At 63.6% G+C, this 55,401-nt stretch carries 51 protein-coding genes (1 of these 51 running past the window's edge); 14 read left to right on the forward strand and 37 right to left on the reverse strand.

The window, feature by feature from the left end; all coding sequences use genetic code 11:
• The 14 genes from J6497_RS10265 to murJ all read right to left on the reverse strand — a co-directional run.
• Positions 1–204: the start of a helix-turn-helix domain-containing protein gene (locus tag J6497_RS10265; protein WP_225704137.1), read on the reverse strand. Its footprint begins 213 nt before the window's first position; 204 of the gene's 417 nt are visible here — the first part of the coding sequence; it begins with the start codon at positions 202–204; its stop codon lies beyond the left edge, outside the window.
• A 256-nt stretch (positions 205–460) separates the two neighbouring features.
• Positions 461–2,074 carry an apolipoprotein N-acyltransferase gene (gene lnt / locus J6497_RS10270; protein ID WP_225704138.1) on the reverse strand — a complete coding sequence of 538 codons (1,614 nt, stop codon included), beginning with the start codon at positions 2,072–2,074 and terminating at the stop codon, positions 461–463.
• The gene (locus tag J6497_RS10275) at positions 2,071–3,186 is read right to left on the reverse strand and encodes a hemolysin family protein (RefSeq protein ID WP_225704139.1); all 1,116 of its coding nucleotides are present in this window, start codon (positions 3,184–3,186) and stop codon (positions 2,071–2,073) included. Before J6497_RS10275 ends, lnt begins: the two co-directional genes overlap by 4 nt.
• 1 nt (position 3,187) lies before the next feature.
• On the reverse strand, positions 3,188–3,694 hold the full coding sequence (ybeY, locus tag J6497_RS10280; protein ID WP_225704140.1) for an rRNA maturation RNase YbeY: 507 nt from the start codon (positions 3,692–3,694) through the stop codon (positions 3,188–3,190).
• An 83-nt stretch (positions 3,695–3,777) separates the two neighbouring features.
• Positions 3,778–4,833, reverse strand: a complete 1,056-nt coding sequence (locus J6497_RS10285; RefSeq protein WP_225704141.1) for a PhoH family protein — start codon at positions 4,831–4,833, stop codon at positions 3,778–3,780.
• Positions 4,834–4,837: 4 nt separating this feature from the next.
• Complete coding sequence (gene miaB / locus J6497_RS10290; protein ID WP_225704142.1) at positions 4,838–6,238, reverse strand: tRNA (N6-isopentenyl adenosine(37)-C2)-methylthiotransferase MiaB; 1,401 nt, start codon at positions 6,236–6,238, stop codon at positions 4,838–4,840.
• 116 nt (positions 6,239–6,354) lie between these two features.
• Positions 6,355–7,032, reverse strand: a complete 678-nt coding sequence (locus J6497_RS10295; RefSeq protein WP_225704143.1) for an HAD family hydrolase — start codon at positions 7,030–7,032, stop codon at positions 6,355–6,357.
• A gap of 6 nt (positions 7,033–7,038) precedes the next feature.
• A complete protein-coding gene (locus J6497_RS10300) occupies positions 7,039–7,488 on the reverse strand; it encodes a Fur family transcriptional regulator (protein WP_225704144.1) in 450 nt (149 codons plus the stop codon).
• A gap of 52 nt (positions 7,489–7,540) precedes the next feature.
• Complete coding sequence (gene rimI / locus J6497_RS10305; RefSeq protein ID WP_225704145.1) at positions 7,541–8,026, reverse strand: ribosomal protein S18-alanine N-acetyltransferase; 486 nt, start codon at positions 8,024–8,026, stop codon at positions 7,541–7,543.
• Complete coding sequence (tsaB, locus tag J6497_RS10310) at positions 8,023–8,721, reverse strand: tRNA (adenosine(37)-N6)-threonylcarbamoyltransferase complex dimerization subunit type 1 TsaB (RefSeq protein ID WP_225704146.1); 699 nt, start codon at positions 8,719–8,721, stop codon at positions 8,023–8,025. The genes rimI and tsaB overlap by 4 nt, the downstream gene beginning before the upstream one ends.
• A gap of 82 nt (positions 8,722–8,803) precedes the next feature.
• Positions 8,804–9,373 carry a NifU family protein gene (locus J6497_RS10315; protein ID WP_225704147.1) on the reverse strand — a complete coding sequence of 190 codons (570 nt, stop codon included), beginning with the start codon at positions 9,371–9,373 and terminating at the stop codon, positions 8,804–8,806.
• 117 nt (positions 9,374–9,490) lie between these two features.
• Positions 9,491–9,985 carry a universal stress protein gene (locus J6497_RS10320; RefSeq protein ID WP_225704148.1) on the reverse strand — a complete coding sequence of 165 codons (495 nt, stop codon included), beginning with the start codon at positions 9,983–9,985 and terminating at the stop codon, positions 9,491–9,493.
• A gap of 66 nt (positions 9,986–10,051) precedes the next feature.
• Positions 10,052–11,104 carry a tryptophan--tRNA ligase gene (gene trpS / locus J6497_RS10325; protein ID WP_225704149.1) on the reverse strand — a complete coding sequence of 351 codons (1,053 nt, stop codon included), beginning with the start codon at positions 11,102–11,104 and terminating at the stop codon, positions 10,052–10,054.
• Between the two features lie 66 nt (positions 11,105–11,170).
• A complete protein-coding gene (gene murJ, locus J6497_RS10330; RefSeq protein ID WP_225704150.1) occupies positions 11,171–12,712 on the reverse strand; it encodes a murein biosynthesis integral membrane protein MurJ in 1,542 nt (513 codons plus the stop codon).
• Between the two features lie 88 nt (positions 12,713–12,800).
• Here murJ and J6497_RS10335 point away from each other — a divergent pair, with 88 nt between their 5' ends.
• Entirely contained in the window at positions 12,801–13,802 is a 1,002-nt protein-coding gene (locus tag J6497_RS10335) for an adenosine kinase (RefSeq protein WP_225704151.1), read from the forward strand.
• Positions 13,803–14,792: 990 nt separating this feature from the next.
• Here J6497_RS10335 and J6497_RS10340 read toward each other — a convergent pair.
• Positions 14,793–15,986 (reverse strand): serine hydrolase domain-containing protein, encoded by a 1,194-nt coding sequence (locus J6497_RS10340; protein ID WP_225704152.1) that lies wholly within the window; start codon positions 15,984–15,986, stop codon positions 14,793–14,795.
• Between the two features lie 303 nt (positions 15,987–16,289).
• Between J6497_RS10340 and J6497_RS10345 the strand changes: the two genes are divergently transcribed.
• Positions 16,290–16,610 (forward strand): hypothetical protein, encoded by a 321-nt coding sequence (locus J6497_RS10345; RefSeq protein WP_225704153.1) that lies wholly within the window; start codon positions 16,290–16,292, stop codon positions 16,608–16,610.
• A gap of 119 nt (positions 16,611–16,729) precedes the next feature.
• The gene (locus J6497_RS10350) at positions 16,730–18,226 is read left to right on the forward strand and encodes an NAD-dependent succinate-semialdehyde dehydrogenase (RefSeq protein WP_225704154.1); all 1,497 of its coding nucleotides are present in this window, start codon (positions 16,730–16,732) and stop codon (positions 18,224–18,226) included.
• Positions 18,227–18,365: 139 nt separating this feature from the next.
• On the opposite strand, the gene J6497_RS10355 is transcribed toward J6497_RS10350, so the two are convergent.
• From J6497_RS10355 to J6497_RS10365, 3 genes are all read right to left on the reverse strand, one after another.
• On the reverse strand, positions 18,366–19,166 hold the full coding sequence (locus tag J6497_RS10355) for a crotonase/enoyl-CoA hydratase family protein (protein ID WP_225704155.1): 801 nt from the start codon (positions 19,164–19,166) through the stop codon (positions 18,366–18,368).
• Positions 19,167–19,333: 167 nt separating this feature from the next.
• Positions 19,334–20,248, reverse strand: coding sequence for a phosphoribosylaminoimidazolesuccinocarboxamide synthase (locus tag J6497_RS10360; protein ID WP_225704156.1), 915 nt, complete (start codon positions 20,246–20,248; stop codon positions 19,334–19,336).
• 65 nt (positions 20,249–20,313) lie between these two features.
• Complete coding sequence (locus J6497_RS10365) at positions 20,314–21,231, reverse strand: pirin family protein (RefSeq protein ID WP_225704157.1); 918 nt, start codon at positions 21,229–21,231, stop codon at positions 20,314–20,316.
• A gap of 182 nt (positions 21,232–21,413) precedes the next feature.
• Between J6497_RS10365 and J6497_RS10370 the strand changes: the two genes are divergently transcribed.
• Genes J6497_RS10370 through J6497_RS10380 form a run of 3 tightly spaced genes read left to right on the forward strand, consistent with a single transcriptional unit; the run spans position 21,414 to position 24,270 of the window.
• Positions 21,414–22,775, forward strand: coding sequence for an MBOAT family O-acyltransferase (locus J6497_RS10370; RefSeq protein ID WP_225704158.1), 1,362 nt, complete (start codon positions 21,414–21,416; stop codon positions 22,773–22,775).
• Between the two features lie 4 nt (positions 22,776–22,779).
• On the forward strand, positions 22,780–23,691 hold the full coding sequence (locus J6497_RS10375; protein ID WP_225704159.1) for a hypothetical protein: 912 nt from the start codon (positions 22,780–22,782) through the stop codon (positions 23,689–23,691).
• Between the two features lie 12 nt (positions 23,692–23,703).
• On the forward strand, positions 23,704–24,270 hold the full coding sequence (locus J6497_RS10380; RefSeq protein WP_225704160.1) for a GNAT family N-acetyltransferase: 567 nt from the start codon (positions 23,704–23,706) through the stop codon (positions 24,268–24,270).
• A 4-nt stretch (positions 24,271–24,274) separates the two neighbouring features.
• On the opposite strand, the gene J6497_RS10385 is transcribed toward J6497_RS10380, so the two are convergent.
• Positions 24,275–25,645, reverse strand: coding sequence for an MmgE/PrpD family protein (locus J6497_RS10385; RefSeq protein WP_225704161.1), 1,371 nt, complete (start codon positions 25,643–25,645; stop codon positions 24,275–24,277).
• A gap of 129 nt (positions 25,646–25,774) precedes the next feature.
• On the opposite strand from J6497_RS10385, the gene J6497_RS10390 reads away from it, so the two are divergent.
• A complete protein-coding gene (locus tag J6497_RS10390) occupies positions 25,775–26,896 on the forward strand; it encodes an FUSC family protein (RefSeq protein WP_225704162.1) in 1,122 nt (373 codons plus the stop codon).
• A gap of 87 nt (positions 26,897–26,983) precedes the next feature.
• On the opposite strand, the gene J6497_RS10395 is transcribed toward J6497_RS10390, so the two are convergent.
• From J6497_RS10395 to J6497_RS10435, 9 genes are all read right to left on the reverse strand, one after another.
• A complete protein-coding gene (locus J6497_RS10395) occupies positions 26,984–27,265 on the reverse strand; it encodes a hypothetical protein (protein ID WP_225704163.1) in 282 nt (93 codons plus the stop codon).
• Between the two features lie 271 nt (positions 27,266–27,536).
• Positions 27,537–27,686, reverse strand: coding sequence for a hypothetical protein (locus J6497_RS10400; protein ID WP_225704164.1), 150 nt, complete (start codon positions 27,684–27,686; stop codon positions 27,537–27,539).
• 1,360 nt (positions 27,687–29,046) lie between these two features.
• The gene (locus J6497_RS10405; RefSeq protein ID WP_225704165.1) at positions 29,047–29,235 is read right to left on the reverse strand and encodes a hypothetical protein; all 189 of its coding nucleotides are present in this window, start codon (positions 29,233–29,235) and stop codon (positions 29,047–29,049) included.
• A gap of 155 nt (positions 29,236–29,390) precedes the next feature.
• On the reverse strand, positions 29,391–29,573 hold the full coding sequence (locus tag J6497_RS10410; RefSeq protein WP_225704166.1) for a hypothetical protein: 183 nt from the start codon (positions 29,571–29,573) through the stop codon (positions 29,391–29,393).
• 141 nt (positions 29,574–29,714) lie between these two features.
• Entirely contained in the window at positions 29,715–30,188 is a 474-nt protein-coding gene (locus J6497_RS10415) for a DUF2867 domain-containing protein (protein WP_225704167.1), read from the reverse strand.
• The gene (locus J6497_RS10420) at positions 30,185–31,591 is read right to left on the reverse strand and encodes an MATE family efflux transporter (RefSeq protein WP_376708191.1); all 1,407 of its coding nucleotides are present in this window, start codon (positions 31,589–31,591) and stop codon (positions 30,185–30,187) included. Before J6497_RS10420 ends, J6497_RS10415 begins: the two co-directional genes overlap by 4 nt.
• A gap of 375 nt (positions 31,592–31,966) precedes the next feature.
• Positions 31,967–32,314, reverse strand: coding sequence for a DUF305 domain-containing protein (locus tag J6497_RS10425; RefSeq protein WP_225704168.1), 348 nt, complete (start codon positions 32,312–32,314; stop codon positions 31,967–31,969).
• Between the two features lie 59 nt (positions 32,315–32,373).
• Positions 32,374–33,669, reverse strand: a complete 1,296-nt coding sequence (gene murA, locus J6497_RS10430) for a UDP-N-acetylglucosamine 1-carboxyvinyltransferase (RefSeq protein WP_225704169.1) — start codon at positions 33,667–33,669, stop codon at positions 32,374–32,376.
• A 153-nt stretch (positions 33,670–33,822) separates the two neighbouring features.
• A complete protein-coding gene (locus tag J6497_RS10435) occupies positions 33,823–34,959 on the reverse strand; it encodes an aldo/keto reductase (protein ID WP_225704170.1) in 1,137 nt (378 codons plus the stop codon).
• Positions 34,960–35,105: 146 nt separating this feature from the next.
• On the opposite strand from J6497_RS10435, the gene J6497_RS10440 reads away from it, so the two are divergent.
• Both J6497_RS10440 and J6497_RS10445 read left to right on the forward strand, forming a co-directional pair.
• Complete coding sequence (locus J6497_RS10440) at positions 35,106–36,038, forward strand: LysR family transcriptional regulator (RefSeq protein ID WP_225704171.1); 933 nt, start codon at positions 35,106–35,108, stop codon at positions 36,036–36,038.
• Between the two features lie 444 nt (positions 36,039–36,482).
• Positions 36,483–38,879: a glycosyltransferase family protein gene (locus J6497_RS10445; RefSeq protein ID WP_225704172.1), complete on the forward strand. Its 2,397-nt coding sequence runs from the start codon at positions 36,483–36,485 to the stop codon at positions 38,877–38,879.
• Between the two features lie 28 nt (positions 38,880–38,907).
• On the opposite strand, the gene gyrB is transcribed toward J6497_RS10445, so the two are convergent.
• On the reverse strand, positions 38,908–41,343 hold the full coding sequence (gene gyrB, locus J6497_RS10450) for a DNA topoisomerase (ATP-hydrolyzing) subunit B (RefSeq protein WP_225704173.1): 2,436 nt from the start codon (positions 41,341–41,343) through the stop codon (positions 38,908–38,910).
• A gap of 335 nt (positions 41,344–41,678) precedes the next feature.
• Here gyrB and J6497_RS10455 point away from each other — a divergent pair, with 335 nt between their 5' ends.
• Complete coding sequence (locus J6497_RS10455; protein WP_225704174.1) at positions 41,679–43,562, forward strand: acyltransferase family protein; 1,884 nt, start codon at positions 41,679–41,681, stop codon at positions 43,560–43,562.
• 5 nt (positions 43,563–43,567) lie between these two features.
• On the opposite strand, the gene recF is transcribed toward J6497_RS10455, so the two are convergent.
• The 5 genes from recF to rpsT form a co-directional block, all read right to left on the reverse strand.
• Positions 43,568–44,707, reverse strand: coding sequence for a DNA replication/repair protein RecF (recF, locus tag J6497_RS10460; protein WP_225704175.1), 1,140 nt, complete (start codon positions 44,705–44,707; stop codon positions 43,568–43,570).
• 46 nt (positions 44,708–44,753) lie between these two features.
• Complete coding sequence (locus J6497_RS10465) at positions 44,754–45,041, reverse strand: GIY-YIG nuclease family protein (protein ID WP_225704176.1); 288 nt, start codon at positions 45,039–45,041, stop codon at positions 44,754–44,756.
• 48 nt (positions 45,042–45,089) lie between these two features.
• Complete coding sequence (gene dnaN / locus J6497_RS10470) at positions 45,090–46,208, reverse strand: DNA polymerase III subunit beta (protein ID WP_225704177.1); 1,119 nt, start codon at positions 46,206–46,208, stop codon at positions 45,090–45,092.
• A gap of 271 nt (positions 46,209–46,479) precedes the next feature.
• Positions 46,480–47,910 carry a chromosomal replication initiator protein DnaA gene (dnaA, locus tag J6497_RS10475; RefSeq protein ID WP_225704178.1) on the reverse strand — a complete coding sequence of 477 codons (1,431 nt, stop codon included), beginning with the start codon at positions 47,908–47,910 and terminating at the stop codon, positions 46,480–46,482.
• A gap of 1,212 nt (positions 47,911–49,122) precedes the next feature.
• On the reverse strand, positions 49,123–49,389 hold the full coding sequence (gene rpsT, locus J6497_RS10480; protein WP_225704179.1) for a 30S ribosomal protein S20: 267 nt from the start codon (positions 49,387–49,389) through the stop codon (positions 49,123–49,125).
• A 357-nt stretch (positions 49,390–49,746) separates the two neighbouring features.
• On the opposite strand from rpsT, the gene J6497_RS10485 reads away from it, so the two are divergent.
• From J6497_RS10485 to J6497_RS10495, 3 genes are all read left to right on the forward strand, one after another.
• The gene (locus tag J6497_RS10485; protein WP_225704180.1) at positions 49,747–50,064 is read left to right on the forward strand and encodes a hypothetical protein; all 318 of its coding nucleotides are present in this window, start codon (positions 49,747–49,749) and stop codon (positions 50,062–50,064) included.
• Positions 50,065–50,211: 147 nt separating this feature from the next.
• The gene (gene msrA, locus J6497_RS10490) at positions 50,212–50,868 is read left to right on the forward strand and encodes a peptide-methionine (S)-S-oxide reductase MsrA (RefSeq protein WP_225704181.1); all 657 of its coding nucleotides are present in this window, start codon (positions 50,212–50,214) and stop codon (positions 50,866–50,868) included.
• 162 nt (positions 50,869–51,030) lie between these two features.
• Complete coding sequence (locus J6497_RS10495) at positions 51,031–51,714, forward strand: polysaccharide biosynthesis/export family protein (RefSeq protein WP_376708192.1); 684 nt, start codon at positions 51,031–51,033, stop codon at positions 51,712–51,714.
• A gap of 132 nt (positions 51,715–51,846) precedes the next feature.
• Here J6497_RS10495 and J6497_RS10500 read toward each other — a convergent pair whose 3' ends face one another.
• From J6497_RS10500 to J6497_RS10510, 3 genes are read right to left on the reverse strand one after another with little or no spacing between them, the layout of a single operon-like run.
• Positions 51,847–52,518: a dienelactone hydrolase family protein gene (locus tag J6497_RS10500; protein ID WP_225704182.1), complete on the reverse strand. Its 672-nt coding sequence runs from the start codon at positions 52,516–52,518 to the stop codon at positions 51,847–51,849.
• Between the two features lie 60 nt (positions 52,519–52,578).
• The gene (locus J6497_RS10505; RefSeq protein ID WP_225704183.1) at positions 52,579–52,929 is read right to left on the reverse strand and encodes a hypothetical protein; all 351 of its coding nucleotides are present in this window, start codon (positions 52,927–52,929) and stop codon (positions 52,579–52,581) included.
• Positions 52,926–53,714 (reverse strand): alpha/beta fold hydrolase, encoded by a 789-nt coding sequence (locus tag J6497_RS10510; RefSeq protein WP_225704184.1) that lies wholly within the window; start codon positions 53,712–53,714, stop codon positions 52,926–52,928. Before J6497_RS10510 ends, J6497_RS10505 begins: the two co-directional genes overlap by 4 nt.
• A gap of 210 nt (positions 53,715–53,924) precedes the next feature.
• Here J6497_RS10510 and J6497_RS10515 point away from each other — a divergent pair, with 210 nt between their 5' ends.
• Complete coding sequence (locus tag J6497_RS10515; RefSeq protein ID WP_225704185.1) at positions 53,925–55,022, forward strand: HD-GYP domain-containing protein; 1,098 nt, start codon at positions 53,925–53,927, stop codon at positions 55,020–55,022.
• The last annotated feature ends 379 nt before the right edge of the window (positions 55,023–55,401 follow it).

The following is a 55,401-nucleotide window of genomic DNA, read 5'->3' on the forward strand; positions in this document are numbered from 1 at the left end:
GACCGGCACCTGCAGGATTTCGGAAATTTGTTGCAGTCGGCTGGCGCCGACGCGGTTGGTGCCCTTCTCGTATTTCTGAACCTGCTGGAAGGTGAGGCCGAGCTTTTCTCCCAGCTTTTCCTGGCTCATGCCCAACATGATCCGCCGCATGCGGACACGGCTGCCGACATATTTGTCAACAGGATTGGGCGCTTTGGTGGACATCTCTTGACTCTCCTGGAAGGATTACGCGCCCGGCGGGATGAGGCAAAACGGGCATGGAGTATGCCTCAGGCGCCGGTATCGTCAAAATCCTGCGAGGAGGATCGAGGACGAATGCGGACAATTTGAGCAACTGCGCTGGCTGGATTTCACGTCGGCTTGGAACTGTAGAATGCGAATGACGCGGTCGTTCTGTCAACTGGGGAAGCGTGCCGGCGAGATTTTTCCTTGCACAGGCAACCATCGAGCGACGCAGGCGTCAAAAATTGCGCCGGGCAACACGCCGTCCGATCACGAGCAACAATGCGGCAAACAGAATGGTCGCCGCGGGAATGTCATTGAAACGTGCATATACCGTCGGCGGAATGGCAGCAGGCAAGCTGGCGTCGAGCACGCCCTCCATGCCAAGGCCGAGTTCTGCGACAATCCGTCCCGCCGGATCGATGACCGCGGAGATTCCGGTGTTCGCTGCGCGAACGACAGGCAGGCCCTCCTCGATGGCGCGCAGCCGCGCCTGCTGTAGATGCTGGTAGGGGCCGGTCGAGATGCCAAACCACCCATCATTGGTGACGTTGATGATCCAGCCCGGCCGGTCGTCGTGGATGTCAATGTAGGCGGGAAAAATCGCCTCATAGCAGATCAGTGGTAGCGCGCGCGGTGCATTCGGGATGTCCAGCGCATGACGGCGCTGGCCGGCGATGAATCCGCCATGGACTTTGGTGAGCTGCACGAAGCCGAGCTTTTCCATCAGATCCTGAAACGGCAGATATTCGCCGAATGGGACCAGGTGCAGCTTGTCGTAAACCGATAGCACGCTGCCGTCGTGGTCGATGACGTAGATCGAATTATAGGCCCGCGTGATGCGGGCGCCTGGCGGCAGATCGGGGGCGCGCACCGAGCCGGTGATCAGCACGGTGCCTGGGGGCAGGAGGTCGGCGATCTCCGCCATCGCGTCGGCCTCGCGCGTCAGGAAGAACGGAAACGCCGATTCCGGCCAGATCAGGATGCTGGCGTCGCGCACACCCGTGGATTGCGGGCCCGAGGCGCGATCGGAGAGCGTCAGATATTTCTTCATCACCTCCGCTTTGGCGGCGTAGTTGAATTTGACGTCCTGCTGCAGGTTGGGCTGCATGATGCGCAGCTTGACGTTGGAGACCATGGCGGTCGGCAACCGCGATAGCCGCACCGCGCCGAAAATCAGCATGGCCGCCAGCACGAGCAGCGCGGTGGCCGGCACCCGCCACAGCTTTCGGTTGGACGATTTGCCATCGATCAGGACCGCCGGACTGGCGAAGATTGCGACGGCAAGGAAGGTCATGCCCCACAGCCCGATCACTGACGCGGTCTGCGCCAGCGCCAACGGTTCTGACAGCGCATAGCCGAAGGCGTTCCAAGGAAACCCTGATAGCACATGGCCACGCAGCCATTCGGCGATGGTCAGGCTCGCCGCCAGCGCCAGCACGCGGAAACCGTCGGGGGTCCAGAGCAGGCGCGCCAGCGCAAAGCCGAGCGCGGGAAACAGCGCGAGATAGGCGGGCAGGCCCAACACCGCAAACGGCATCAGCCAGGCGAAGGTCTGCGCATCGACCAGGAAGGCATAGCCGATCCAGTAAAGCCCAGGCACGAAGTAGCCGAGCCCGAACCAATAGCCGGAGATCGCCGCCGCTGGGATGCCACGCCACTTTCCGGCGCCGGCGCCGTCGATCAGCCAGACCGCGACCGGGAAGGTCAGGAACAGGATCGGCCAGGCGTTGAACGGCGCCATCGCAAGCGACGACAGGGCGCCGGCGACAAGTGCAATGACGGCGCGCTTCCATCCCCAGGTCAGGATGATCGAAAGCCCGGCCGCGCGGAGTTGATCGGAAAATCTCACTGCGGACCGGCTCCATCGCCGGATGGCGGAGGCGCAGTGTCGTTGGCCTGCGGGCTGGCATCGGGCGCCGCCTCGCTGCGGCGACGGCCCTCGCGCTCCTTGCGTGGAACGTTGCGTTCCTTGCGTGTCGCGATCCGCACGCGCTTGACTCGTCGCGGATCGGCGTCGAGCACCTCGACCTCGAAATTGCCGGGCCCGGAAATCAACTCGCCGCGCACCGGCACGCGGCCGACAAACGACACCAGATAGCCGCCGAGCGTCTCGACCTCCTCACCGGCCTCGCCCGTCACGAACTCTTCGCCGATGACGGAGCGGACATCTTCGAGGCTCGCCCGGGCGTCGGCGATGAATGAGTTGTCCGGCTGGCGCACGATCGACGGCGGCTCGTCGCTGTCGTGCTCGTCGTCGATCTCGCCGACGATCTCCTCGACGAGGTCCTCGATCGTCACCAGCCCGTCGGTGCCGCCGTATTCGTCGACCACCAGGGCGAGGTGAATACGCGTGGCCTGCATCTGCACCAACAGGTCGATCGCGCGCATCGACGGCGGCACATAAAGCAGCTTTCGGATGATATTGGCTTCGTGGAGCGGCAGCGCGAGATCAACCGCGCGCAGGTCGAGGCCGGCGGGAAACGGCTTCTTGCGCCGCGTCTTGCCGGCGTCGCTGACGCGCGCTCGTGCGGTCATGAAGGCGAGCAGGTCGCGGATGTGCACCATTCCCTCGGGATCATCGAGGGTTTCGTTGTAGACCACGAGGCGCGAATGCGCGGCGCTTTCGAACAGGCTCATCAATTCGCCGAGCGGGATATCGCGCTTCACCGCGACGATGTCGGCGCGATGCACCATCACATCGGCGATACGCCGCTCATGCAGGTTGAGGATGTTGCGCAGCATGGTGCGCTCGACGGCGGAAAAGTTCACGTCATCGGGCGTTGACGCATCGAGTACCACCTGCAGATCGTCGCGGACCGATCCCGCCTTCCAGCCGAACAGGGTGCGGATCGCGCGCAAGAGCCAGCTTTCCGCAGCGGGACGCTGTGTCTCCTCCGGCACAACGGCCGGCAGGTTGCGCACGTCGCGCGGATTGTCGTGGGTTGGTTCGGAGTCCGCCATTTCAGTCCATCCGCTCCCGGTCCGAATACGGATCGGGAATGCCGAGCTGCGCGAGGATTTCGCGCTCGAGATTTTCCATTTGCTCGGCGTCGTCGTCGTTTTCGTGGTCATAGCCGATCAGGTGCAGGAAGCCGTGAACCGCAAGGTGGCTCAGATGATGATCAAACGGCTTGTCTTCCTCGTCGGCCTCCTTGCGCGTCGTCTCATAAGCGATCGCGATATCGCCGAGCATGCGCGGGGCGTCGTCCAGGCCGTCTGCGCCCGTCGTCTGCAGCGCCGGAAACGACAGCACGTTGGTCGGCTTGTCGATGCCGCGCCAGTTGCAGTTCAGCGTCCGGATTCCCGAATCATCCGTCAGCATCACTGCCAGTTCGGCCTCGGCGACATCGGCCTCGGCGATCTCGGCGGCGGCCTCGATGGCGCGATGGATCACCGCTTCAGCATTCGGCACCGTCTGCCAGCAATCGGCTGTGACCAGAACCTCGGTAGCGGGGAGGGCGGAAGACACTGTCGTTCCAAAAAGTTGTTTCTAGGCGTTTGGGTTGCGGCTGGAACCTGCCAGCGGCAGGTCCGTGCGGCCGGCTGATGACATCATGATTTGGCGGCGACCTGCCGCTGTGGCAATCCCTCATAGGCGGCAACGATCCGTGCCACCAATTCGTGACGGATCACGTCCTCCGCCGTGAAGTGCACCTGTGCGATGCCCTCGACGCCATCCAGCAGGCTTACCGCTTCCGCCAGTCCCGAGGCCTGGCCGTGTGGCAAGTCGACCTGCGAAGGGTCGCCGGTGACGATCATGCGGCTGTTCTCGCCGAGCCGCGTCAGGAACATCTTCATCTGCATCGAGGTGGTGTTTTGCGCTTCATCCAGGATGATGACGGCATTGGTCAGCGTGCGGCCGCGCATGAAGGCAAGCGGCGCGATCTCGATCTCGCCGCCTTGCAGCGCACGCTCCACCACGCGCGCGTCCATCAGGTCATAGAGCGCATCATAGATCGGCCGCAGATAGGGGTCGACTTTCTCGCGGAGATCGCCGGGCAAGAACCCGAGCCGTTCACCGGCCTCGACCGCAGGCCGTGTCAGGATGATGCGATCGACCTCCTTGCGCTCGAACAGTTGCGCGGCATAGGCGACCGCAAGCCAGGTCTTGCCGGTGCCGGCGGGGCCGACGCCGAACACCAGCTCGTGCCGCTTCAGCGCACGGATATAGGAATCCTGCGCGGCGGTGCGCGCCCGCACCGGGCGCTTGCGCAGATTGATGGTCTCGAACGAAGGCTTTGCGGTCTTGGCGTCGAATTCGAACAGCGAGCCCTGCGCGATCACGGCGCGGATCGCACCTTCGACGTCACCCTGCGACAGGTCATGTCCCTGCGTTGCCTGGCCATAGAGTGTCTCCAGCACGCGCCGCGCGGCGTCGCAGCCGTCGCGGGAGCCGGCGATGGTGATCTGGTTGCCGCGGGAATCGACGACGACGCCGAGCCGGCGTTCGATCTGTGCCAGATTCTGGCCATAAGGGCCGACCAGCGCCGAAGCGGCGCGGTTGTCGTCGAAGTCGATGACGACCTGGGTCTCTGGCGGGATCTGCATGTCGCGGTCGGGTTTGCGGCTGGGAGCAAGCGAAGATGAATCCGATGCGCTTTTTGGCAAGGGTTCAGGCTCCAATGGGCGTCTGCGAAAAAGCGGATACTAGCGGCCGCGCATCACGTGCGGCGAGCTCGCCGAGCAGGCTGTAGCGCTCGAGGCTATCGACCCGGACCGGCAGGATTTTTCCGACGATATCCGACGAAGCCATCACATGCGCGGGCTGCAGATAGGCCGTGCGGCCGACGATTTGGCCCGGGTTGCGGCCGGCACGTTCAAACAGCACATCGACCGTGGTGCCGATCGCAGCCTTGTTGAAGGCTGATTGCTGGCTGTCGATCAAGTTCTGGAGCCGCTCCAAACGCTCGTCCATCTCTGCCGCTGGCACCATCTCCTGCATGTCCGCCGCCGGCGTGCCGGGCCGGGGCGAATACTTGAACGAATAAGCTGCAGCGTACCCTATTTGCATGACAAGCGCGAGGGTTGCGGAAAAATCTTCCCTACTTTCGCTGGGGAAGCCGACGATGAAATCCGATGAAAAAGCAATGTCTTGGCGTACCGCACGAAGCCGGTCGATGACGCGGCGGTAATCATCGGCGGTATGTTTGCGGTTCATGGCTGCTAAAATCCGGTCCGAACCGGACTGCACCGGCAGGTGCACGAATGGCATCAGCGCCGGCAAGTCGCGATGCGCCTCGATCAGGCTGTCCTCGACGTCGCGGGGGTGGCTGGTCGAATAGCGCAGGCGCAGCACCCCGGGGATTGCGGCGAGCCGCTCGAGCAATTTGCCGAGCGGCCAGCTTCGTCCATCCGGCCCTTCGCCGTGATAGGCGTTGACGTTCTGCCCGATCAGGGTGATCTCGCGCACGCCGTTGTCGGCAAGCCGTGTGACATCCTCGATGATCCTTGTCACGGGACGAGAGACTTCCGCGCCGCGCGTGTAAGGCACGACGCAGAAGGTGCAGAACTTGTCACAGCCCTCCTGCACGGTGACAAAGGCGGAAATGCCGCGCGAGCGGATAGCCTCGGGTTTCGGCGGCGGCAGAAATCCGAACTTGTCGTCGACGGGGAATTCGGTTTCCAGCGCACGGCCTTCTGCCTTCGCCTGCTTCAGCAGGTGCGGCAGATGGTGGTAGCTCTGCGGACCGACCACGACGTCGACGGTCGGTGCGCGCCGAACGATCTCCTCGCCTTCGGCTTGCGCAACGCAGCCGGCGACCGCAATTTTCACGTCGCGCCCCTGCCGCGCGGCGTCGTCCTTCATCACGCGCAGCCGCCCGAGCTCGGAATAGACCTTTTCCGAGGCTTTCTCGCGGATATGGCAGGTGTTGAGGATCACCAGGTCCGCTTCGTCGGCGTTTGCGGTCTCGACAAAGCCCTCGCCGGCCAGCGTATCCACCATGCGCTGCGCATCGTAGACATTCATCTGGCAGCCATAGGATTTGATGTGCAGCTGGCGCGGCGGCGTCATGGAACCTGCTTGGGGTGGAAAGGAGCGCATTCAGGGCGCAGGGCTCAAATATAGTCTAAAGCGGTCAAAATCCAGTTTTTGGGCCCGTCATTCCGGGCGGCTCCCGGAATACCGGTTCAGATTGTGGCCGCGATGGCGCCGCCCTCGATCAGCCCGGGCAGTTCCCGCATGTCCGCGAACGTCACCATGGCGCCAGCGGCGCGCAGCGCCTCGGCGTGGCCCGGCCCGCAATGGCTGCCGCCGCAAAAGCCGAGCACCGCCATCCCGGCGGCCCGGGCGGCCGTGATGCCGGCGATGCTGTCCTCGACCACGACGCAGCGTTCGGGCGCCACCTTCATCTGCTCGGCCGCGAACAGGAACAGATCGGGCGCCGGCTTGCCGTTCTTGACCTGCAGGGCCGAAAAGATGTTCGGCGCGAATCGTCCGTACAGCGCGGCGCGGCCAAGGCTGACGTGCATGCGTTGCGGTGAGCCGCTGGACGCCACGCAAAAGGGCTGCGCGATCCGATCGAGCGCAGCGTGAATGTGTGGCACCGCTTGCAGATCGGCCTCGAAGGAACGGAACAGTTCGTCCTGCAATTGCATGTGAAAATCATCTGGCAGGCTGTGGCCGAGCTCGGCTTCGATTTCGAGATTCGCCTGGCGCGTCGAGCGACCGAGGAAACGATCGAACACTTGTTCGGACGTGATCGGATAGCCGTGACGCGTCAGCACCTCGGCATGCGCGCGGCAGGAGATGACTTCGCTGTCGACCAGCACGCCATCGCAATCGAAGATGATAAGATCAGGGGTCAAATCAGATTACGACTTATCGTCGTCCAGCGGGACGCAATAGAGTTCGAGCCGGTGGTCGACCAGCTTGTAGCCGAGCTTGCGGGCGATCTCCGCCTGCAATTTCTCGATCTCTTCGGACGTGAATTCGATCACCTTGCCGTCCCGCAGATTGATCAGGTGGTCGTGGTGGCTGTCGGGCATCTGCTCATAGCGCGCGCGACCCTCACGGAAGTCGTGGCGCTCGATGATGCCCGCATCCTCGAACAATTTGACCGTGCGATAGACGGTCGAGATCGAGATCTTGTCATCGATCGCGACGCAGCGCCGGTAAAGCTCCTCGACGTCCGGATGATCCACCGATTCGGCCAGCACGCGCGCGATGACGCGGCGCTGCTCGGTCATGCGCATGCCGGTCGCGGCGCAGCGCGCCTCGATGCCGGTGTTTTTCATCGCAGACAAGGATTTCAGCGGAGCCATGTTTATTGAGCCTTGAAGCGCAGGGCAGGACTGTTCTGCCACCGCCCGCATGTTACGACAAGTCACGCCGCATCAGAAGTGCATTCAAATGTTCCCCGCCCGGCTGCTTGTAATAGCGTTCGCGGCGACCGACGACGGCAAATCCGGCCCGTTCGTAGAGCCGTCGTGCCGGCTGGTTGTTTTCCTCCACTTCGAGGAAAACAGTGCGCACGCCGCGGCCGGCAAGATGGCCGAGATGGGTCAACAACAAATTGCGCGACAGCCCGCGGCCGCGCTGGCTGGAATCGATCGTGATCGACAGGATTTCAGCTTCATCTGCTCCCATCCGCGACACCGCAAAGCCGATGGTCTTGCGCCCGAGCCGCAGGCGATGCACCAGCGTGTTGCGCTCGGCAAGCATCGCCTCGAACTCGCCTTCGCCCCAGCCGCGATGAAACGAAGCGCCATGCAACTGCGCCAGACGCGGTGCGTCGCGCGCAGTCGCGGGTTCGACCGCCGGCGTGCCGCGGTTGAGCCAATCGGAGAGCCAGGCCATCATGACGCTGTCGGTTGGGCGACGTCGAGCAGCGGATTGGCCGATGGCTTTGCGTCCGGCGCGCGCAGATAGAACGGCCGCGCGGGCGCCGATTCCGGACTGACGGCAGCGCCGACCCAGGCAACCCAGGTGATATCGGGCGCGGCCTGAGGATCGACCTTGAGCGGTGGCGCCGTCTCTGCCGGCCAGCGGTCCGCGAGGATTCTTGCGGCGTTGCCGACCAGATGTGGCGCGCCAAGCTGCGCGGCCTCGATTGCCGCTTCGATCGGCGCCACCTTCGGCTTGACCCGTGGGCTGCCGTCGCCGCTCACCACCTGGAAATAGACATGGTCGTGCCGCGCATCGATCGCGGAGATGATCGGATGCTCGCCGTTCTCGGCGACAACGGGCGCGGCATAGGCGGTCAGCGTGGTGATGCCGACGACCGGCTTGTTGGCCGCCAGAGCGATGCCGCGCGCCGCTGACAGGCCGACGCGCAGCCCGGTGAAACTGCCGGGACCGGTCGTGACAGCAATGCGATCGAGGGAGGTGAAGGCGATGCCGCTTTCCTTCATCACCCGCGCGATCAGCGGCATCAGCGCCTCAGCATGCCCGCGCTTCATCGGTTGCGATTCCAGCGCGAGCGACTTGCTCGCGGTGGTGTCGAGCACCGCGGCGGAGCAGGCGTCGAGCGCGGTATCGATGGCGAGGATAATCATGGAGCGAATGGCGAATGGCGAGTGGCGAATGGATGGTCAGACGCGATCCCTCGCCATTCGCTACTCACTATTCGCTCTCCTTTTACATCGGGCGGACTTCGACCACATCGGGGACGAAGTGTCGCAGCAGGTTCTGGATGCCGTGCTGCAGTGTTGCGGTCGAGGACGGGCAGCCGGAGCAGGCGCCCTTCATGTTGAGATAGACGACGCCGTCCTTGAAGCCGCGGAAGGTGATGTCGCCGCCGTCATTGGCGACCGCCGGCCGCACCCGCGTCTCGATCAGGTCCTTGATCTGAGCGACGGTGTCGGCGTCCTCTTCGTTGAAGAACTCGTCGTCCTCGTCGAGCGAATCGTCGCCATCAACGCTGCCGTCGGCGAGCAGCGGCGCGCCGGACATGTAGTGCTCCATGATCGCGCCGAGGATCGCGGGCTTCAGATGCTGCCAGTCGCCGTCGGCCTTGGTCACGGTGACGAAGTCGGAGCCATAGAACACGCCGGTGACGCCGGGCACGGCGAACAGCCGTTCGGCGAGCGGGGAGCGGACGGCGGCCTCGACGTTCGCAAATTCCATGGTGCCGCTGGCGAGCACGGTGCGGCCCGGAATGAACTTCAGGGTGGCGGGATTGGGGGTAGCTTCGGTCTGGATGAACATTTTGTTTTCTCCGGCGTCGCCGGTTCAAGGCCGGCGCGTGGGGTTCCCTTAGCAGATGGCGACGGCGAACGCACGGATCAAGGCGGGAACCACCGGTTCCGACGACTTATCAAGCAGTTACGACAGCGAATCGATCTCCTGGTCGGTCAGGCCGCCAGGCACGATGGTGACGGGAATCGGGAACGCGCCCATGATCTTGGCCATGGTGGTAATGATCGGGCCGGGACCCTCCGGCCCCGGATTGGCCGCCAGCACCAGCATCGAGATGTCCTCGTCCTTGTCAATGACGTCGAGGACCTGCTCAGTCGGGTCGCCCTCGCGAATCACCCGCTCCGGCGTGATCGCGGCAATGCCGTTGGCGCGGCCGGCGGCGCGGTCCAGCGCCTCGTTCGCGGCTTCCTCGGCCTCGGCGCGCATGATGTCGGCGACCCCGAGCCATTGCTGGTTCTGGTCCTCGGTCTCGATGACGCGCAGCATCACGACGCCGCCGCCGACCCGGATCGCCCAGCGGCTGGCGTAGTAGACGGCGCGGTCCCACTCCGCGCTGTCGTCAACGATGACAAGACATTTTGGCTTGTGACCCGATTCGTAGCTTCGTCGCTGGGTGGTCATGCATGTCCCGGTGCATTATTGCCAAGCAACATATGGTGACACACTCGCTGTCGTTTTGGGAGTCGCTCAGGGTTGGCGGATGAAGCCGACGATGTTTTTCGCACTGCGCATGGTTTCATCGGCGATCGCGCGGGCGCGGTTGGCGCCGTCGATCAGGATCTGATCGACGTGACCGGCATCGGCAACCAGCCGCTTCATTTCGTCTGCGATTGGCGACAGTTTCGCAACGCAAACGTCGACCAGCGCGTTTTTGAAGCTGGAGAACTGGCCGCCGCCGAAATCCTTCAGTACGTCGTGCTTGCTGACGCCGGCGAGCGCCGCGTAGATGCCGACGAGATTGTCGGCTTCGGGCCGCGTCTGCAGTCCCTTTTCCTCCGATGGCAGCGGCTCCGGATCGGTCTTCGCCTTGCGGATCTTCTGGGCGATGGTGTTGGCATCGTCGGTGAGGTTGATGCGCGAATTGTCTGATGCCTCCGACTTCGACATCTTCTTGGTGCCGTCGCGCAGGCTCATCACCCGCGTCGCCGGCCCCGTGATGAACGGCTCGGGTTGCGGAAAGAACAGGCCATCATTGAAGCCATGGCCGCGGATGGAATCGCCGAAGTCGTTGTTGAACTTCTGCGCGATGTCGCGGGACAGTTCGAGATGCTGCTTCTGGTCCTCGCCCACAGGTACGTGGGTCGCGCGATAGAGCAGGATGTCGGCCGCCATCAGCACCGGATAGTCGTAGAGCCCGACCGAGGCATTCTCGCGGTCCTTGCCGGCCTTCTCCTTGAACTGCGTCATCCGGTTCAGCCAGCCGATGCGGGCGATGCAGTTCAGGATCCAGGCGAGCTCGGCATGGCCGGAGACCTGGCTCTGGTTGAACACGATATGCTTCTTCGGATCGATGCCGCTGGCGATGAATGCCGCGGTCACCTCGCGGGTGTTGCGGGCGAGCTCGGCCGGGCCGCCCCAGACGTCCACGCCTTGCGTGATCGCGTGCATGTCAACGACGCAATAGATGCAGTCATGGGTTTCCTGCATCTTCACAAAGTTGACGATGGCGCCGAGGTAGTTGCCGAGGTGCAGATTGCCCGTCGGCTGGACGCCTGAAAAAACCCGTTCCACGAACGCCATGGTCTCAATTCCCGGAAAGTGCCGCTTTGGCGGGGTCGTTTGCCATTTTGGGGCTATCTGCGCAAGTCAGGCGGCACGGTTTTGCCTGATCGCGGCGACCGCCTCGCGCCAGCCGATCACGCCGAACAGCTTCAAGAACAGGCCGTAGCTCGTGATCCCGGCGAAAATCACCACGAATAGCAGCACCGCCTGCGCCAGCCCGCGTGATCCGGCGGCGACCGGCGTGAGCTCTTGCATCAGCCAGAGCAGGGCGCCCATGGCGAGCGCCGCCAGGCAAATGCGCGGCAGCCGATCGCGGGCCTCGGTGTCGATCGAGAAGCCGAACGTCGCGCCTCCCTTCCTGATCAGGTAAAGCGCGTTGCTCCAGGCCCCGAGCGTGATGCCGGCGGCAATGCCGCGCGTGCCGAAAGAGTGGCGGAGCAGGAACGCAGCAATGATCGCCACCACGATGGCGGCCACCGCGCCAAGCAGCGGCGTGCTTGTATCCTCGCGGGCGAAGAAGGCCGGCGACAGCGCTTTCACCAGCACATGTGCGGGCAGGCCGAGCGCAAGCCAGCTCAGCGCATGCGCGGTGGCGGTGGCGTCGTGCGCCGCAAACGCGCCGTGCTCGAACAGGATCCGTACGATCGGATCGCTCAACACGACGAGGCCAAGCGTCGCCGGCAGAGCGAGGCCGACCGCCAGCTCCAGGCCGCGCGATTCGGTGCGCGCGATCGCGCTACGGTCACCGCTGTGCAGCGCGCGTGTCATTTCGGGGATCAGCACTGCGCCCATGGCGACGCCGACAATCCCGAGCGGCAGTTCGACCAGGCGATTGGCGAAATAAAGCCAGGAGACCGCCGAAGGCGAGGCGGAGGCGATCACGGCGCCAGCCACCATCAGCCATTGCGGCGCGCTGCTTGCGATCATGCCGGGGATCGCCTTGCCGAGGAAACCGCGCATGTCCTTGTCGAAGGAGATGCAGAGCGGCGTTGCCGCGCGGCCGCCGCGCAGCACGAGGATCGAGAGTTGCAGAAGTCCCGCAACGCCAACGGTCGCAGCGACGACCAGCGCGGCATGCGCCGCATCCCCCCGCCATACCAGCAGCATCGCCATCACCGCGATCAGCGCGACGTTGAACAGCAGCGGCGAGAATGCGGTGAGCGCAAAGCGTGCTTGAGCGTTCAACAGCCCCATCATGACCGTGACGGGTCCTGCGAAGGCGAGATAGGGCAGCATCAGCCGCGCATTGTTGACGGCGATCTCCAGCGTTTCGCGGCCGATAAATCCAGGCGCCAGCGCCGCGATGACGAGCGGCATCAGCAAGCCGATCAGGACGGACGCCACGATCAGCGCGGCGCTGATGGTGCCGAGCACACGGCCGGCGAAGGCCGCGGCGGCCGCAGCGCCTTCGGTCTCGCGCACGCGGAGCCAGGCCGGTATCAACGCCGCGTTCAGCGCGCCTTCGGTCAGGAGCCGCCTGACCACATTGACCATTTGAAAGGCAACCAGGAACGCGTCCGCGACCGCGCCGGCGCCGAGCAGCGCAGCGATGATGGAATCGCGGGCAAATCCAAGCAGCCGCGAAGCCAGTGTTCCCGAGGAGACGGTGAGGAAAGAGCGGATCATATGACTTCTATATAACAGCCACTTGGCTTGCTGGCGCCATGTTGATCTGATAGGCGGCAACTTCCTGCAATCGCCGGAAGGATGGATAATGGCCGACGCAAAGTATGACGTTCTCGGAATCGGCAACGCGATTTTTGACGTCCTGGTGAGGACGGACGAGGCGTTTCTCAGCCGTCACTGCATGACCAAGGGCAGTATGTCGCTGATCGACGAGGCCCGCGCCGGCGCGATCTACCAGGATATGGGGCCGGCGACCGAGATGTCCGGGGGCTCGGCGGCCAATACCATCGTCGGCGTCGCCAATTTCGGCGCCCGCGCGGCCTATGTCGGCAAGATCAAGGACGATCAGATCGGCCGCCTCTACGCCCATGACATCCGCGCCGCGGGCGTCGCGTTCGAGACGAAGCCTGCCCCCGGCGGCCCCGCCACCGGCTGCTCCTACATCCTGGTGACGGGGGATGGCGAGCGCACCATGAACACCTATCTCGGCGCCGCGCAGGATCTGACCCCGGCCGACATAGATGAAACGCAGATCGCGGCCTCCCGCATCGTCTATCTCGAAGGCTATCTCTGGGATCCCGCGAGCGCCAAGCAAGCTTTCGTCAAGGCGGCGACCATCGCGCATGGCGCCGGCCGCCAGGTCGCGCTGACTCTGTCCGACTCGTTTTGCGTCGATCGCTATCGCGACGAATTTCTCGAATTGATGCGCAAAGGCACGGTCGATCTGGTCTTTGCCAACGAAGCCGAGCTCCGCTCCTTGTACCAGACCGCCGATTTCGACAGCGCGTTGAAGCAGTTCAGCGTCGATGCGAAACTTGGCGTCGTCACCCGCAGCGAGAAAGGCTGCGTGGTGGCATCGAAGGACGGCGTCACGGCCGTGCCGGCGTTTCCGATCGAGCAATTGGTGGATACGACCGGCGCCGGCGATCTCTTCGCTGCCGGATTCATGTTCGGCCTCGTTCGCGATGCCGGCTATGAAAATGCCGGACGGCTCGGCGCGCTCGCGGCTGCGGAGGTGATCCAGCATATCGGCGCGCGGCCGCAGACGTTGTTGAAGGAGCTGGCGCAGCAGAACGGCTTGCCGGTGTAGCTCTGCGTTGCGAGCCGCCGCACTCTCCCTCGTCATTGCGAGCGCAGCGAAGCAATCCATGCCTCCGCAAGTGGCAAGATGGATTGCTTCGCTGCGCTCGCAATGACGGGTTGAGAGTTCTGGTTCAATTGTCAAACAGTAGCCCGTAGCCCGTAGGATGGGTAGAGCGAAGCGAAACCCATCAGCTTCGGAGCAAGCTGCGTGAATGATGGGTTTCGCTGCGCTCTACCCATCCTACGTCTGATTCAAACGGCGGATGTGAGTCCGCATTCTCGCGGCGTACTCCGCCCGAGCTTTGCTTCACTTTCCACCCTCCTCGATAGTAGAGGGCGCAGGGAAAGCCGGGTGCCGGCTGCACCCGTGGGCCCCGTGCAACAAAAAGCACGGGGGTAGGACCACAGGTCAACCGGAGCAACACCGGCTTTCCCTGCGCAGTGGTTTACGGCTTACTTCGTGCTCTTCCCGGTGACCGGGCTTTCTTGCCACCGTCATCTCTCGCGCGAACTTGCTTCGCGCAAGAAACTTAGCGCCAGCGTCGGGGCGCCAGAACCACACGACTTCGCCGTCCACGGATAGTCACGCTCGTCAGTCGCAACACCCGCGTCCACCGCATCTCACCGCAACGTTCGTGACGATCGCGACCCGCCCCTCATCTGCCGTGAGACGCGCGGATTAATAGTGCTGATTTGCCCGACGGGTTAAGCGATTTATTTTTCGCGCGAGGGCTGGCCGACCCAAATCACGTTGGAATCGCGGGCGAATTTTTCTCCGCCGTCATTCCCGGGCATCCGAAGGACGAGCCCGGAATCCATTTCTCCGCCAGCGCACACGGCCTGATAGATTCCGGGCTCGCGCCAAGAGGCGCGCCCCGGGAATGACAGAGAGTAATGACTTCATCGCCAGTGACGGCGTGGTTGTGGCGAGCGCCGGCGGATTAGGCTCTGCGCCTTCGCTCCTAGCGAAGACGCAAAGCTAATCCACCCCACTTCATCACGCCGCCTTCTGGCCGCTACCGATGTCGAGCCCGTCATAGACGCCGCGCTCGAAGCCCGCAAAAGCTTCCAGGCACTTGCCGTCGCCGAACGGCAAGAGTTGCATCAGGATCACGCCGGTGACGTCGCGGCTCGGATCGATCCAGTAGTAGGTGTTGGCGAGCCCCGCCCAGGCGAGGCTGTTAGCGCTGCGTCCCTCCGGCGTCTTTAAGGTGTTGATGAGGAAGCTCAGGCCCCACTTCTTGTCCATGTCCGGATAGAGATCGACATGGTTGGACAAAGTGAGGTCGGCCGAGACCATCTTGGTGACGTTGAGATCGCCCATATGGTTCTGGCCCATCAGCGCCACGGTCTCCGGCTGCAGCACCTGGTTGCCGTTGCCGCGGCCCTTGTTGAGGATCATCTGCGTGAACTTGATGTAGTCGCCGGCGGTCGAATAGAGGCCGCCGCCGCCCATGTGGAATTCCGGCTCCTGCTCCAGTTCGAATGGGATCGGCGCGAGCGTCCCGTCGGGGGCTCTCGCATGCATGCCGACCAGGCGCTGGCGCATCGCGTCGGTGATCTTGAAGCCGGTGTTGGTCATGCCGAGCGGCGCGAACAGATGATCGCGCAAGTAGGCGTCGAGCCGCTTGCCGCTCACGGCCTCAACTGCCTTGCCGATGAAATCGATATTGATGCCATATTCCCAGCGCGTGCCGGGATCTGACGTCAGCGGCAGCTTCAACGCATCATTCTTGCAGGTGGTGACAGTCGGTAGCTCGGTTTTCGCGAGGTACTTCCCCATGTCACCATTCCACATATGGTAGCAGAACCCCGCAGTATGGGTCATCAGGTGGCGCAGCGTGATTGGTGTTTTCGCCGGCCGCAGCTTGGGCTCGCCGTCGGCATCGAAGCCTTCGAGCACCCGCGGTGAAGCGAGATCCGGCAGCAGCTTGCCGATCGGTTCATCCAGCGAGAGCTTGCCCTCTTCGACCAGCTGCATCGCGCCTGCGCTCGTCACCGCCTTGGTCATCGAGGCGATCCAGAACACGCTGTCCGTGGTCATGAGATCGTCTTTGCCGAGGTCGCGTTTGCCGAACGCGTTCTCGTAGATGACTTCATTTCCGGTCGCGGCAATCGCAACCACGCCGGGGATTTCCTTTGCGTCGCATTTCTGACGCAGGAGCTGATCGATCTGAGCTTTGCTCTGCATGGGGCGCCTCCGGATTTATTGTTGTGGAGACGTTGATCTTCTTACCGTGTGGCGCGTCCCGCAAGCCGGCTGCTCGCGGATTTTGATTTCAGCGGAAATGCGGCGACAGCGGCCCGGCTAAATCTGGCGCGGATGGCCGGCGATCTCGACGACGGCTGGGAACCGTCCACGATAACGTGATTTGGTATAGGTTCCCATCAATGATTTCGTGATGTAACGCATTCTAATTCCAAGCCAAATCGTGCTTCTGGACTGAATGTTTTGAGGCAAATGGTTGCTTTTTGAAGTTGCGAGGATGCGTCGATGATCTCGACCTGGAGTGAGTGGAAACGGTATCCCCGGCCCAGCCGTGGCGAGAACATCGAAGCCCCGATCAGCCCCGGCCTTTACGAGGTCCGCTACGCCGGCACCGGCGCGCTGCACTCCTTCGAGGCGGTCGACAATGTCGCACAGGCGCTCGCGCTGTTGCAGGTCGCGCCTAGGTCGTGGTTCGGCCGTCGTGACCCGGCCAAGTTGCCGGATCTCGAATACCGCACCTGCGCGACATCTTCGAAGGCGGATGCCAAGGCGGCGGCGGAGCGCATGATCGGGCGTCGTGAAACCTATCTGAACGGCGCGGCCTGACCGGCCGAACCCGAAGACCCACAAAATTGCTTGCGACGTCCGCTTTCAGCGGGCGATGCGTCGCGGATGATTTCCGTCTATACTCGAACAGCATCCCAGAAATTTCGAGGAGTAACGCCATGAATCCGCCCGTTGCCGCACGCGCATCACAACCTTCAGCCACCTCGCTGCGAGACCGCCTCAAGGATTCCTCGCTGCTGCGCGACCGCTGCTACATCGATGGCGCCTGGGTCGGTACGCCCGTGTTCTCCGTGAACAATCCGGCCACCGGCGCCGAACTGGTGAAGATCCCGCAGATGAGCGCCGATGACGCCACCAAGGCGGTCGAGGCCGCGGAACGCGCGTTTCCGGCCTGGGCCAAGCTGACGGCCAAGCAGCGTTCCAACATCCTGCGCAAATGGTTCGAGCTGATCATCGCCAACCGCGAGGATCTGGCGCTGATCCTGACCTCGGAACAGGGCAAGCCGCTGGCCGAGGCGCTGGGCGAGGTCGATATCGGCGGCGCCTATGTCGAGTTCTTCGCCGAGGAGGCCCGCCGGGTCTATGGCGAGACCATCCCGACTCAGCGGCCGGATGCGCGGCTGCTCGCGATCAAGCAGCCGATCGGCGTTTGCGGCGCGATCACGCCGTGGAACTTCCCGAACTCGATGATCACCCGCAAAGTTTCGCCGGCGCTCGCCGCGGGTTGCACCGTGGTGCTGAAGCCTGCCAACGAGACGCCGCTGTCGGCGCTGGCGCTGGCGGCGCTGGCCGAGAAGGCCGGCGTGCCCAAGGGCGTGTTCAACATCATCACCGGCGATGCGCCGCCGATCGGAAAAGTGCTGTGTGAGCATCCGGCGGTGCGCTTTGTCGGCTTCACCGGGTCGACCGAGGTCGGCAAGATCCTGTACCGCCAGGCGTCGGTCGGCGTGAAGAAGCTGGGGCTGGAGCTCGGCGGCAACGCGCCCTTCATCGTGTTCGACGATGCCGATATCGATGCCGCGGTCGAAGGCGCGATCGTCTCGAAATACCGCAACATGGGCCAGACCTGCGTCTGCGCCAACCGCCTCTATGCCCAGGACAAGATCTACGACGAGTTCGTGCAGAAGCTCTCGAAGAAAGTTGCCGCGATGAAGATCGGCGACGGCACCGAGCAGGGCGTGGTGCAGGGGCCGCTGATCAACATGGAAGCGATCGAGAAGGTCGAGCGGCACATTGCGGACGCGGTGAAGGGCGGCGCCACGGTCGTCACCGGCGGCAAGCGCCACTCGCTCGGCCGCACCTTCTTCGAGCCGACGGTGCTCTCCGGCGTCAAGCCGGATGCGCTGGTATCGCAGGAAGAGACATTCGGCCCGCTCGCGCCGGTGATCCGCTTCAAGGATGAAGCCGACGTGATCGCGATGTGCAACAAATCGCCGTTCGGCCTCGCGTCTTATTTCTATTCGCGCGACCTCGGTCGGGTCTGGCGCGTCGCCGAGGCGCTGGAATCAGGCATGGTCGGCGTCAATACCGGTTTGATCACGACAGAAGTCGCGCCGTTCGGCGGCGTCAAGGAGAGCGGCCTCGGCCGCGAAGGCTCGCATCACGGCATGGAGGAATACGTCGAGATCAAATACGTGATGATGGCGGGGGTGTAACCCGTCGTCGGCGCGAAGTCGCGTAGGGTGGGCAAAGCGCAGCGTGCCCACCATCCGCACTCCACTCGTGATGTGGACGCGCTTAGACCCGCGTCTGTTTGACCGACGGTGCGTGAAGTCGCTTTGCCCACCCTACGGCTCAATCGGTGTCGCCGCCGAAGGCGCCATGGCGGCCGGTGCCGGAGGCGAAGCGGGTGGCGCCGGCGAGCGTTTCGCCTGACGCGATGACTTCGAGCCCGCCGCGCATTTCGTTGAGTATAGCTTCTTCCTCCTCGAGGTCCCATTGCCGCAGCGCTGACAGGCGGTCCGCGCGCAGGCATTGTTGCGGGAAGCGCGCGATCTCCTTGGCGAGCGCTATCGCATGCGCGCGGGCCTCGCCCTTGGGAACCAGGCGATTGGCGAGGCCCATCCGCTGCGCCTCCGGTCCGCCGACCGCGCGCCCGGTCAGGATCAGGTCCATCGCCTGGGAATGGCCGATCAGGCGCGGCAGGCGGATGGTGCCGAGATCAATCAGTGGCACGCCGAAGCGTCGGCAGAAGACACCGAATGTCGCGTCTTCAGCGGCTACCCGCATGTCCGCCCACAACGCCAGCTCCAGGCCGCCAGCGACGGCAAATCCTTCGACCGCGGCAATGACCGGCTTTGAAAGCCGCAACCTGCTGGGCCCCATCGGCGCGATCGACTTGTGTCCGCCGATCTCGCGCTTCCTGGCAGGATCGCCCGCGGCAACCGCCTTCAGGTCGGCACCGGCGCAGAAGGTGCCGCCGGTGCCGGTGAATACAGCCACCGACGTAGTCTCATCGGCATCGAAGGCGAGGAAAGCGTCGTAGAGTTTGCGGGCGGTGGCGCCGTCGACGGCGTTGCGGCAATGCGGGCGGTTGATGGAGACAATGGTCACAGGACCATCGCGTTCGACGAGCACGCTGTCGGCCTCGCTCATGTTTCGCTCCCTTGGTTTTGTCTGCCGGCAGCTTCGCATTGGGGACAAGGGCGATGCAACAAGAGCGAGGACGGGTGCCACGAGCGTCATTGCGAGCAGAGCGAACCAATCCATGCCTCCGCATGTGGAGAGATGGATTGCTTCGCTGCGCCCGCAATGACGAGCGGCTAGATCTCGAGGTCTGACCCCGTCACGCGCCGATAGGCTTCGAGGTAGCGCTTGCTGGTCGCCTCCACCACGCTTGCCGGCAATGGCGGCGCCGGCGCTTCGCCGTTCCAGCGGCCGGCGCGGCGCTCAGTGTCGAGATAGTCGCGCAAGGGCTGCTTGTCGAAGCTCGGCTGCGGCTGGCCCGCCTTGTAGACATCGACCGCCCAGAAGCGCGAGGAGTCCGGCGTCATCACCTCGTCGATCAGGATGATCCGCCCATCCTGGTCGCGCCCGAATTCGAACTTGGTGTCGGCGATGATGATGCCGCGCTCGCGGCTGACCTTTTCGCCGTAGGCATAGACCGTGCGCGCCATCCACTCCAGCGTGTCGGCAACCTCGCCGCCGACGATTTCACGCACGCGGGCCACCGTGATGTTCTCGTCATGCCCGGTCTCGGCCTTGGTTGCCGGGCTGAAGATCGGTGGCTCCAGCCTGGCGCTCTCGACCAGACCCGGTGGCAGCTTCTCGCCGGCGAGCGTGCCGTGCGCGGCATATTCCTTCCAGGCCGAGCCCGAGATGTAGCCGCGGATCACGCATTCGATCGGGAAGACGATGGTGCGCCGGCACAGCATCGCGCGCCCCACGATCTCGGCGCGATGCGCTTTCAGTGCGGGCACCTCGCGGATGATCTCGTCGGCATCGGCGCTGATCATGTGATGCGCAACGGTGTTTTCGAGCTGGCGAAACCACCATGCGCTGATCTGCGTCAGCACCGCGCCCTTCATCGGGATGGTCTCGGCCATCACCACGTCGAACGCCGAGATACGATCGGTGGTGAGTAGCAGCACGCGGTCGTCGCCGGCGTCATAGATATCGCGAACCTTGCCGCGGCCGATCCGCGGCAGGGGCAGGTCACTGGCGCGCATCGCATTCATTGGGTCGGACCTTCAAAGCGGTTGCCCGCTTGATTGCGGGCGACAAAGGGCGAGGAGGAAATAGCTCACTCCGGCAGTGGAATGAACTCATGTTCCTGCGGAACGGAGGTGAAACGCCCGGTTTTCCAGTCCTGTTTGGCCTGCTCGATCCGTTCCTTGCTCGAAGAGACGAAATTCCACCAGATGTGGCGCGGGCCTTCCAGCGCGTCGCCGCCCAGGAACATCATGCGCGTGGGCTGCAGCGCCTTCACCGTGATGCGGTCGCCGGGCCGGAAAATCAGGAGGCGCGGACCTTCATAGCGCTCGTTGGCGATCTCGACTTCGCCGTCGACGAGATAGATCGCGCGCTCCTCGTGATCGGGATCAAGCGGCACGCTGGTGCCGGCTTCTGCCGTGACTTCGGTGTAGAACCAGGGCGAGACCATCTCGACCGGCGAGGCAATGCCGAACGACGAGCCCGCGATGACGCGTGCGGTGAAGCCGCGCTCGGTGATCATGGGCAGGTCGCCGGCAGCATAATGCTGGAACGAGGGCGCGATCTCCTCCTTGGCCTGAGGCAGCGCGATCCAGCTCTGCAGGCCCAGCATTTTCTGTCCATCGCGGCGCTGGACGTCCGGCGTGCGTTCGGAATGGGCGATGCCGCGGCCTGCGGTCATCAGGTTCATCGCGCCGGGCTGGATCTCCTGGATGTTGCCCTCGCTGTCGCGGTGCATGATGCTGCCGTCGAACAGATAGGTGACGGTGGCAAGCCCGATATGCGGATGCGGCCGCACATCCATGCCCTTGCCGGCGAGAAACTGCACCGGTCCGAAATGATCGAAGAAGATGAAGGGGCCGACCATCTGCCGCTTGCCATGCGGCAGCGCGCGCCGCACGGCGAAGCCGTCGCCGAGATCGCGGGTGCGCGGCACAATAACGAGCTCCAGCGCATCGCAGGTCTTGGGATCGCCGAGGATCGGATCGTTGGAGGGAAGCCAGCTCATGAGGGGGACTCCTTTTTTGTTGCCGCAATAATAGCAGGAATCCGCCGCTTGCACGCCATCATCCCCGGCCATCCCGCCGGCGAGGGATTGGTGTCTCTTGCTCGCGCGTCATCGTGGCTTGACTCACGAATCGGCATTAGGGCATGGCATAAGGTTCAAGGTTCCCGCGAGACCATCAGGACATGACCTTCACGTCGTGGCAATTCGGCTTGTTTGCCGCGATCGTATTTGTGGCCTATTACCTTCCGCCGTTCCGGCGGTTTCAGGTCCAGCTCCTGGTGGTCGCGAGCCTGTTCTTCTATGGATACGGCCAGCCTGAGTTGCTGCCGCTGCTCGCGGTCGCGGTCGGTGGGACCTATCTGTTCCTGGCGCTGTCGCTAACTGACCGGCGCTGGCTGCCGGTCGGCATCGTCTTCAACCTCGCCCTGCTCGCCTTCTTCAAATACAAGTTCCTGTTCCTTGATCCAAAGGCGCCGGCCCTCGTCGACAATGCGGCGATCGACTTCCTCTTGCGGCTGCCGTTGCCGATCGGCATTTCCTTTTTCGTCTTCCACAACATCAGTCTTCTGGTCGACCTCACGCGCAGCAAGGCGCTGCGGCCGCCTCTTGCCGACGTCTTCCTCTACATCATCTTCTTTCCGCAGCTCGTCTCCGGGCCGATCACGCGCGCCGGCATGTTCATGCCGCAGATCGTGCCGAAGCAGATTGCCGACGTGCCGTTCGTCGAAGCCACGAAATGGATCATCGCGGGCTTCTTCTTCAAGCTCTTTGTGGCCAACAATCTCAACGAGATGACGGCCTATATGGACTTCCCGCTCTACGAGACGCTGCAAACCCAGGACCGCTGGCTGCTCGTTTTCCTCTACGGCTACCAGATCTACGCCGATTTCTTCGGCTATTCCGCGATCGCGATCGGCCTCGCGCTTCTGTTCGGCTACCGCCTGCCGATCAATTTCGACCTGCCCTATACGTCGCTGTCGTTTTCGGAATTCTGGACCCGGTGGCACATTTCGCTGTCAGCCTGGTTGCGCACCTATCTCTACATTCCCTTGGGCGGCAACCGGCATGGACGTGTCAGAACCTATCTCAACCTGATGATCGTGATGGGGCTCGGCGGCCTCTGGCACGGCGCAGGCTTCAGCTATCTGGCGTGGGGCGTGTTGCACGGGTTGTTCCTGGTGATCGAGCGGCCGTTCCTGCATCTGCTGCAGGCCATCGATTCCGTGCCGCTGCGCCTCTTGCGCATGGGCGTGGTGTTCTTCTGCGTCACCATGGCCTGGATCTTCTTCAAGCTGCCGAACTTCGACCATGCGCTCAGCTATCTCACCGGCATGTTCACGCCGACCACCAATCCGAATCCGCCAAAATTGTTCTACAATCTTGCGCTGCTCTACGCGCTCCCGGTCCTGCTGCAGCATATGCGCATCGCATCGCTGTTCGAGACCGCGCTGATGCGGTGGGAGCCATATGTCTACGGCGCGCTGGTCGCGCTGGCCTATCTGGAGGCGGGGCCCGAGAGCGCCTTCATCTATTTCCAGTTCTGATCGCATGGAGCAGCCGAAACCCACCGCCTGGTTGATCAAGAGCGCCGCCGCGGCAGCGCTGCTGCTGCTTGCCTGCGGCATCGCGACCGCGCGCTTCGGGCACACGCTGCAACTGCCGGCGGCGACCGCGCGCGATGGCGCGCTCGTCACCATGAACCGCTATGTCGACAATCCTGTGCCCGACATCGCGCTGGTGGGTAGCTCGCTGACGGTCCGGCTTGGGGAGGCATATTTCGAGACGCCGCGCGTGCGGAATCTGGCGCTGGCCGGCGGGTCGCCCGTCACCGCGCTCGAGATTCTCGCCAGCCAGCGGCAGCTCCCCAAGCTGATCGTCGTCGAGATCAACATATTGTCCCGCGCGCCCGATGCGGAGTTGGTGAAGCGCTTCTCCTCCAAGGAGGGGCGCGATGCGCTGTTCTTACGTCCCCTCCGGACCGCCATTGCGGCCTACGAGAGCCGGGTGCATGCCCCGGTTACCCACGCCGAGATCGCGGGCAGGCTGAAAAGCTTGCTCGAGCAGCCGCCGAGCAATTTCGACAACCACGTCTATCTGGAGCGGGCGATCGGACAGATGGAGTCCGAAGACCCGAGCGCCGCCGCCAAGGTCAATGTCGAGACGATCGGCCGCCTGATCGAGGTGCTGGAAAAGCGCGGCGCGCGCGTGCTGCTGATGGAAATGCCCTACGCCGCTCCGATCGAGACATCGCTTTATGTCAGGACCACGCGCGAGATCGTCCATCGCGCGTTTCCGGATCAAAGCCGCTGGCTGCCGATCGAGGTCGACCGCAGCGAACTGCGGTGGGATGACGGCGTACACCTTGACGCCCGATCGGCGGTACTGGTGAGCCGCTACCTGGACGGGTGCTTTTCGTCTAGGTTGAGCGATATCCGAGCATCTTCTCGTCCTGGTCAGTAGGAGTCAAAAGCAATGGTTGCTTGGCTCAAGTCCGGCGCAGCGCAGGCGCAATTGCACGGTCCCATGATCGAGACCACGCGGTTGATCTTGCGGCCGTGGAAGGCTTCCGACATCGCGCCGAATACCGCCATGCTGGCCGATCCCGATACGGCGCGATTTATCACCCCCGACCACAAGGCGGTGACCAATGAAACGACTGGCTGGCGCAACGCGGCCATCATCGCCGGGCACTGGGCGCTGCATGGTTTCGGCATGTTTGCGGTCGAAGAAAGATCATCCGGCCGGTACGTTGGCCGCGTGGGTCCTTGGTACCCGCCGGGATGGCCGGGGTTCGAAGTCGGCTGGGGCATCGCCAAGGAATATCGCGGCAAAGGCTATGCGGTCGAGGCCGCGCGCGCGGCCATCGACTGGGTGTTCGCCAACCTTGCGGTCGACCGCATCATTCATTGCATCGATCCGATCAACGCCGCCTCGCAGAGCGTGGCGCGCCGGCTTGGTGCGAAAATCGACGGCCAAGCCCAGTTGAACGGCGATACCGTCGATATCTGGGTGACCGATCGCGGTCGATGGACGGCTTGAGTGCTTACTGCCGTCCCAATTGCGTCGCCTTTTCCACGCGGTCGAAGCGGTCCAGTGACAGGATCGCATCGGCGAACTGGTCGGCGCGGCCGTTCAGGACCGGGCGGGCGAGGGTGAGGAATTTCTGCTGCATCGCCACCGCGTCGGGGAACGAGGTCGGTTCGCCCGAGGGATCGGCATTGAGCCGCTCGTGCACAGCGTCATCGGTGGTGATGCTGACGCGCGCGCCGAACGGATGGGTGCGGCCGACCTCAAGCCGATCGTCCTGCACCACGTCGAACTTGTCGGCGAGCGCATCGATCGCGGCGTCGCCAAGCCGGTTGTAATCGTCCCAGCCGAAGCGGCCCTGGTCGAGGGCAACAGCGCCGGTGAAGAACATCGAGAACTGGCCGCCGACGATCGAGGTCGGATGCCGCTTGGTGGCGGCGTCGCCGGTCAGGGTGATGCCGTTGCGATGCAGGCCGATCTCGACCCGCTTCACCTGATCGGGTGTCAGATTGTGCTCGCGCCGCATCGCGATCAGCGCATCGATCGCCGCATGGGTGTAGCGGCAGCTCGGATAGGGTTTGACGCCGATCTTCATGGTTTCAAAGATGCTGCCGAGCCCCGCAATCGCCTTGTCCGGATGCGCATCGTCGCTGTAGCCGACCAGGAGGCCATGCTTGCCTTCCACCGATTCGACCGAGCCGACGAAATCGTTGCGCGCCAGCGCCGCGGCGATGACGCCGTTCATCGCGGCGGCGCCGACCTGGTAACGCTTGTTCCACGCGCCGTTGATGAGGAACTGCAGCGAGCCCGCGGCCTGGCTGCCGGAGACGCCGAAGGCCGCAATGATCTGCTCCTTCGGCAACCCGAACAGTTTCCCGGCCGCCGCCGCGGCGCCATAGGTGCCGGCGGTCGCAGTCGGGTGGAAGCCGCGCGCGTAATGCGAGGTCGGATCCAGCGCGTTGCCGAGCCGGCAGCAGACCTCATAGCCCGCAACAATCGCTGTCAGCACGTCGCGGCCGGATGCGCCGACCATCTCGCCGACCGCAAACGCGGCCGGCACCACTGGCGCGCTCGGATGCAGCGAGGAATCCGCATGCGTGTCGTCGAAGTCGAGCGAATGGCCGAGCGCGCCGTTGAGCAGCGCCGCGACCGCCGGCGTCCAGGTCTTGCCGTCGCCAAACACGGTGGCTTCGCCCTTGCCGTCCAGCGCCAGCGCTTCCAGCATCTTCAACAGCGAGGGCGTGGATTCGGCTTCGCGCCGCGCCCGGATCGTGCTGCCGAGGAAGTCCAGCGTCAGCACCTTGGCGCGCTGCAATACTTCCGGTGGAATATCTGCAAATTTCAGGTTAGCGACATAGGCGGCGAGCGTTGCGGTTTCGTTGGCCATCGTGTTTCCTCGTTCTGGTTCACAGGGTAGGCGGGCCGGATTTGCGTTTCAAGCCGCCTTCACGCCGCGGGCATCAGCCATGCCGAACGTCAGCCATGGGATCGTCGTGAGCATCAGAGAGTCGGTCGCATGACAACAGCCGCTGCGAAACATGTGCTCGGCTGGATCCGCACCCGGAAGGGGCAATTGGCGCTGGCGGTCAGGGTCACGGTGGCCGCCACGATCGCCTATGCGGTGGCCGTCGCGCTGAACCTCCTGCTGCCGCTCTGGGCGGTGCTGACGTCCCTGATCGTGACCCAGATGAGTGTCGGCCGCTCGCTGAAGGCGACCCGCGACTATATGCTTGGCACCATCGGCGGCGCGATCTATGGCGGCGCCATCGCGCTGCTGATCCCGTATTCCGGGGAGGGCGGCTTGCTGGCTCTGCTGGTGCTGGCGGTCGCGCCTTTGGCCTTCATCGCAGCCATCAACCCCAGCCTCAGTGCGGCCACGGTCACGGCCGTGATCGTGCTGCTGGTCCCGACCATGCATCACGCCGATCCGCTCGCCTCCGCAATCGACCGCGTCAGCGAGGTCGCGGTCGGCGCGGTCACCGGGCTTCTGGTGTCGTTCCTGGTGCTGCCGTCGCGCGCGGTGAGCCAGATCCGTGTCAATGCGGCGCGGGTACTGGAATTGATCGCGGCCGCTTTCACTGAGCTGCTCGCCGGACTGACGCGCGGGCGCGACAATGACGCCCTGCACCGCATCCAGGACGGCATCGGCACCGCGCTGGTCGGCCTGAACGCAACCGGTGCGGAGGCCGAGCGCGAGCGGGCAGCGCATCTATCGTCCGGCCCGGACACCGGGCCGCTGCTGCGGACCATTTTGCGACTACGCCACGATGTCGTGATGATCGGCCGCGCTACCGTCGTGCCGCTGCCCGCGAATGTGCAGGCGCGGCTTGCGGCGCCCCTGTCCGAAGTCAGCAAGGCGATCACGCTCTATCTGCGTTCGGCCGCCGCAGCGTTGCGCATGGGCGCCGGCGCGCCGCCGACTGCGCCTGTTCATGCCGCCCTGCAGCGCTATGCTGGCGAAGTCGCCGCCGTTCGCAGCGAAGGCCTGATCCGCGGCCTGCCCGGTGACATGGCGGAGCGTTTCTTCGCGCTCGGATTCTCGTTGGAGCAGATGCGGCAGAACCTGCTCGATCTCGATCGCGTCGTCGGCGAGTGGTCGGAGATGTCGGTGGCCGCGAGGGAGCCGGCTGAAGACTAGGGCGTGTACTCAAAGGCGACGGCGACACACTCATTGCACGCGCGTTCGCCTGTGGGGCATCGATGCGCCAGAGGCCCCGTGATCTTTTTATAGCTCCGGGTCACCCAAAAGGGTGCAGCGAGGACAGTAACGGTCAGCGGCTTGGCTGAGTTGACGTCTAAACTCTTTCCCAAGCGCTTCTCGCTCCCACGTCGTACCATCGCTCTTGACGAGCTTTCTAGCCCGCGCAAAGGCATGGCTTTCAGCCGCGTCATCACCAATGCGGATCGTGAGATCCAAGTGGAAAGGACATACGGCTATGGCATGGGTCGTTTTCAGCGCGTAGTGCACGGCGGATCCCAAATCATCCGCATAGCTGGTTACAGGCATGCGAGCCTCCTGCTCGGACGAAGCGGGGCTCGGAGTGCCTAGGAGCCCGAGCCCCATAACCTCAACAGCCTTGGACAGGCAGGTTGTTCGGTTACATCGCTTCTTTAGCGCGATAGGCAAACGTGTTCTTGACGTAGCGCAAAGGAAATTCCAGTTGTTGATTGGAGAGCTACGGGCGAAGCGTCTCAGGACAAAGCCCGGCCGCCAATTAAGACAGTCAGGCAAACGCCAATACTTCATGTCCGCCGTGACTATGCCGCACCTGATCCGCCTACCGGCTGGAAACCCGCAGCGCCGCCTCCAATTCTGCAACGATGTCTTGTAGGAGGCCGAGTGCAAGCGGATCAGTGACGTCGCGCTCCATCATGCGGTAGCGCATGATGCGATCTTGAAGCTCTCGTTGTTCCTGGTCGTCGTCCATAACGCGCTCCGCACCTGAACAATGACGCCGGACGAGATCGATGGTTGCGGGGAACCTTGAAAAATTTCAGCCGGAATTGAGGCGTTCCCTTCGGTGTCAACGGGAGTGTTGACGGGGCGGCTGCAATTCAGCCGATGCCATCCACCGGTCTGTCCGAAATGCCCTTTCGATCTGCCGCAGCCTTCGCTCACTCAATTCTCGCTGCCGGTCTTGGCTTGCATTTTTCAGTTGCTCCTGGAGCTGCATCTTTTCCGCTGACAAGAGTTTGTGGAACGTATGGGGGATAAAGCGTTTGCGCTGCATCGCTCTCTCTGCAACGTTAGGCGGGAGAACGACATTGGTCTCTCAGTCACCGGCGCCTGGGGTAGTTTGCCGGTGATGTCGAGTTAACGGATCAATTGATAAGGCAGTTCAAATGGTTCAGTCGAAGGCGCAAAGAAATGATCGAGATCGGAGCAACGGGCGTTCGCGATCCGGCTGAGATTGCCAAGATCGTCCCGAAGGTTGCTCTCCGAACCTTTATTCATAATCAGTGTTGGTTATTTGAGACCGTTGCCCGCCGCTAAAGGCGGCGCATGTTGCGGATAGCCAAAGGCCCCTTGCCCGCTGTTCCACAGCGCTCGCGACGGATAGCCAAGGGCGGCGGTCTCGGCATCTAAACCAAGGGGCGGCGGCCGAAGGCGGTCCTTCATCATCGGGGTTTCCGCCGGAACAAAAAAGGTTCCACTATGCGAAACCGGCTAGCTATCGATCAGGCGACCAGCCGCGCCATTGTGCGAGAGATCGGCGAGAGATTGCGGGCTTCGCTCAAGCCAGAGCCGGAATTGCCGGCGAGTGTTAGGACGCAAATCAACCGGCTCCGGGACTTGGAAGAGCCGTCACCATCGATCATTCCAGCGGCCGACCGTTGGGACAAGCCGAGCCGTTAAGCCGCGTTGGGACAGCACAGATGGCTCGGGCGGAACAGGGGCAAGCCATGTCATCGGTTAAGCTCCGTGCGCATCAAATTTCCGGAGGACTAGAGCATGATCCGGAAAAGTGTGAAGCGGTTTTCCGAAAAGATCATGCTCAAACAACAACCTAAAGCGCGATGATGATTCATCCTCATCTCATCGCGCTTTAGTTCCTTGCATCCGGCCGCGCGCCGCACACGGCGCGCGTTCCTTTCAGAACATTCCGATCAGGATGAAGAAGCCGACCTCGATCAGAAACGTCGTCGACATGATGGCCACGGTCAAGAACACGTCGCCCGCTGAGAAAGGGTTCATGACTGCCTCGCATCTTGCGAAGCCCCGTCATGGAATGCACATGGGCTAGAAAGGTTTCGGTTCCGGACGCGGGAGATGCGAGCGCGCCCGCCTTATCGCATTTCAAGTCCTTTGATCGCCAGAGCTGAAATCTTCGCGGGGTCTTCGACACCTGATTGCGCGATCTTGATGATCTTCTTTGCGATCATTTCCGTTAGAGGGTCGTCGCGATCCTTGACGCAGAGGGTACGCAACGCGCGCTCGTAAGCCGCTGTGATGCGGCTGATCTCCTCCGGCTTCACGCCGGAGTTTTGCAATAGTCGATAAATGGCCAACTCTCACCGCCCAAGCCCATGCCGGTGAGCGAGGAAACCATAGTATAGGAACCCTGTATACGGTCGGAGAACTACGGGTGCTTGCCGCCCCGGCCGTGGTGTTTCCCACCCGGCCGCCATGGCTACTGCTTCTGCTCGCGCGCAGCAGTGCCACTCTCGTCCTTGCTGGAAAGAGACAAGTCCTCGCCTCGCTCGTTGAGGTCGGCGGCCTTCTCGACCAACGCGGCCGTCAGGTTGGGGTCGGAAGTCGATTTTGCAAAACGGAGCAGCGTCGCTGCCGCTTCGCGAGCATACTTGCCTCTCACGATCCAATGTCCGCGCTTTTCCCGGCGCACTCATGACGCGTGACAAGGCCATTCGTTCCACGGCAACTGTCCTGCACGCCCTGCTCTGCGGCGCGGGGTTCATGAGTACGCGCCCTAGCGCGCGATGCGGTTAGGGCGAAGCTAAAGCACGACCTGCCGCAGCATCGCGGCCACGACCAGACGGTGAAAGGGCAGGATGATCGCGAGGTAGGTCCGGCCGAGCCAATTATGCGTCCGCACCAGCGTGGTGGTGGTGACCTCCTGGCCGCTGGCACGAGCGACAACATCGACCACGACGCGAAAATCGAGATGGCTGTCGTTGAAACCTGCCACCAGCCGTTCCTGCGTCTCGCTGAGAACCGGAAAGATTCCGACCATGCCATGCGATGCCTTGTCGCCTTCGCCCGACGTCTTCAGGCCAAGCGGCGCGACAATCAGATTGCGTAACCGCAGCAGCGCTTCGATCCAGCGCTGGCGGCGCGCAAACATCTTCTCGGCCGCCCTGCGCGCATCGAGTGTGGTGCCGTCGACGGTGATACGAAAGGCGTCGATGAACTCTGCGCCCGCGAGCAGCGGGCCGGGATCGATATCGGGCGTGACCTCGCGTGCTCTCATCGCAAGGCCAATCGATTGCTCAGCAGGCGGAAACGCAGGATGAGCATGATGGCATAGGCCGCGGTTCCGGCCGACAGCCCGATCCAGATGCCGACTGCGCCGAGCGTGGTCGCAAATCCCAGCAGGCAGGCGGAGGTGAAGCCGATCAGCCAATAGCTGATCGTGGCGAACAGCAGCGGCAAGCGCGTATCGTTCATGCCGCGCAATGCGCCAGCCGCAACCGTCTGCACGCCATCGGCGATGAAGAACGTCGACCCGACCAGGAGCAGCGAGGCCGTCAATTGGGCAGTTGCTTCCGCGGCTTCGCCGAGGAAGATCTCGGCGATCGCGAATCGTCCGAAGATGATGAAGAGCGTCATCGCCGACATGAAGGCGATCCCGAGACCGGTTGCGACCAGCCCTGCGCGTTTGACGGCGGGCGCATCGGTGCGTCCGACCGCATGGCCGACACGGACGGTCGCGGCCATGCCGATGCCGAACGGCACCATGAACAGGATGGCCGCGATCTGCAGCGCAATCTGATGCGCGGCCAGTGCGGCCGTCGAGATCAACCCCATCAACAGCCCGGCGGCGCCGAACAGGCCATATTCCAGCAGGAAGGACACTGAGATCGGCGCGCCGACAATGACGAGTTGCCGCATCAAGGGCCAGTCGACGCGCCAGACATTCCCGAGCACCTGATACTTTCGGAATGGCTGGCGGCGGTAAGCAAACCACAGGCCGGCGAGGAAGGTGGCCAGATTGACGATCGAGGTGGCAATGCCTGTCCCAAACAGCCCGAGCGGTGGCAATCCCCAACCACCATAGAGCAGGAGATAAACCAGCAGTGCATTGGCCGGGATCGCCGCGAGCGTGATCCACAGGATCGGCTCGGGCCGGTTGACCGCGCTCATGAAGCCGCGGATCGCAATGAACCACAGCGCCGGCAGCATGCCCCAGGCGAGGCCGAACAGATATTGCTGTGCAAGTTGCGCGGTCGTGGCGGCCTGGCCGAGCGCCAGCAGGATCTGCTCGCCGCGGAATGGCAGCACCATCAGCGGCAGCGTGATGAACAGTGCAGCCCACAGCCCGACGCGGAGCGAGCGCCGAACCATGCGCGGATCGCGCGCGCCAAAGGCTTGCGCCGCCAGCGGGGCGACGGCTGACATCAGGCCCATGCCGAACGTGAAACTGACGAAATAGACCGTTCCGGCCAATGCCGCCGCGGCGACGGCCTCGTCGCCGAGCCGGCCGATGAAGGCGAGGTCGGTCGTCATCATCGCGATCTGGCCAAGCTGCGTCAGCGCCATCGGCACCGCAAGGCGGAGGGTCTCACTGAGCTCGTCGCGCAAATGATGGTGAGGCGCACGCGTGACCACGCGTGGCGCCATCGAAGCGCGTTCGATGTTCTCAGATGTGGTCATGGGGAGAGATTAGCACTGCCGCGGGCCAAAAAGGTGGCAGAAAAGGCAGTTATCTGGCCGCAGTGCTGTAGCCCGGGCGGAGCGCCAACGTAACCCGGGACCGCTCGTAGACGTTGATGCAGTTATCCCGGGTTGCGCTGCGCTCCACACCCGGGCTGCGAGGCTCACCTCTCCCGCTTGCGGGGGAGGTCGGCGCACCCGGATCGGCGCTTCGCGCCGTCCGAGTACAGGCTCCGCGCCGGGTGGGGGCTCTCTCCGCTGGGGGACTGTCGGGAATCATGCCGGTCCAACCCTGTGGAGGCACCCTCACCCCAACCCTCTCCCCCAAGCAAGCGGGAGAGGGGGCGCAGCATCCATCGCGGATGCGGTTACGCCTTAATTGCCTGGCCGTAGCGGCAGGCCCTTGGCATCGGTGGGAACCGGGCCCGTCTCGAAATTGCCGGCCGACTGCCTGATCGCGCTGATTTCACGCTGCTGGGCCTCGATGAAGCCGTCAGCAATCTGCCCGACGCTGGGGTCGCGGACGTGCGCCCGCTCGCTGGTCAGGAGCGCCGCCGAATGGTGCGGAATCACGACCGGGATACCCGCAGCGCTGCCCGGGGTTTCGAAACTGCGCGCGAGCCAGAGCGAAATCGTCAGCGCTGCGACTGCTGCTGCGGCAATGGTGAGATTGGCGGCGTCGCCGCCGGTGATCTGGAGAAATCTTGGCAGACGAACGCGCATGGTCGCACCTGCCTATGGGAGACTGCAGTGCAACGGGCAGGTCGGCCGATTGTTCCAATCTAACGCACGCGTTCGGGCACGCGGGTGATCCTGGCGCCGAGCGCGTTCAGCCGCTCCTCGATCCGCTCGTAGCCGCGCTCGATCTGGTCGGCATTGTTGATGGTGGAGGTGCCCTCGGCGCAGACCGCCGCAAGCAGCATCGCCATGCCGGCGCGGATGTCGGGGGAGGTCATCGGCGCGCCGCGCAGCCGGCTTGGGCCCGCGACGATGGCGCGATGCGGGTCGCACAGCACGATCCGCCCGCCCATCGCGATCAGCTTGTCGACGAAGAACATCCGCGATTCGAACATTTTCTCGAACATCAGGATCACGCCGTCGCATTGGGTCGCGGTGACGATCGCGATCGACATCAAATCGGCGGGGAAGGCCGGCCAGGGCTGGTCCTCCAGTTTCGGCACATGGCCGCCGAAATCGTCGTGGATCTTCATGGTCTGGCCGGAGGGCACGACGAGGTCGTCGTCCTCGACGCCGCAGACGATGCCGAGCCGCTCAAAACCCATCCGAATCGAGCGCAGATGTTCGACGCCGGCCCGCGCGATGCGCAGCGGCGAGCGCGTCACCGCGGCAAGCCCGATCAGCGAGCCGACCTCGATGTGATCGGGTTGGATCGCGTAGTGCGTGCCGCCAAGCGTGGCGGGGCCGTGCACGATGATGGTGTTGGTGCCGATGCCCTCGATCTTGGCGCCGAGCGCGACCAGGAAATGCGCGAGATCCTGCACATGCGGCTCTGACGCAGCGTTGCGCAAGTAGGTGGTGCCGCGGGCGGCCACCGCTGCGACCAGCGCGTTCTCGGTCGCCGTGACGCTGGGCTCGTCCAGGAACACGTCGGCGCCCTTCAGGCGCGAGGCGCGGAACTCAAGCCGATGGGTTGCGGTGACGCTTGCCCCTAACTGCTCGAAAGCAAGGAAATGCGTGTCGAGGCGCCGCCGGCCGATCACGTCGCCGCCGGGTGGGGGCAATGCGACCTCGCCGCAGCGGGCGAGCAGGGGCCCCGCGAGCAGGATCGAGGCGCGGATCCGCGCGCACAGTTCCGGATCGAGATCGGCCGCGCGGATCTCCTTGGCGTGGATCAGAAGTGTGTTGCGCTCGGTCCACTCGGCCGCGGCGCCGACGGAGCGGGCCAGCTCGACCAGCGTCTCCGTGTCGCGAATCCGCGGCACGTTCGTCAGCGTCACCGGATGCTCGGTCAGCAGCGCCGCCGCGATGATCGGCAGCGCCGCATTCTTGTTGCCGGCCGGCTCGATCGTGCCGGAGAGCCGGTGGCCGCCCTCGACGATATATTGAATGGGCGCCACGTTGTCCTCGACGGGTTGGTTGGTTCACTCGCGGAAGATTCCGTAACGGAATCAATGGGCAGTTCGAGCGACATACCACATAAGGCTCGTCGAAGTCATGCAATTAACGATTCGCCGTTCGCAGCGGTCGCCTCATCGCCACTGCCCTGGCCGTCAGGCCGGGACCGTGGCTGCCTGTTCAATGAGTCCGCTTTCTTTCAGCTCCTGCCAGAATTCCGCGGGGATCTTGGCCTGCATCGAATTGTAGTCCTCGAGGATTTGCCGGTGGCTGCTCGCGCCCACGACCAAGGCGACGACGACGTCAGGGGCTGATGAAAATCGCAATGCTGCCGTCCGCAGATCGACGCCGTGGCGGGCCGCCACTGCGCGCAGCCGGTCACGCTTCTCGATATGGGCGGGAGAGATCTTGTAGTTGTTCGGCCCGTAATTGTAGCGCGGACTGCCGGAGATGAAACCTGCGTTCAGCGCTGAGCCGATCACCAGCGACACGTTCTTGTCCCGCACCGCCGGGAACACCTGATTGACGGCGTTGGCGTGATCGATCAGCGAGTATTGCGAGGCGCACAGGCAGACATCGGGATCGGCAACGTCGATGACGCGCAGGATCGGCTCGGGACAATTCACGCCGATGCCCCACGCCTTGATGATGCCTTCCTCGCGCATGCGCGAGAGCACCGGAAACGCGCCGCGCTCGGCGATGGCGAACTGCTCCTGCCATGAGGTCGGGAAGTATGGAAAATCAGGCGAGATGTCGTGAACGAACGCCACGTCGAGGCTGTCGACGCCAAGCCGCTGCAGACTGTCCTCGATCGAACGGCGAACACCGTCGGCGGTGTAGTCGTAGGTGACATCATTCGGCGAGTCCGTCAGTGGAAAGATCTCGGCATGCCGGTTGTTCTTCGAGGCCTTGAAGAGTTTGCCGACCTTGGACGACAGCACGTAGTCGCCGCGCGGCTTGTTGTGCAGGAAATGGCCGAAGCGGCGCTCGGACAGGCCGAAACCATACCAGGGAGCTACATCGAAATAACGCACGCCGGCGCTCCAGGCCGCCTCAAGGGTCGCCTCGGCATCCTCGTCCGTGACCTTGTTGAACTCGTTGCCAAGCGGGACGCCGCCGAGCCCGAAGCGGAACTGCGGCTTGAAAAGTTGTGTGGCCCGATTTGCCTGTGCCATGCGATTGTCTCCTTTGCTATCGGTGGCGGCTGTAACCAATGACGGTGCTGCGAGCGTGCCGACTGCTGCTGCGGCGACGGTGAGGAAATTCCTGCGGCTGCCGGTTCGTTTCGTCATCACGTGTCTCCTTCGGTCGTGCGGGGCGCCGAGAACGTGGCTCCATGCTCGACGCCTCTCCTTGATGCTTGAGTATGGGTCGTAAAACGGTGCCCACCAGGGTAGGTTTGTTGAGTACAGCTCAACGACGCCTTGAGGGGCCGTTCATGAAGACGTTCGACCGAAACATGCTGGCGGACTTGAACGTGTTTCTGACGATCGTCCGCCGAGGCAGCCTCGCCAAAGCGGGCATCGAACTCGGCGTGAGCACGTCCGCCTTGAGTCATCGGCTGCGCAAGCTGGAGTCGGATTTGGGTGTAAGGCTCCTGCATCGCTCCAGCCGCTCCATCAGGCCGACCGCGGCCGGAGCCTCGCTTGCTGCTGAATTGGAGACCGGGTTCCGCACCATCCACGATGCCTTGACCGGGTTGGAGAACTATCGACGCGTGCCGGTTGGGCGGCTTCGCCTCAACGTTCTCCGAGACGCCGCGCGCCTCGTTCTTGGTCCTGTGCTGCCGCGTTACTGCGAGGAGTTTCCGGGCATGCACCTCGACGTGACCGTCGAGGACCGCATGGTCGAGATCATCGCAGAGGGTTTTGACGCCGGCATCCGCTACGGCGATCGCGTGCCGCTCGACATGGTGGGGATCGCGCTGACGAAGCCGTTGAAGTGGGTCGTGGTCGGCTCGCCCGAACTGATCGCGCGTGCTGGCCGTCCCGATACGCCCGGCGATCTGCTGCAGCTTCCATGCGTCGAGATGCGCGTCGGCGACAACCGCAACTTTCCCTGGGAATTGGGCAACGGCGATTCGATGATCCGGCTCGATGTCCGAGGGCCCGTCTGCGCCAATGAGACCGAGCACGCGGTCGACATGGCGTTACGCGGCGTGGGATTTGCCTATTGCCTGCAACGGCGGGTCGAAGCGGAAGTCGCATCCAGCGCGCTGGAGATCCTGCTGCCGGAATGGGCCTCGGAAGGCCAACCTTTCACCATCTACTATCCGAGCCGCCGACAACCACCGCCCGGCCTGCGCCAGTTCATCGACCTCACGCGCAGGTGCGAAAAGCTGCCGCCATTGGCGGCGACTGACGCCGGCTAAGACACAAAGCCGCTCCGGCAGTGCGAGCGGCGTGGTTTTGGCGCTGCGCGAGCAAATGGCGGTCGCCTTGGCGAGGTCGCCGCCACAGAAATTCCGTATATCCGGTCTTTACAGTAATCGCCCTGTCCTGATGGCCCTATCAGGCATTCTCAACATCAGAGTACACTCTCCGTGGCAGGGTGCAGCAGTAAGCTTGAGCGCAATCGCGGTTGACGTGGTGCCTGCGGCGAGCTCTTCGTGTGAAAAGCGGAGCTGGCACGCGGATGGCAAACGGACGTCGTCGGTTGCGGCAGCCCGGATGCGATCCAGAGTGGGACCAGGCCCACGCCTCCGTCAAACAAAGGGCCGTAGATGGGAACCGACCTTGGGGACGGATCGCGCGAGGGGCCGAAGAGCAAAGCACGATCGCTGTCGTGGATCGACGACCCCCGGGGCGCACCGTCCTTGTCCCCGCAGGCCCCGCCGTGGCTCACCGCTGCCGGACCGCGCGGTTTGGGGCGGTCGGCCGGACCGGTAGCTTCGGCCAGCAAATTTCCGCTCGGCCTCACCGTCGCGCTGTTCGCGCTCGCCTTTCTGGTGCAGGCTTGGCCGTGGCTATCCGGGCACGTCACGATTCCCTGGGACGCCAAGTCGCAATTCCTGCCGCCATTGCAATTTCTCGCCACATCGCTGGCGAACGGCCAGTCGCCATTCTGGACGCCCAACGTCTTCGCGGGCTGGCCGCTCATCTCCGATCCGCAGTCGCTGATCTTCTCTCCGCTGCATTTTCTGCTCGCCTGTTTCGATTCGAAGCCGAGCTTTCGTGCGGTGGACGGCCTGACCTTCGTCTATCTGCTGCTTGGTGGCGTCGCCATCATTCTGTATTTCCGGGATCGCGGCTGGCATGCGGCCGGTGCGCTTGTCGCCGCGCTCGCCTTCGCGTTCGGCGGCTCGGCGAATTCACGACTGCAGCATACCGGCCAGATCATCAGCCTGGCCTATCTGCCGTTGACACTGTGGATGCTGTCGCGCGCGCTCGAGCGCTCGTCGTGGCGCGCCGGGCTGGTGGCAGGTGTGTTCGGCGGCCTGCTCGCTTCAGGGCGGGATCAGGTTGCGCTTGTCTCGCTCTACGTGCTCGCCGGCTTCGTCGTGTACCACTGGATCGAGGGTGACGATTGGCGCAAGCGCATGCGCATGAGCTTCAAGCCGCTCGCGGCCTGCTGCCTGGTCGGGATCCTCATCGCCGCCATTCCCGTCACGCTGACGGCGCTGCTGGCCGAGCGCTCGAACCGGCCCGAGATCGGCTGGATGCTCGCCGGTCAGGGATCGCTGCATCCCGCGGATCTCCTGACTCTCGCCTTCGCCGATCTCTATGGTGCGATGGATCCGGCCATCGATTACTGGGGGCCGGCGACGTCGTATTGGAAGACGACGCTTGGCGGTGCGGATCTCTCGCTCGCGCAGAACATGGGCCTGATCTATGCGGGCGCCCTGTTACTCGTCGTCATCCTCTCGTTTGGCATTGTGCGCGGCCTCGCCTGGTCGCGCGACATCCGCTTCTTCTCGATCGCTGCAGGCGTCGCCTTGCTCTACGCGCTCGGCTGGTACACGCCGATCTTCCATGCGATGTATGAATGGGTGCCCGGCGTGATGCTGTACCGGCGGCCCGCAGATGCGACGTTCGTCATCGGGGCGCTGCTCGCCATCATCGCCGGCTATCTCGTGCATCGCTGGCTCGAAGGCACGGTGCCGCAACCCAGCAGGGTGCAGCGGGCGATCGAACTGGCTGTGCCGCTTGTGCTCGTTGCGGTGGCGTTGTGGCTCGCCCACGCGGTCGTGTCCATCGCGCTGGTGATCGTGCCTGTCGTCACCGCGCTCGCCTTCGCCTGCGGCGCCGTCGCCGCTCTGATCTTCGCGCGTCGGCTGAACGGTCTCTCGCCGCTTGCCGCCATGCTGCTGCTCACCTCGTTCTCGGTGGCCGACCTCGCCTGGAACAATGCGCCGCACGTTTCGACAGGGATGGCGAGCTCGACATTCGATGCGGCGCGCCTCGACACCAGGAATGCGACATTGGCGCTCCTGAAATCGAAGCTTGCGGCTGCCTCAGAGCCTGACCGGCGCGATCGCGTCGAACTGATCGGCATCGCCTATCACTGGCCGAACCTGTGCATGATCCACGGCTGCGACCACGTGTTCGGTCACAATCCGCTGCGCCTCAAATGGTTCTACGACGCCACCCGCGTGGGCGATACGGTCGTGGACTATAACCAGCGCCAGTTCTCGCCGCTGTTTCCGTCCTATCGCTCGGTCTTTGCCGATTTGCTCGGCCTGCGCTTCATCGCCGTCGGCGTGCCGGTCGAGAAAATCGACCGATCGCTTGCCCCCGGCGACCTCACGCTGGTCGCGCACACCCCGGACGCCTATGTCTACGAGAATCCCCGCGCGCTGCCGCGTGTGATGGTGGTCTCCGATTGGCGCATCGCGGACTTCGATCAGCTTCTCGCCAACGGCTGGCCAGCGGACGTCGATCCGCGCCGCACCGTCCTGCTCAAACGCGCACCTGCGCTGCCGCGCGCAAGCGCAGCCGGCGCGGTGCCCGGCACGGCGCGCTTGACCCGCTATGAGAATACGGAAGTCGATGTCGAGGTCGACGCCCCGTCAGGCGGCCTGCTGCTGCTCAACGACGTCTGGCATCCGTGGTGGCGTGTAACTGTGGATGGCAGGCCGCGTGAGATCTTGAGAGCCAACGTCATCTTTCGCGCCGTCGCACTTCCGCCGGGACACCACACGGTGCGCTTCACGTTCCATCCATTCGCAGGAGCCTTCGCCGAGCTCGTGGGCCGGTTCCGCCACACGCATTGACTGGGCTCTGCCTTCGTTCGCGAAGGCGTCAGATGTCGATGGTCGCACTTAGCGAATTTTCCTGGATGAAGTCACGGCGCGGCTCGACCACGTCGCCCATCAGCTTGGTGAAGATGTCGTCGGCCTCGTCGACCTCCTTGACCTTCACCTGCAACAGCGAGCGCGCATCGGTATCCAGCGTGGTCTCCCAGAGCTGCTCCGGGTTCATCTCGCCGAGGCCTTTGTAGCGCTGCAGGCTCAGGCCCTTGCGGGCCGCATCCGTCACGGCTTCGAACAGGCCGACCGGGCCGTGGATGGCCTGCTCGATATCCTTGCGACGCAGCTTACCCGCGCGGGCATAGATCTCCTGCAGCTTTGACGCGTATTCGTCGAGCCTGCGGGCATCGGCCGAGCCGAGGAATGCGTCGTCGATGATCGCGACGTCCTTGACCCCGCGCACGGTGCGCTCGAACTGGAAACCCTGGCCTTCGACGAACTGGCCAATCCAGCCCCGCTCGACTTCTTCAGCCACCGCGTCCATGCGCTTGGCGATGTCGTCGGCTGCCGCATTGGCGGCGTCGATATCGCGGGTGATCCTCGGGTTCAGGACGCCCGCGATCGCAGCCTGCTCGACCACTGCGCGACTATAGCGGCTGTGCAAATTGCGCAGCACGGCGCGGATGACGCGGGCGTCATCGATCAACGCTCGCAGGTCGAGGCCCTTGCGTTCTTCGCCGGTTCCAAGCGTGAACACGCAATCGTCGAGCCCTGCCTCGATCAGGTAATCTTCCAGCGCGCGTTCGTCCTTCAGATACTGCTCGGACTTGCCGCGCGTGACCTTGTAGAGCGGCGGCTGCGCGATATAGAGAAAGCCGCCGTCGATGATCTCGCGCATCTGGCGATAGAAGAAGGTCAGCAGCAACGTGCGGATATGGGCGCCGTCGACGTCGGCGTCCGTCATCACGATGATCTTGTGATAGCGCAGCTTGTCGATCGAGAAGTCGTCGCTGATGCCGGTGCCGAGCGCGGTGATTAGCGTACCGATCTGCTCAGAGGACAGCATCTTGTCGGGGCGGACGCGCTCGACGTTGAGGATCTTGCCGCGCAGCGGCAGCACCGCCTGGAATTCGCGATTGCGGCCCTGCTTGGCGCTGCCGCCTGCCGAGTCGCCCTCGACGATGAAGAGTTCCGACTTGGCCGGGTCCTTCTCCTGGCAATCGGCCAGTTTTCCCGGCAGCGAGGATATTGCGAGCGGATTCTTGCGGGTCAGTTCGCGCGCCTTGCGCGCGGCCTCGCGGGCGGCCGCAGCCTGGATCACCTTGCCGACGATGACTTTCGCCTCGCTCGGATGCTCCTCAAACCAGGCCGCCAAGGCCTCGTTGATGACATTCTCGACAACGGGGCGCACTTCCGAGGACACCAGCTTGTCCTTGGTCTGCGACGAGAACTTCGGATCCGGCACTTTCACCGAGAGCACGGCGGTGAGGCCCTCGCGGCAGTCGTCGCCGGTCAGCGTGATCTTTTCCTTTTTCGCATTGGCATCCGCATAGCCGTTGACCTGGCGCGTCAGCGCGCCGCGGAAGCCGGCCAAATGGGTGCCGCCGTCGCGCTGCGGAATGTTGTTGGTGAAGCACAGCACGTTCTCGTGGTAGCTATCGTTCCACCACAGCGCGGCTTCGACGGCGATGCCGTTCAACTCCGAACGGACTATGATCGGGTTGGCGACGATCGCCTTCTTGTTGCGGTCGAGATATTTGACGAATTCCTCGACGCCGCCGACATAGTGCATCTCCTCGCGCTTCTCGACCGCATGGCGCATGTCCGAGAGCACGATGTTGACGCCGGAATTGAGGAAGGCGAGCTCGCGCAGGCGGTGCTCCAGCGTCGCGAAATCATATTCGATGTTCTTGAAGGTTTCGGTGGAGGCGAGGAAGGTGACCTCGGTGCCGCGCTTGCCATTGGCATCACCGACCACCTTCAGCGGCGCGATGGAATCGCCATGGGCGAATTCGACATAATGCTCCTTGCCGTCGCGCCAGACGCGGAGCTTCAATGAACTCGACAGCGCATTGACGACGGATACGCCGACGCCGTGCAGGCCGCCGGAAACCTTGTAGGAGTTCTGATCGAATTTACCGCCGGCGTGCAACTGGGTCATGATGACCTCGGCCGCGGAGATGCCTTCGCCCTTGTGGATGTCGACGGGGACACCACGGCCATCGTCGCGCACGGTGACGGAATTGTCGGGATTGAGTACGACCTCGACGCGCGTCGCATGGCCTGCAAGGGCTTCGTCGATGGCGTTGTCGACGACCTCATAGACCATGTGATGCAGGCCGGAACCGTCGTCGGTGTCGCCGATATACATGCCCGGCCGCTTGCGCACGGCATCCAGGCCCTTCAAGACCCGGATCGATTCCGCACCATATTCCACGGGAATGGGATGCTGGCTTTCGGCAGGGGGCTGCCGGGCTGGTTCTGTCATGTGAAGCCTTGAGGTGTCCCGAATCAGCGGCGCAAAACTGAGGGCTGATTACACTACTTGTGCCACGAAAGATGTATCGCGCCTAGCGCAAAGTCTGCGTCTGCAAGCTGTTGAATAAGTAGTATTTTTCTGCCTTTTTTCAAGGCGGTTTCAGGTCGTTTCAAGGGCCGCGAAAAAGCGCGATTCGCGGTCGATTTCAAGGCTACGAGAATCCCGATTTGGAGCGCTTGGAGAGCACCCTCTGGCGGTGCGTCGCGGACCTGCTAGAGAGGGCATCGAAGCAGGCTGACTTCGATGCTTTCTGCTTGTTCCGCGATTTTTCGGATTGTCCGCCTTTGTCCCTGCCTTCCCAGCTCTACCGGCCCGATATCGATGGCCTCCGCGCCATCGCCGTGCTGCTGGTGCTGATCTTCCACGCCTTTCCGGACGCGGCGCCGGGCGGGTTCGTTGGCGTCGACGTCTTCTTCGTGATTTCCGGCTTCCTGATCACCGGTATCATCGCGCGCGAGCTCGATGACAAGCGCTTCAGTATCGCCGGCTTCTATGCCAGGCGCATCCGGCGGATTTTTCCGGCGCTGATCGTCGTGCTCGCGGTTGCGCTGGTGGTGGGCTGGCTATGGATGCTGCCGTCGGCCTATGCGCAACTGGGCAGTGACGTCTTTGCCAGCACCGCGTTCTTCGCCAACATCGCGCTTTTGCTGCAGTCGGGTTATTTCGACGTCGAATCGGCGAAAAAGCCGCTGCTGCATCTGTGGTCGCTCGGCATTGAGGAACAGTTCTACCTGTTCTGGCCGCTGCTGCTGATCGTGGCCGCGCGGCTGCGGCTGAAACTGTTCTGGACCGCCGCGATCCTCGGCGTCGTCTCGTTCGTGCTCAATCTGCTCATGATCGGCGCGAACCCGGTTGCAACCTTTTATCTGCCGTTCACGAGGGCCTTCGAATTGCTCGCTGGTGCCCTGCTGGCGCTGGGCTGGAACCAAACCGGCAAGGCGAGCGCTGCGAGCGATTGGCGCGCGGTTGCGGGTCTTACTCTGATTGCGCTCGCGGTCGGCATGTTCGACAGCCACAGCGCGTTTCCGGGTTGGCGAGCGGCGCTGCCGGTCGCCGGATCCGTGCTGCTCCTGTCGGCGCCCACGGCCCGGCTCAACCGCGCCGTGCTCGCCAGCCGGCCGATGGTATGGATCGGGCTGATCAGCTATCCGCTCTACCTCTGGCACTGGCCGCTGCTGGTGTTCTTCGCGCTGATCAAGTTCAGCCCGCTGACGCTGCTCGAGCGTGGCCTGATCCTGCTGCTCAGCGTGCTGCTCGCCTGGGCGACCTACCGTTACATCGAGAAGCCGCTGCGTTTCGGCGGCTATCGGCCGCGCAAGCTGATTGCGCTCGGCGCCAGCATGGTGCTGCTCGCTGCGCTCGGCGGCGCCGTGGTTTGGGGGCGCGGCTATGATTTCCGCCTGCCGCCAGAAATCCGCGCCATGGCCGGTGTGTCGACACAGTCAGCGCAATGGCGATTCCACCAATGCCTGCTCGATCTCGGCCGGGATACGTCGTTCGCCGATGATTGCGTTGACCGCGACCGCCGCCCGCTGGTCGTGGTCTGGGGCGACTCGACGGCGGGCGCGCTGTTGCCCGGCTTGCGGAAGGCGCAGGAGACGAGAAACTTCGGCATCGCGCAGTTCACCTCGGCGTCCTGCGTCCCCATCCTGAACGTCGACGTATCAGGTACGCCCAACTGCCGGGCCATGAACGACAAGGTGTTCTCACTGATCCGCGATGTCAGGCCCGACATCGTGCTGATGCACGGCACCTGGGATCGATATCCGGATAAGATCGCCGAGACCGCCGCGGCGCTGAAGCGCGACACCGGCGCCCGCGTGGTCGTGCTTGGTGCAGTGCCGACCTGGCGGCGCGGGCTGCCGAATGAAGTGCTACGCTACTTCCTGCTCTATCACGGCCTGATCCCGGCGCGTTGGAGCGGCGGCGTGACCAGTGGATGGTTCGACGCGGTGATGCGCGAGCAGCTTGCGCTCGCCGGCGCCGAATTCGTCTCCGCCTGGGATGTGCTCTGCAATGGTGACGGCTGCCTGACGCGGATCGGCGACAGCGCCGGCGATATCACTGCAAGCGACGGCATTCACCTCACCGAAAAAGGCTCGACCTATCTCGTTGACGTGGTGATCGACCGCGTGCTCGATGGGCCCAAAGCAGGTAAGCTGCGATAGCTGCTTCAGCCGCGGCGGGTGATGCGGCCTGCGTCGACGTCAAAGATCTCGCCGCTCGCTCCGATATCGACGAAGCCTGCGGGATCGGCGCCGGTCATCCAGACCTGCGCGCCGAGCTTTGCCAGTTCATCGAACAGCGCCCTGCGCCGGTTCGGGTCGAGATGCGCCACCACTTCGTCGAGCAAGAGCAGCGGCACGATGCCGGTCATCTCGGCGACCAGCGTGGCATGCGCCAGCACCAGCCCGATCAACAGCGCCTTCTGCTCGCCGGTGGAGGCGTCGCGCGCCGGCATGTTCTTCGGCGCGTAGACGACCTGCAGGTCGGTCAGATGCGGGCCGTCGAGCGTGCGTCCGGCGGCGGCATCGCGCGCGCGGCTGAGGCGCAGGATCTCGCGGTAGCGGTCTTCGACCGCCGTTGCGGGCTCGCTGAGCAGCGCATTCTCCATCCAGCCGTCGAGCGCGATCTCGGCTGAAGGAAATACTGAGCCTTGCGCGCGCTCGCGCAGCATCGCCGAGAGCCGTGCAGCAGTCTGGCCGCGTGTCGCCGCGACCGCGACCGCAAGCTCAGCGGTCTCGCGTTCGATCGCGCCGCACCAGTGGTCGTCATAGTTGCGCACTTCCAACAGCCGGTTGCGCGAGCGCAAGGAACGCTCCAGCGCCGAGACGCGGCTGGAATGCTCGGAGTCGATGGCGAGCACGAGCCGGTCGAAGAACCGCCGTCGTTCGGAGGCTGCGCCCATGAACAGGCCGTCCATCGCAGGCGTCAGCCACACCATGCGCAGATGGTCGCCGAAGGCCGCAGCCGAACCCACCGGCTCGCGATCGATGCGGCAGCGGCGGCTGACGCTCTCGCTGCCTTGCGCGGGCGCTTCGATGCCGGTGCCGAGCGTCGAAAGCCCCAGCGCGCCCTCGACCTCGGCGGAGACCGCCCAGGATCCGTCGCCCTGGTTGTCGGCGACGTCTTCCAGCGTCGCGCGGCGCAGGCCGCGCCCCGGCGCCAGAAACGAGATCGCTTCGAGGCAATTGGTCTTGCCGGCGCCGTTCGGTCCGACCAGCACCACGATGTCCCCACGCGTTGCCACGCTCGCCGCCCGATAATTGCGGAAATGCGTCAGCGACAGCCGATGGATGCGCGAAGGGGTCATGTCGTTCCGTCATTGCCGGGCTTGACCCGGCAATCCATCGTCCGCATCAGCGGACAATTTCATCATATAGGTCTCGCCACTCGGGATTGCCTTCGACGATCAGATCGATCTTCCACTCGCGGGACCAGTGCTTGATGTTCTTTTCGCGCTGCAGGGCCGCCGCGATGGTTTCATGGGCTTCGAAGTAGACCAGGGTCTTCACGCCGTGGCGCTTGGTGAAGCTCTCTGCCAGTCCCTCGCGATGCTCGTAGATGCGCCGGACCAAATTATTGGTCACGCCGACGTACAGCGTACCACCGGGTTTGCTGGCGAGAATGTACACCCAATAGGTCATTTTTCTTGATGGATTGCCGGGTCAAGCCCGGCAATGACGAAGGATACATCACACCCGCATTGGCATCAGCACGTAGAGCGCGCTCTTGTTGTCCTTGTCCTGCACCAGTGTCGGCGAGCCGGGATCGGCGAGTTTCAGGACTGCGACTTCGCCCTCGATCTGGGCGGCGATATCGAGCAAATAGCGCGAGTTGAAGCCGATATCGAGCGCATCGGAGGCATATTCGACCTCCAGTTCCTCGGTGGCGCTGCCGGAATCCGGGTTGGTCACCGAGAGCACGAGCTTGCCTGCCGACAGCGACAGCTTGACCGCGCGGCCGCGCTCGCTGGAGATAGTCGAGACGCGGTCGACGGCGGCTTCAAAATCCTTCTTGTCGACCACCAGTTCCTTGTCGTTGTTCTGCGGGATCACGCGGCCGTAATCGGGGAAGGTGCCGTCGATCAATTTCGAGGTCAGCACCACATTGCCGAGCGTGAAGCGGATCTTGCCCTGAGAGAGCTCGATGGTGATTTCCGCTTCGGTATCCTCGATCAGCCGCTGCACTTCGCCCACGGTCTTGCGCGGCACGATCACGCCGGGCATGCCGGAGGCGCCCTTCGGCTGCACCAGGTCGATCTGGGCCAAGCGGTGGCCGTCGGTGGCGACGCCACGCAGCGTCGCCTGTTTGGCGCTGCCTGCCGCATGCAGGTAGATGCCGTTGAGGTAATAGCGCGTCTCCTCGGTCGAGATCGCAAACTGAGTGCGGTCGATCAGCCGCTTCACGTCGGCGGCCGGCAGCGCGAAGGCGTGCGTCATCTCACCGGCGGCCAGGTCCGGGAAATCGCTCTCCGGCAGCGTCTGCAGGGTGAAGCGCGAGCGCCCGGCCCGGATCGCCAGCACCGAGCGGTCGCCATCCGCCTCCAGCACGATCTGGGCGCCGTCGGGCAGCTTGCGCACGATGTCGTAGAACATATGCGCGGGCACGGTGGTCGAGCCGGCGGTAGCGGTTTCCGCAGCCAGCGTCTCCGTCACCTCGAGATCGAGGTCGGTTGCCTTCAGCGAGAGCTTGGCGTTTTCGGCGCGGACCAGCACATTGCCGAGGATCGGGATGGTGTTGCGGCGTTCGACCACGCGATGCACGTGGCCGAGCGATTTCAAGAGTTGCGCGCGCTCGACGGTGACCTTCATTGCAATACCCGCCAGATCCCTGAGTGGAGCATGGTTTATCCGAAAACCGGTAACCACCGTGCTCTGAGATGGAAAGGCCGGGGCGGCCATGGGCGCGCCGCGGCGTTTGAAGCCCGAAAGCCGGGTCAATCCCTGGGATTTGACCAAACCGTCGGGGGGACCGCAAGGTGGCGCGGATAACGCGCGAGCGCAAGGGAGCGGGACGCCGTTCCCCCACGTTTTGCAGGCTGGAAGGCCGTTCCCGCCCCGGAAAAGGGCGGGAGGGAAGAATTCATTCCTGCAATTGGCGCTTCAGGGATTCGACTTCTTCGGAGAGCGAATTGTCCTTGGCGACCAGTGCCTCGATCTTGCGCACGGCGTGCAGCACCGTGGTGTGGTCGCGCCCGCCGAAGCGGCGGCCGATCTCGGGCAGCGAGCGGAGCGTCAGCGTCTTGGCCAGATACATTGCGACCTGGCGCGGGCGCACCACGTTCGCGGTGCGGCGCGAGGACAGGAGGTCCGAACGGCTGACATTGTACTGCCGGGCGACCACGCGCTGGATGTCCTCGATCTTGATCCGCTTCGGCTCCTGCGGACGGATCAGGTCGCGCACCTCGCGCTCGGCCATTTCCAGCGTCACCGGCTGGCTGTTCAGCTTGCTGTGCGCGAGCAGCCGGTTGATCGCGCCCTCGAGGTCGCGGCCGTTATGGGTGATGGTGCGCGACAGATAGTCCAGCACCTCGTCCGGTACGTTGAAGCTTGCGTGATGGACGCGGGCGGCGGCTACGCGCGACTTCAGGATGCCCAGGCGCAGCTCCTCGCCGAGCGAACCCATCTCGACCACGAGGCCGCCGGCGAGCCGCGAGCGCACGCGATCATCGAGGCTTTCCAGATCGGACGGCGGACGATCGGCCGCGATCACGACCTGGCGGCCGGCATCGATCAGCGCATTCAGCGTATGACAGAACTCGGCCTGGGTCGACTTGCCCTGCAGGAATTGCAGGTCGTCGATCACGAGCACGTCGATGCCGCGCAGCGCTTCCTTGAATGCCAGCGCCGTTTGCGTCTTCAGCGCGGCGACGAAGCCGTACATGAATTTTTCCGCGGTGAGATAGAGCACCTTGCGCTCGCCACCGGAATTGCCGGCCCAGGTTACCGCCTGCAGGAGATGGGTTTTGCCGAGCCCCACACCGGCATGAATGTAGAGCGGGTTGAACATCACGGGATCGCCGCGACGACCTTCCGCAACCTGGCGCGCCGCGGCATGCGCGAGCGTGTTGGAGCGGCCGACCACGAAGCTTGCAAATGTCAGCCGCGGATCGAGCGGTGAGCCGCCGAGCGCATCGTGACTTGCCGATACCGGTGCGGTTGCGATCGAACGCAGTTCGACAGGGGGTCGTCCTTCCGGCCGCTCGACGCGGCGCGTTTCCGCCGGCGCAGGAGCCTCCTTCGTGATGGCCGCAGGCCGCACGGCCGAGCGAACGGTCAGATCGATGCGGTGGACTTGCGGCATCTCGGCCTGCCAGCAGGAGAGCACGCGATCGGCGTAGTGCGCCTGGATCCAGCTCTTCAGGAATCGGGTCGGAACCGACAGGCGGACGCTTTGGTCCTGCACGCCCTCGAGATCCATGCGCGCAAACCAGCTCGTATAGACATCCTCGCCAACGGTCGTCCGCAACCGTCCCTTCACCCGCGACCAGCGATCCTGTTCCGTGTTTGTCATTGCCTGAAGACTTTTCTCAAAAGTAGTGCCGTTGTTTGTGAAAGCGCCGTGCATGTTTCCTGCCACGACGCGACCTCAAGCGAGGCGTCCTGCTCCGGACACACTTCCTCCGTTCGGCGAAACCGCCGCGCGACAGATCATGTGCTAGGAGAGACGTGCGCTCGCGAGGTCAGCGCGTACTCGACGGTGTATCCGGGGTTCGCGTGGGGGTGTTTGCGGGAGTGCAGCTGAAGGTGTCGAATACGGGCTTGTCTGAAATGCGCAATTCGAATGCTGCGATAGTTTCGTCAATCATACTGCCTCCCCCTTCTCGCCGCGATTTCGCGCGGCGAGCAATCCGCTCGCAAGTGGTCCAAATCAGTGCCGCTACCGAACAACGGAATGCCCAGTGCTGCGCCGCCGTGTAGTTCAGTCATCGTCAACCCTTTACACGGGCTCCGCGTTCCTCGCTGCTTTGGGCCGCGGCTGTTTAGGTGTCTCCCCAGTTTGCCTCTCTCTTGGCGCGGACGCGTCGATCGAGAAATCCAGACACAGAACAGCCGTTCTCATATTACTATGAGTTGCCAACTCAGCTTCGCTTGGAAAGCGTCGCTAACGCGCACACCGCCGCCGATTTGCACGTCCGCCCGTGGGTCTAAAATCGCTCTGATCTTAAGAGCCGTGGGCGCCGCGAACGGATAAACAAATACACCAAGCGCGATTTCTGACAATCCGTTGTTTGTTGCTCGTGAGTTGAGTCTTCGCAGGTGTTGCGGCATTGCAATTGCGAAACCTGAAAGCAAGTTTTTGAATCAGCGCGTAGATTCGCGCGTGTCACAAAGCGCGGCGTAACGGAAAAAAAAGTTCATAAAATATTTACGTACCAAGTCGGCGGCGCCAATTTTCAAACAAGTTGGCTTCGCTATGTAGGTAAGTGATTAGCGAGACGGAGTTTTTCGCGATTGCTTTTGGAGGGTAACCCTTCGCGGCTTTTCGCCGGGAAAGTGCTTAGCGCTATTCTATTCATGCGCCGCATGCGTGCGCATTTGATCGCGTAGTTGCGTCCGAAGCTCGGCAAGAACTGCAGCCTAGTAAAACTACGGATGCGCAGAATGTGCCACGCGCTGTCGTGGGGCAACGAGTCAATTCGCGAGAACACAGTCGTTCAAATTTGCGCAAAAGAAAAGGCCCGGCGAAAAGCCGGGCCTTCGACGAAAGGTTTTTTCTGTCAGCTCACTTCGCCAGCTTGGCGATCTGATGCGTCAGGCGCGAGACTTTTCGGCTCGCATTGTTGCGGTGAACGATGTTGCGCTGCGCGGCCTTCATCAGTTCGGGCTCGGCACGTGCCATCGCCTTCAGTGCCGCGTCGCGATCGCCGAGCTTGATCGCTTCTTCGACCGAGCGAACGGCACCACGCATCTGGGTGCGGCGCGACTTGTTGATGATGGTGCGGCGGGCAATCTTGCGGGTCGCCTTCTTGGCGGAAGTGGTGTTGGCCATGGTCTCAATTGTCCTTCGGCGTTGTTCGCTCTGTTGGTCGGGCTCGAGCGCGCCGGCCGTTGAAATCGTGTGATCTACTCTGCTGTGTTTTCGAGATGCGTTCTTGAGGGAGCCGTGCCCAGAAGCAAAAGTCCCGGCAGCCGCCCGTCCAAAGAACAGCGGCGGCAGGATTGCGCCCGCCGCCATTGCGCGGTCTTATAGAGGGCCCGGCCGCCAGCGTCAACGTTTTCCACCCGGCTCGGAAGGCCGGAATCCGGCAGAAAATGGCCGCCAAGGTGCTGAACAGGTTGAATTTCCGCCCTCCCTGCCGTTAATGGGCCTTGATGCGCTTGGGGCGGATAGGGACTAGGGTGAGGCATGATCCGCGGGTTTTTTCGGCTAATCGGCCTGCTGCTGCTGGCCGGCGGATTCGTTTTCATGGTCTATGATGGCGCCCGCTTCGTCGCCGATCAGACCTTGAGCTTCACCCGCTTTGGCCAGTTCTGGAACGACATCCACCAGTCCAGCCAGTCCGCATTCCGCGCCTGGATCGAGCGCACCGCGCCTTTCCTGTGGGACAGCGTGATCAAGGTCGTCCTCGATCAGCCAGTCTTCGTCGTGCTCGGCGTTGCCGGCATCCTGTTGATGATCCTGTTCCGGCCGCGCAAGCCGCTGATCGGCTACGCGCGGGACTGATCGGAACTTTGCTCCTTTTGGTTGTGAGCCCGCAACGGGGCTGCCAGGTCCGGCGTAAACACCTATATACGTAAACACCTATATAAATGGCCAAGCCGGCTGAAGCCGCTCTCGGCTTCAGGCCGATGTCCCGCCTGGAGGTAATCCATGTTGTTCACGCGCAAGACCACTGCGTTGCCGACTGCAGCCGAAGCGCTGCCGGGACGCGCCACGCCGATCCCGACTGCCACCACCCACTTCGTCAATGGCAGCAAGCTGCAGCCGCCTTACCCTGAAGGCCTGGCGCAGGCGGTATTCGGGCTCGGCTGCTTCTGGGGCGCGGAACGCAAATTCTGGGAACTCGGCGACGGCATCTACACGACCGCCGTCGGCTATGCCGGCGGCTTCACGCCAAATCCGATCTATGAGGAGGTTTGTTCGGGCCGTACCGGCCACACCGAAGTGGTGTTGGTCGTGTTCGATCCGAAGAAGATCTCCTACGAGCAGCTTCTGAAGACGTTCTGGGAAAGTCACGACCCGACGCAGGGCATGCGTCAGGGCAACGATATCGGCACGCAATATCGCTCCGCGATCTACACCTTTAACGACGCGCAGCGGAAGGTGGCGGAGGCCTCGCAGGCCGCCTACCAGAAAGCGCTTTCGGCCAAGGGTCTCGGTCCGATCACGACCGAGATCGCAAAGGCCGGCGAGTTCTATTTCGCGGAAGATTATCATCAGCAGTATCTCGCCAAGAATCCGGCGGGCTATTGCGGCCTTGGCGGCACCGGCGTGTCGTGCCCGATCGGGGTCGGCGTCACCGCCTGATCGCTGTCTCTCTCCTTGCCCCGCCAGCGCGGGGCGAGGGCATTCGTTTGCCTCCAACAACCATTTATTAACCATAACCGGTGCAAGACTAGGCTGTCTCGCTTTTGAGGGATGGCCACGGTGCGGGTTGTGCGCGCGTTTCGATTGTCGATCACTGCCGTCATGACTGCGCTCGTGCTCTCGGGCTGCATGCGCACGAGCGGTCCGGTCGCGGTCGCGCCGGCGCGGAGCGATCTCGATTCGATGGCCTATGGCGGGCCCGCCACGCCTGCGCCGGTGGCGGTCGCCGACACCACCGGTGGCGCAGTCGGCGCCCTTCGCTCCGCTTTTGCCGCTTCGCCCCGTGCGGCCTATGCAGCGGCGCCTGGGGCCGCTGTCCGCTATGATTCAGCCTATCATCTCGATGCCGGCGACCGGCTGCGCGTCGTGGTCTACGGCCAGGAAGGTCTCACCAACACCTACGCGATCGATGCTGCCGGATCGATCACCATGCCGCTGATCGGGCAGGTGCCTGCGCGCGGCCGGACGACGTCGGGGCTTGCAGCTGAGATCGCGGCAAAGCTGCGCAGCGGCTATATCCGCGAGCCTTCGGTCGCCGTCGAGATCGAGGCCTATCGTCCCTTCTTCATCCTCGGCGAAGTCGCTGCGCCCGGACAATATCCGTACGTGCCCAACATGACCGTCGAGAGCGCGGTCGCGATTGCGGGCGGCTTCTCGCCGCGCGCTAAGCGGGACATGGTGACGTTGACGCATACTGATGGCAACGGCGCGGCGCGCTACACGGTACCGCTCGGCACACCGATGAGCCCCGGCGACACGGTGTTCGTCAGCGAGCGCTGGTTCTAACAACACCATTCGTCATTCCGGGGCGATGCGCAGCATCGAGCCCGGAATCCATCGGGCCGCAAACCGTATGGATGAATGGATTCCGGGCTCACGCTTCGCGTGCCCCGGAATGACAACCGAGAAAGCTGCGCGCTACTTCAAATGCTTCGCGAAAAACGCCAGGCTGCGCGGCCAGGCGATGTCGGCGCTGGTCTTGTCGTAGCTTGCCCGTTCGTCGCAATGAAAGCCGTGCTGCGCGCCCGGATAGATGTGGACCTCGACCTCAGGCCGCTTGGCCTTGATGGTCTCGACATCGGTCAGGGGAATGCCGGTGTCCTTTTCGCCGAAGTGGAGCTGCGTCGGCACCGTCGGCTTGTCGTCGGCAAAGCGGACGATGGCGCCGCCGTAATAGCCGACGGCTGCCTTGAGGCCAGTCAGCTTGGTTGCCGCGACATAGGCAACGCTGCCGCCAAGGCAGAAGCCGACGATGCCGACCGGGCCGACATCCTTCACAGCATCAATGGCGGCCTGGGTGTCGCGCAGCATCGCCGCCCAATCCGGATTGGCGACGAATTTGCGCGCGACCGCCACTTCCTCCGGCGAATAGTCGCTCTGGAAATTCGGCTCGCTGCGGTCGAAGATCGAGGGCGCGATCGCGACATAGCCTTCCTGCGCGAGCCGGTCGCAGACCGAGCGGATGTGGTGGTTGACGCCAAAAATCTCCTGGATCACCACGATCGCGCCCTTCGGTGCGCCGGCGGGATCCGCGCGGTAGCCGCCGAGTCTGAAGTCGTCCGAAGCCGTCAGTGTGATGTCTTTTCCCACGGGGTCATCCCTTCTCGTTTGAGGGTTGCAACTACGTTTCGCGAAGGTGCAGGTGGCTGGCTACCGCCACATCCAGTTCTGGCCCCAATCGGCTTTCCAGCCGGCGAGCCGGCCTTTGCGGAATTGCAGAAAGAGCCGGTCCTTGTGCGGGAACAGCCCGCTGCCGCCGATGTCGCGGAAGGTGAGATAGATCTCATTGCCGGGACGCCCGCTGATATAGGTGAGGGGCGTGCCGAGCGCGCGCGAGGTCTCTTCCACGTCCATCCCGAACACCAGCGGCGCGGTGTTCGACAGTGTCGTCGTGAAGTAGGACGGCGCAGGGGCAGCACCGCCAAATGGCGGCAGGTGCTGCGCGCGCGCCGGTGCCGCAGCAGCGACGAGCACGAGCAGTGTCGCGGCCATTATCCTCATGACGCCGCCTTCTGCGCCGACTTCGCCTCGAGGCTATCGAGGAACGGCAGCACCGCCTCGATGAAGCCCTGCGGCTGGTCGATGTTGACGGCGTGGCCGGCCGCCGGGATCACAACTTTCTGCGCGCCGGGAATCTTGGCCGCCATATAGTCGGAGGCGGCCAGGAACGGCGTGTCGTCAGCGCCGACCACGATCAGCGACGGCACCTTGATGTCGGGCAGCGACTCGATCACGCGCGCATCGCGCTGGGTCAGCATGCCGCGCGCAGCAAGCGCAAGACCCGAGGCATCGCGGTGCGTTACCGTCGAGCGTTCGCGGCTGAACGACTTCAGGAGATCCAGGCCCTCGCGTTCGAACTTTTCGGCGGTGTCGTAAGCGCGCTTGTTCCAGGCTTCGCGAGCGTCGTCCTTCTTGAAGCCGGGGCCGGTGTCGATGATCAAGAGCGCCCGCACCCGCTCCGGGTAGGTGCGATAGAACGCAAGCGACATATAGCCGCCGAGCGAGAGCCCGCCGACGATCGCCTTGTCCTCGCCGACCGCATCCAGCAGCGCGGCCATGTCGGCCACCGTCAGGGCTTCGCTATAGGCGGAGGGATCGCTGGGATAATCCGACTGGCCGTGGCCGCGCATGTCCCACAGCACCAGCCTGTAGTGCTTCGACAGCGCCGCGATCTGGCCCTGCCACATCGCCGAGGTCGATGAATAGCCGTGGGTCAGGAGCAAAGGCGGGCCGTCGCCGTGGACTTCGTAATAGATCTCGACCCCATCGCGCTCGATCTTCGGCATTGCGTTTCCCCGACCAACTTCAGGCAATCCAGTTGCCGCATGATCCTAGCGCGATCCCTTCGCGGTTGGGAAATGCGGAAATGGAAGGCCGATCGTTAAAATTCTAGCATTTCCGCTAGAGCGCTGTTCATCGTGCCCATTAAGCCGCGGGGAACCCATTCCCGGCTAAGCCTGGGCTGTCGATCGTCATTGCGAACGCCCAGGGATTTCATGACCGCGTTAGCCAACAAGACCTCGTCGAGACGCCGACTGTTGCTGGCGTCGGACCGAGGCGACCAAAGCAGCGAGCTGGCCAGGATCTTGAGATCGATCAGCGAGGTCGACACTATCTCGACCGCGGAGCTTCCCGAGAAGCCCGCGGCCAATCTTTCGGGCATCGTCGTCGACATCAACCTGCGTGCGCCGGAGAGCGTGCAGCTCGTGCGCAACAGGCTCAGGACGGAAGCCTATCGCGAAATGCCGCGGCTGTTCGTGCTGCAGGACGCATTGCACCACGCGACCATGCAGGCCTGGGCATTGGGGGCCACCGACACGATCTCGCGTCCGTTCGACGCCGCCGGACTGTTGCAGCGCATCCGCTCCGCGTTTCCCGACGCAGACGGCTACGATGAAACCGATCGCGGCAAGGCACTGAACCGCGGCGTCGAGGCGGCGCATGCGGTGATGGTCAAGATCTTCGAAGGGCTGCCGGCCGGCGTGCCCCTGAACCTCAGCGACATCGTCGCCGCCGAGCGCAAGATCCTGAAAGCGATCAAGCACTCGTCCTTGCGCGAATGGCTGACCATGGTCGGCTGCCATCACACCGACACCTATCGCCATTGCCTGTTCGTCACCGGTTTTGCGGTGGCATTCGCGCAGCACCTCGGCATGCGAGAGGACGACCAGCGCCGGCTTGCCCGCGCGGCGCTGCTGCACGATGTCGGCAAGGCGTTCATCCCGACCTCCATCCTCGACAAGCCGACCGAATTGACGGCGGACGAGATGGCCGAGATGCGCGAGCATCCGAGGCGCGGCTACGAGGCGCTCTCCGTCCAGGGCGGCTTTCCGCCCGAGATGCTCGACGTGGTGCTGCACCATCATGAGATGCTGGACAGCACCGGCTATCCGGATGGCTTGCACGGCGGCCAGATCAGCGACATCGTTCGGCTCACCACCATTGTCGACATCTACGCCGCACTGGTGGAGAAGCGCGCCTATCGGCTGCAGTTCACCCACGCGAAGGCGTTCGCGATGATGGAAGACATGGGCGGGAAGCTCGACCAGCAATTGCTGCAGGCGTTCCGTCCTGTCGCGTTTGGGTACTATTGATTCAGTTCCGTAGGGTGGGCAAAGGCGCGCATGCGCCGTGCCCACCATCAAGTGCTCGGCAGGCAATGGTTGGGCACGCTCCGCTTTGCCCACCCTCATATGGGGATTTGTGAGTCAAGGCCTTTCGATTGGCTTGAGTGAGGTTGGCACGGTGCGAGGGCGGCGCGCGGAGCCATGCGTAGCGCAGCGCGCCGACCGTGTTCCGGGCGAGGATTGGCTTCCGAAGATTTCTGCAGCTCACTGCATCACCTCATATCCGGTCGGACTGGTGTGGTCCGGACCCACATTCCGCATGCTTGCGGCGAGGAAGCCCTGAGGATGAGACCCATCTACAAAACGGCTGTTTGTTCGGCCCATGGGTGGCACGGTCATCATCCAT

The sequence above is a fragment of the Bradyrhizobium cenepequi genome (assembly GCF_020329485.1).
Taxonomy (GTDB): domain Bacteria; phylum Pseudomonadota; class Alphaproteobacteria; order Rhizobiales; family Xanthobacteraceae; genus Bradyrhizobium; species Bradyrhizobium cenepequi.

What these genes read in the sequence shown, in the direction of transcription:
- J6497_RS10335 (WP_225704151.1), top strand. Translation starts at nt 12,801, where the DNA reads ATGGCCGACGCAAAGTATGACGTTCTCGGAATCGGCAACGCGATTTTT.
- dnaN (WP_225704177.1), bottom strand. Translation starts at nt 46,208, where the DNA reads ATGAAGGTCACCGTCGAGCGCGCGCAACTCTTGAAATCGCTCGGCCAC.
- J6497_RS10420 (WP_376708191.1), bottom strand. Translation starts at nt 31,591, where the DNA reads ATGACCACATCTGAGAACATCGAACGCGCTTCGATGGCGCCACGCGTG.
- J6497_RS10485 (WP_225704180.1), top strand. Translation starts at nt 49,747, where the DNA reads ATGATCCGCGGGTTTTTTCGGCTAATCGGCCTGCTGCTGCTGGCCGGC.
- J6497_RS10465 (WP_225704176.1), bottom strand. Translation starts at nt 45,041, where the DNA reads ATGACCTATTGGGTGTACATTCTCGCCAGCAAACCCGGTGGTACGCTG.
- J6497_RS10315 (WP_225704147.1), bottom strand. Translation starts at nt 9,373, where the DNA reads ATGTTCATCCAGACCGAAGCTACCCCCAATCCCGCCACCCTGAAGTTC.
- J6497_RS10385 (WP_225704161.1), bottom strand. Translation starts at nt 25,645, where the DNA reads ATGGCCAACGAAACCGCAACGCTCGCCGCCTATGTCGCTAACCTGAAA.
- rpsT (WP_225704179.1), bottom strand. Translation starts at nt 49,389, where the DNA reads ATGGCCAACACCACTTCCGCCAAGAAGGCGACCCGCAAGATTGCCCGC.
- J6497_RS10350 (WP_225704154.1), top strand. Translation starts at nt 16,730, where the DNA reads ATGAATCCGCCCGTTGCCGCACGCGCATCACAACCTTCAGCCACCTCG.
- J6497_RS10370 (WP_225704158.1), top strand. Translation starts at nt 21,414, where the DNA reads ATGACCTTCACGTCGTGGCAATTCGGCTTGTTTGCCGCGATCGTATTT.
- J6497_RS10425 (WP_225704168.1), bottom strand. Translation starts at nt 32,314, where the DNA reads ATGCGCGTTCGTCTGCCAAGATTTCTCCAGATCACCGGCGGCGACGCC.
- tsaB (WP_225704146.1), bottom strand. Translation starts at nt 8,721, where the DNA reads ATGATTATCCTCGCCATCGATACCGCGCTCGACGCCTGCTCCGCCGCG.
- J6497_RS10300 (WP_225704144.1), bottom strand. Translation starts at nt 7,488, where the DNA reads ATGGCTCCGCTGAAATCCTTGTCTGCGATGAAAAACACCGGCATCGAG.
- J6497_RS10400 (WP_225704164.1), bottom strand. Translation starts at nt 27,686, where the DNA reads ATGGACGACGACCAGGAACAACGAGAGCTTCAAGATCGCATCATGCGC.
- gyrB (WP_225704173.1), bottom strand. Translation starts at nt 41,343, where the DNA reads ATGACAGAACCAGCCCGGCAGCCCCCTGCCGAAAGCCAGCATCCCATT.
- J6497_RS10495 (WP_376708192.1), top strand. Translation starts at nt 51,031, where the DNA reads ATGACTGCGCTCGTGCTCTCGGGCTGCATGCGCACGAGCGGTCCGGTC.
- recF (WP_225704175.1), bottom strand. Translation starts at nt 44,707, where the DNA reads ATGACCCCTTCGCGCATCCATCGGCTGTCGCTGACGCATTTCCGCAAT.
- J6497_RS10365 (WP_225704157.1), bottom strand. Translation starts at nt 21,231, where the DNA reads ATGAGCTGGCTTCCCTCCAACGATCCGATCCTCGGCGATCCCAAGACC.
- J6497_RS10390 (WP_225704162.1), top strand. Translation starts at nt 25,775, where the DNA reads ATGACAACAGCCGCTGCGAAACATGTGCTCGGCTGGATCCGCACCCGG.
- J6497_RS10355 (WP_225704155.1), bottom strand. Translation starts at nt 19,166, where the DNA reads ATGAGCGAGGCCGACAGCGTGCTCGTCGAACGCGATGGTCCTGTGACC.
- rimI (WP_225704145.1), bottom strand. Translation starts at nt 8,026, where the DNA reads ATGATGGCCTGGCTCTCCGATTGGCTCAACCGCGGCACGCCGGCGGTC.
- J6497_RS10340 (WP_225704152.1), bottom strand. Translation starts at nt 15,986, where the DNA reads ATGCAGAGCAAAGCTCAGATCGATCAGCTCCTGCGTCAGAAATGCGAC.
- J6497_RS10505 (WP_225704183.1), bottom strand. Translation starts at nt 52,929, where the DNA reads ATGAGGATAATGGCCGCGACACTGCTCGTGCTCGTCGCTGCTGCGGCA.
- J6497_RS10435 (WP_225704170.1), bottom strand. Translation starts at nt 34,959, where the DNA reads ATGACGAAACGAACCGGCAGCCGCAGGAATTTCCTCACCGTCGCCGCA.
- J6497_RS10380 (WP_225704160.1), top strand. Translation starts at nt 23,704, where the DNA reads ATGGTTGCTTGGCTCAAGTCCGGCGCAGCGCAGGCGCAATTGCACGGT.
- J6497_RS10320 (WP_225704148.1), bottom strand. Translation starts at nt 9,985, where the DNA reads ATGACCACCCAGCGACGAAGCTACGAATCGGGTCACAAGCCAAAATGT.
- J6497_RS10440 (WP_225704171.1), top strand. Translation starts at nt 35,106, where the DNA reads ATGAAGACGTTCGACCGAAACATGCTGGCGGACTTGAACGTGTTTCTG.
- J6497_RS10415 (WP_225704167.1), bottom strand. Translation starts at nt 30,188, where the DNA reads ATGAGAGCACGCGAGGTCACGCCCGATATCGATCCCGGCCCGCTGCTC.
- J6497_RS10515 (WP_225704185.1), top strand. Translation starts at nt 53,925, where the DNA reads ATGACCGCGTTAGCCAACAAGACCTCGTCGAGACGCCGACTGTTGCTG.
- J6497_RS10345 (WP_225704153.1), top strand. Translation starts at nt 16,290, where the DNA reads ATGATCTCGACCTGGAGTGAGTGGAAACGGTATCCCCGGCCCAGCCGT.
- J6497_RS10275 (WP_225704139.1), bottom strand. Translation starts at nt 3,186, where the DNA reads ATGGCGGACTCCGAACCAACCCACGACAATCCGCGCGACGTGCGCAAC.
- murJ (WP_225704150.1), bottom strand. Translation starts at nt 12,712, where the DNA reads ATGATCCGCTCTTTCCTCACCGTCTCCTCGGGAACACTGGCTTCGCGG.
- J6497_RS10375 (WP_225704159.1), top strand. Translation starts at nt 22,780, where the DNA reads ATGGAGCAGCCGAAACCCACCGCCTGGTTGATCAAGAGCGCCGCCGCG.
- trpS (WP_225704149.1), bottom strand. Translation starts at nt 11,104, where the DNA reads ATGGCGTTCGTGGAACGGGTTTTTTCAGGCGTCCAGCCGACGGGCAAT.
- J6497_RS10395 (WP_225704163.1), bottom strand. Translation starts at nt 27,265, where the DNA reads ATGCCTGTAACCAGCTATGCGGATGATTTGGGATCCGCCGTGCACTAC.
- miaB (WP_225704142.1), bottom strand. Translation starts at nt 6,238, where the DNA reads ATGACGCCGCCGCGCCAGCTGCACATCAAATCCTATGGCTGCCAGATG.
- J6497_RS10360 (WP_225704156.1), bottom strand. Translation starts at nt 20,248, where the DNA reads ATGAATGCGATGCGCGCCAGTGACCTGCCCCTGCCGCGGATCGGCCGC.
- dnaA (WP_225704178.1), bottom strand. Translation starts at nt 47,910, where the DNA reads ATGACAAACACGGAACAGGATCGCTGGTCGCGGGTGAAGGGACGGTTG.
- msrA (WP_225704181.1), top strand. Translation starts at nt 50,212, where the DNA reads ATGTTGTTCACGCGCAAGACCACTGCGTTGCCGACTGCAGCCGAAGCG.
- J6497_RS10510 (WP_225704184.1), bottom strand. Translation starts at nt 53,714, where the DNA reads ATGCCGAAGATCGAGCGCGATGGGGTCGAGATCTATTACGAAGTCCAC.